General features: G+C 68.7%; 59 protein-coding genes (2 of these 59 running past the window's edge). 27 read left to right on the plus strand and 32 right to left on the minus strand.

Annotated features, from left to right (window positions below):
- From AC1MBE_RS09945 to AC1MBE_RS09955, 3 genes are all read right to left on the minus strand, one after another.
- On the minus strand, positions 1-1,050 hold the 5' portion of the coding sequence (locus tag AC1MBE_RS09945) for a Dyp-type peroxidase (protein ID WP_479777798.1). The gene continues 234 nt to the left of window position 1, outside the view; 1,050 of the gene's 1,284 nt are visible here — the first part of the coding sequence; the start codon lies at positions 1,048-1,050; its stop codon lies off the left edge, out of view.
- The gene (locus AC1MBE_RS09950) at positions 1,047-1,643 is read right to left on the minus strand and encodes a copper chaperone PCu(A)C (protein ID WP_479777800.1); all 597 of its coding nucleotides are present in this window, start codon (positions 1,641-1,643) and stop codon (positions 1,047-1,049) included. Before AC1MBE_RS09950 ends, AC1MBE_RS09945 begins: the two co-directional genes overlap by 4 nt.
- A 256-nt stretch (positions 1,644-1,899) precedes the next feature.
- Positions 1,900-2,508 (minus strand): hypothetical protein, encoded by a 609-nt coding sequence (locus AC1MBE_RS09955; RefSeq protein WP_479777802.1) that lies wholly within the window; start codon positions 2,506-2,508, stop codon positions 1,900-1,902.
- Between the two features lie 136 nt (positions 2,509-2,644).
- Here AC1MBE_RS09955 and AC1MBE_RS09960 point away from each other — a divergent pair, with 136 nt between their 5' ends.
- Entirely contained in the window at positions 2,645-3,415 is a 771-nt protein-coding gene (locus AC1MBE_RS09960; protein ID WP_479777804.1) for a GntR family transcriptional regulator, read from the plus strand.
- Between the two features lie 36 nt (positions 3,416-3,451).
- Here the strand turns inward: AC1MBE_RS09960 and AC1MBE_RS09965 are convergent, their stop codons facing one another.
- Genes AC1MBE_RS09965 through AC1MBE_RS09975 form a run of 3 tightly spaced genes read right to left on the minus strand, consistent with a single transcriptional unit; the run spans position 3,452 to position 4,303 of the window.
- Positions 3,452-3,979 carry a hypothetical protein gene (locus AC1MBE_RS09965; protein ID WP_479777806.1) on the minus strand — a complete coding sequence of 176 codons (528 nt, stop codon included), beginning with the start codon at positions 3,977-3,979 and terminating at the stop codon, positions 3,452-3,454.
- Entirely contained in the window at positions 3,969-4,148 is a 180-nt protein-coding gene (locus tag AC1MBE_RS09970) for a hypothetical protein (RefSeq protein ID WP_479777808.1), read from the minus strand. Before AC1MBE_RS09970 ends, AC1MBE_RS09965 begins: the two co-directional genes overlap by 11 nt.
- Positions 4,149-4,174: 26 nt before the next feature.
- Positions 4,175-4,303 carry a hypothetical protein gene (locus tag AC1MBE_RS09975; RefSeq protein ID WP_479777809.1) on the minus strand — a complete coding sequence of 43 codons (129 nt, stop codon included), beginning with the start codon at positions 4,301-4,303 and terminating at the stop codon, positions 4,175-4,177.
- 265 nt (positions 4,304-4,568) lie between these two features.
- Here AC1MBE_RS09975 and AC1MBE_RS09980 point away from each other — a divergent pair, with 265 nt between their 5' ends.
- Positions 4,569-4,994 carry a DsrE family protein gene (locus AC1MBE_RS09980; RefSeq protein WP_479777811.1) on the plus strand — a complete coding sequence of 142 codons (426 nt, stop codon included), beginning with the start codon at positions 4,569-4,571 and terminating at the stop codon, positions 4,992-4,994.
- Positions 4,995-5,010: 16 nt separating this feature from the next.
- Here the strand turns inward: AC1MBE_RS09980 and AC1MBE_RS09985 are convergent, their stop codons facing one another.
- Together AC1MBE_RS09985 and AC1MBE_RS09990 are read right to left on the minus strand one after the other, a co-directional pair.
- On the minus strand, positions 5,011-6,021 hold the full coding sequence (locus AC1MBE_RS09985; protein ID WP_479777813.1) for a bile acid:sodium symporter family protein: 1,011 nt from the start codon (positions 6,019-6,021) through the stop codon (positions 5,011-5,013).
- Between the two features lie 90 nt (positions 6,022-6,111).
- The gene (locus AC1MBE_RS09990) at positions 6,112-6,504 is read right to left on the minus strand and encodes a MerR family transcriptional regulator (protein ID WP_479777815.1); all 393 of its coding nucleotides are present in this window, start codon (positions 6,502-6,504) and stop codon (positions 6,112-6,114) included.
- 178 nt (positions 6,505-6,682) lie between these two features.
- Here AC1MBE_RS09990 and AC1MBE_RS09995 point away from each other — a divergent pair, with 178 nt between their 5' ends.
- Entirely contained in the window at positions 6,683-8,206 is a 1,524-nt protein-coding gene (locus AC1MBE_RS09995) for a SulP family inorganic anion transporter (protein ID WP_479777817.1), read from the plus strand.
- Between the two features lie 10 nt (positions 8,207-8,216).
- On the opposite strand, the gene AC1MBE_RS10000 is transcribed toward AC1MBE_RS09995, so the two are convergent.
- Positions 8,217-8,510 carry a DUF4287 domain-containing protein gene (locus AC1MBE_RS10000; RefSeq protein ID WP_479777819.1) on the minus strand — a complete coding sequence of 98 codons (294 nt, stop codon included), beginning with the start codon at positions 8,508-8,510 and terminating at the stop codon, positions 8,217-8,219.
- 172 nt (positions 8,511-8,682) lie between these two features.
- On the opposite strand from AC1MBE_RS10000, the gene AC1MBE_RS10005 reads away from it, so the two are divergent.
- Positions 8,683-9,123: a protein-tyrosine phosphatase family protein gene (locus tag AC1MBE_RS10005; RefSeq protein ID WP_479777821.1), complete on the plus strand. Its 441-nt coding sequence runs from the start codon at positions 8,683-8,685 to the stop codon at positions 9,121-9,123.
- Positions 9,124-9,160: 37 nt separating this feature from the next.
- Here AC1MBE_RS10005 and AC1MBE_RS10010 read toward each other — a convergent pair whose 3' ends face one another.
- Entirely contained in the window at positions 9,161-10,267 is a 1,107-nt protein-coding gene (locus AC1MBE_RS10010) for a GTP pyrophosphokinase (RefSeq protein ID WP_479777823.1), read from the minus strand.
- A gap of 206 nt (positions 10,268-10,473) precedes the next feature.
- Here AC1MBE_RS10010 and AC1MBE_RS10015 point away from each other — a divergent pair, with 206 nt between their 5' ends.
- The 4 genes from AC1MBE_RS10015 to nhaA all read left to right on the plus strand — a co-directional run bounded on the left by AC1MBE_RS10015 (position 10,474) and on the right by nhaA (position 14,827).
- Positions 10,474-11,268: an alpha/beta hydrolase gene (locus AC1MBE_RS10015; RefSeq protein WP_479777825.1), complete on the plus strand. Its 795-nt coding sequence runs from the start codon at positions 10,474-10,476 to the stop codon at positions 11,266-11,268.
- 40 nt (positions 11,269-11,308) lie between these two features.
- Positions 11,309-12,700, plus strand: coding sequence for a TrkH family potassium uptake protein (locus tag AC1MBE_RS10020; RefSeq protein WP_479777827.1), 1,392 nt, complete (start codon positions 11,309-11,311; stop codon positions 12,698-12,700).
- Positions 12,693-13,388, plus strand: coding sequence for a potassium channel family protein (locus AC1MBE_RS10025; RefSeq protein WP_479777829.1), 696 nt, complete (start codon positions 12,693-12,695; stop codon positions 13,386-13,388). The genes AC1MBE_RS10020 and AC1MBE_RS10025 overlap by 8 nt, the downstream gene beginning before the upstream one ends.
- Positions 13,389-13,465: 77 nt before the next feature.
- Positions 13,466-14,827 (plus strand): Na+/H+ antiporter NhaA, encoded by a 1,362-nt coding sequence (gene nhaA / locus AC1MBE_RS10030; protein ID WP_479777831.1) that lies wholly within the window; start codon positions 13,466-13,468, stop codon positions 14,825-14,827.
- Between the two features lie 16 nt (positions 14,828-14,843).
- Here the strand turns inward: nhaA and AC1MBE_RS10035 are convergent, their stop codons facing one another.
- The gene (locus tag AC1MBE_RS10035; RefSeq protein WP_479782563.1) at positions 14,844-16,109 is read right to left on the minus strand and encodes an MFS transporter; all 1,266 of its coding nucleotides are present in this window, start codon (positions 16,107-16,109) and stop codon (positions 14,844-14,846) included.
- Positions 16,110-16,306: 197 nt separating this feature from the next.
- Here AC1MBE_RS10035 and AC1MBE_RS10040 point away from each other — a divergent pair, with 197 nt between their 5' ends.
- From AC1MBE_RS10040 to AC1MBE_RS10065, 6 genes are all read left to right on the plus strand, one after another.
- Positions 16,307-17,680: a rhodanese-like domain-containing protein gene (locus tag AC1MBE_RS10040; RefSeq protein WP_479777833.1), complete on the plus strand. Its 1,374-nt coding sequence runs from the start codon at positions 16,307-16,309 to the stop codon at positions 17,678-17,680.
- A gap of 76 nt (positions 17,681-17,756) precedes the next feature.
- Positions 17,757-18,722, plus strand: a complete 966-nt coding sequence (locus AC1MBE_RS10045; RefSeq protein ID WP_479777835.1) for a carbohydrate kinase family protein — start codon at positions 17,757-17,759, stop codon at positions 18,720-18,722.
- A gap of 9 nt (positions 18,723-18,731) precedes the next feature.
- A complete protein-coding gene (locus tag AC1MBE_RS10050) occupies positions 18,732-19,229 on the plus strand; it encodes a YbhB/YbcL family Raf kinase inhibitor-like protein (RefSeq protein WP_479777837.1) in 498 nt (165 codons plus the stop codon).
- A 139-nt stretch (positions 19,230-19,368) separates the two neighbouring features.
- Positions 19,369-20,187 (plus strand): HAD family hydrolase, encoded by an 819-nt coding sequence (locus AC1MBE_RS10055; protein WP_479777839.1) that lies wholly within the window; start codon positions 19,369-19,371, stop codon positions 20,185-20,187.
- A 136-nt stretch (positions 20,188-20,323) separates the two neighbouring features.
- Positions 20,324-20,569 (plus strand): hypothetical protein, encoded by a 246-nt coding sequence (locus AC1MBE_RS10060; RefSeq protein WP_479777841.1) that lies wholly within the window; start codon positions 20,324-20,326, stop codon positions 20,567-20,569.
- Positions 20,570-20,659: 90 nt separating this feature from the next.
- The gene (locus tag AC1MBE_RS10065) at positions 20,660-21,460 is read left to right on the plus strand and encodes a glycerophosphodiester phosphodiesterase family protein (protein ID WP_479777843.1); all 801 of its coding nucleotides are present in this window, start codon (positions 20,660-20,662) and stop codon (positions 21,458-21,460) included.
- 59 nt (positions 21,461-21,519) lie between these two features.
- Here the strand turns inward: AC1MBE_RS10065 and AC1MBE_RS10070 are convergent, their stop codons facing one another.
- The 3 genes from AC1MBE_RS10070 to AC1MBE_RS10080 form a co-directional block, all read right to left on the minus strand.
- Positions 21,520-21,978, minus strand: coding sequence for a hypothetical protein (locus AC1MBE_RS10070; protein WP_479777845.1), 459 nt, complete (start codon positions 21,976-21,978; stop codon positions 21,520-21,522).
- A gap of 93 nt (positions 21,979-22,071) precedes the next feature.
- Entirely contained in the window at positions 22,072-22,965 is an 894-nt protein-coding gene (locus AC1MBE_RS10075) for an NAD(P)H-hydrate dehydratase (protein WP_479777847.1), read from the minus strand.
- Positions 22,949-23,710, minus strand: coding sequence for a histidine phosphatase family protein (locus AC1MBE_RS10080; protein WP_479782564.1), 762 nt, complete (start codon positions 23,708-23,710; stop codon positions 22,949-22,951). Before AC1MBE_RS10080 ends, AC1MBE_RS10075 begins: the two co-directional genes overlap by 17 nt.
- 166 nt (positions 23,711-23,876) lie before the next feature.
- On the opposite strand from AC1MBE_RS10080, the gene AC1MBE_RS10085 reads away from it, so the two are divergent.
- A complete protein-coding gene (locus AC1MBE_RS10085) occupies positions 23,877-25,001 on the plus strand; it encodes a glycerate kinase (RefSeq protein WP_479777849.1) in 1,125 nt (374 codons plus the stop codon).
- A 23-nt stretch (positions 25,002-25,024) separates the two neighbouring features.
- Here the strand turns inward: AC1MBE_RS10085 and AC1MBE_RS10090 are convergent, their stop codons facing one another.
- From AC1MBE_RS10090 to AC1MBE_RS10100, 3 genes are all read right to left on the minus strand, one after another.
- On the minus strand, positions 25,025-25,249 hold the full coding sequence (locus AC1MBE_RS10090; protein ID WP_346958665.1) for a DUF2188 domain-containing protein: 225 nt from the start codon (positions 25,247-25,249) through the stop codon (positions 25,025-25,027).
- A 102-nt stretch (positions 25,250-25,351) separates the two neighbouring features.
- Positions 25,352-26,062: a DUF6766 family protein gene (locus AC1MBE_RS10095; protein WP_479777851.1), complete on the minus strand. Its 711-nt coding sequence runs from the start codon at positions 26,060-26,062 to the stop codon at positions 25,352-25,354.
- 3 nt (positions 26,063-26,065) lie between these two features.
- Positions 26,066-26,557 (minus strand): DUF6328 family protein, encoded by a 492-nt coding sequence (locus AC1MBE_RS10100; protein WP_479777853.1) that lies wholly within the window; start codon positions 26,555-26,557, stop codon positions 26,066-26,068.
- Between the two features lie 101 nt (positions 26,558-26,658).
- On the opposite strand from AC1MBE_RS10100, the gene AC1MBE_RS10105 reads away from it, so the two are divergent.
- Both AC1MBE_RS10105 and AC1MBE_RS10110 read left to right on the plus strand, forming a co-directional pair.
- Positions 26,659-27,555 (plus strand): SDR family oxidoreductase, encoded by an 897-nt coding sequence (locus tag AC1MBE_RS10105; RefSeq protein WP_479777855.1) that lies wholly within the window; start codon positions 26,659-26,661, stop codon positions 27,553-27,555.
- Positions 27,556-27,619: 64 nt separating this feature from the next.
- Positions 27,620-28,153 carry a hypothetical protein gene (locus tag AC1MBE_RS10110; protein WP_479777857.1) on the plus strand — a complete coding sequence of 178 codons (534 nt, stop codon included), beginning with the start codon at positions 27,620-27,622 and terminating at the stop codon, positions 28,151-28,153.
- 90 nt (positions 28,154-28,243) lie between these two features.
- Here AC1MBE_RS10110 and AC1MBE_RS10115 read toward each other — a convergent pair whose 3' ends face one another.
- The 7 genes from AC1MBE_RS10115 to AC1MBE_RS10145 all read right to left on the minus strand — a co-directional run bounded on the left by AC1MBE_RS10115 (position 28,244) and on the right by AC1MBE_RS10145 (position 34,444).
- Positions 28,244-29,599, minus strand: a complete 1,356-nt coding sequence (locus tag AC1MBE_RS10115; protein WP_479777859.1) for a uracil-xanthine permease family protein — start codon at positions 29,597-29,599, stop codon at positions 28,244-28,246.
- Between the two features lie 104 nt (positions 29,600-29,703).
- Positions 29,704-30,126 (minus strand): alternative ribosome rescue aminoacyl-tRNA hydrolase ArfB, encoded by a 423-nt coding sequence (arfB, locus tag AC1MBE_RS10120; RefSeq protein WP_479777861.1) that lies wholly within the window; start codon positions 30,124-30,126, stop codon positions 29,704-29,706.
- Positions 30,127-30,175: 49 nt separating this feature from the next.
- The gene (locus AC1MBE_RS10125) at positions 30,176-30,382 is read right to left on the minus strand and encodes a hypothetical protein (protein ID WP_479777863.1); all 207 of its coding nucleotides are present in this window, start codon (positions 30,380-30,382) and stop codon (positions 30,176-30,178) included.
- Positions 30,383-30,476: 94 nt separating this feature from the next.
- A complete protein-coding gene (locus AC1MBE_RS10130; protein ID WP_479777865.1) occupies positions 30,477-31,763 on the minus strand; it encodes an NAD(P)/FAD-dependent oxidoreductase in 1,287 nt (428 codons plus the stop codon).
- 121 nt (positions 31,764-31,884) lie between these two features.
- On the minus strand, positions 31,885-32,235 hold the full coding sequence (locus tag AC1MBE_RS10135; RefSeq protein ID WP_479777867.1) for a hypothetical protein: 351 nt from the start codon (positions 32,233-32,235) through the stop codon (positions 31,885-31,887).
- A gap of 276 nt (positions 32,236-32,511) precedes the next feature.
- Positions 32,512-33,171 (minus strand): class I SAM-dependent DNA methyltransferase, encoded by a 660-nt coding sequence (locus AC1MBE_RS10140; RefSeq protein WP_479777869.1) that lies wholly within the window; start codon positions 33,169-33,171, stop codon positions 32,512-32,514.
- A gap of 40 nt (positions 33,172-33,211) precedes the next feature.
- Complete coding sequence (locus AC1MBE_RS10145; protein WP_479777871.1) at positions 33,212-34,444, minus strand: multicopper oxidase domain-containing protein; 1,233 nt, start codon at positions 34,442-34,444, stop codon at positions 33,212-33,214.
- 284 nt (positions 34,445-34,728) lie between these two features.
- On the opposite strand from AC1MBE_RS10145, the gene AC1MBE_RS10150 reads away from it, so the two are divergent.
- Both AC1MBE_RS10150 and AC1MBE_RS10155 read left to right on the plus strand, forming a co-directional pair.
- On the plus strand, positions 34,729-35,514 hold the full coding sequence (locus AC1MBE_RS10150; RefSeq protein ID WP_479777873.1) for a GNAT family N-acetyltransferase: 786 nt from the start codon (positions 34,729-34,731) through the stop codon (positions 35,512-35,514).
- A 139-nt stretch (positions 35,515-35,653) separates the two neighbouring features.
- Positions 35,654-36,184 carry a class I SAM-dependent methyltransferase gene (locus tag AC1MBE_RS10155; RefSeq protein WP_479777875.1) on the plus strand — a complete coding sequence of 177 codons (531 nt, stop codon included), beginning with the start codon at positions 35,654-35,656 and terminating at the stop codon, positions 36,182-36,184.
- Between the two features lie 46 nt (positions 36,185-36,230).
- Here AC1MBE_RS10155 and AC1MBE_RS10160 read toward each other — a convergent pair whose 3' ends face one another.
- Together AC1MBE_RS10160 and AC1MBE_RS10165 are read right to left on the minus strand one after the other, a co-directional pair.
- Positions 36,231-37,937: an HNH endonuclease signature motif containing protein gene (locus AC1MBE_RS10160; RefSeq protein WP_479777877.1), complete on the minus strand. Its 1,707-nt coding sequence runs from the start codon at positions 37,935-37,937 to the stop codon at positions 36,231-36,233.
- Positions 37,938-38,443: 506 nt separating this feature from the next.
- On the minus strand, positions 38,444-38,914 hold the full coding sequence (locus tag AC1MBE_RS10165; RefSeq protein WP_479777879.1) for an N-acetyltransferase family protein: 471 nt from the start codon (positions 38,912-38,914) through the stop codon (positions 38,444-38,446).
- A gap of 242 nt (positions 38,915-39,156) precedes the next feature.
- On the opposite strand from AC1MBE_RS10165, the gene AC1MBE_RS10170 reads away from it, so the two are divergent.
- The gene (locus tag AC1MBE_RS10170; RefSeq protein ID WP_479777881.1) at positions 39,157-39,735 is read left to right on the plus strand and encodes a flavodoxin domain-containing protein; all 579 of its coding nucleotides are present in this window, start codon (positions 39,157-39,159) and stop codon (positions 39,733-39,735) included.
- 209 nt (positions 39,736-39,944) lie between these two features.
- Here the strand turns inward: AC1MBE_RS10170 and AC1MBE_RS10175 are convergent, their stop codons facing one another.
- Entirely contained in the window at positions 39,945-40,310 is a 366-nt protein-coding gene (locus tag AC1MBE_RS10175; protein WP_479777883.1) for a ClpX C4-type zinc finger protein, read from the minus strand.
- Between the two features lie 63 nt (positions 40,311-40,373).
- Here AC1MBE_RS10175 and AC1MBE_RS10180 point away from each other — a divergent pair, with 63 nt between their 5' ends.
- The 4 genes from AC1MBE_RS10180 (at position 40,374) to AC1MBE_RS10195 (ending at position 44,608) form a co-directional block, all read left to right on the plus strand.
- On the plus strand, positions 40,374-41,723 hold the full coding sequence (locus AC1MBE_RS10180) for an MFS transporter (protein WP_479782566.1): 1,350 nt from the start codon (positions 40,374-40,376) through the stop codon (positions 41,721-41,723).
- A 424-nt stretch (positions 41,724-42,147) separates the two neighbouring features.
- Entirely contained in the window at positions 42,148-42,753 is a 606-nt protein-coding gene (locus AC1MBE_RS10185; protein WP_479777885.1) for a malonic semialdehyde reductase, read from the plus strand.
- A gap of 48 nt (positions 42,754-42,801) precedes the next feature.
- Positions 42,802-43,338 carry a 2'-5' RNA ligase family protein gene (locus tag AC1MBE_RS10190; RefSeq protein ID WP_479777887.1) on the plus strand — a complete coding sequence of 179 codons (537 nt, stop codon included), beginning with the start codon at positions 42,802-42,804 and terminating at the stop codon, positions 43,336-43,338.
- Positions 43,339-43,441: 103 nt separating this feature from the next.
- Positions 43,442-44,608, plus strand: a complete 1,167-nt coding sequence (locus tag AC1MBE_RS10195; RefSeq protein WP_479777889.1) for a GGDEF domain-containing protein — start codon at positions 43,442-43,444, stop codon at positions 44,606-44,608.
- A gap of 26 nt (positions 44,609-44,634) precedes the next feature.
- Here the strand turns inward: AC1MBE_RS10195 and pgm are convergent, their stop codons facing one another.
- Positions 44,635-46,296 (minus strand): phosphoglucomutase (alpha-D-glucose-1,6-bisphosphate-dependent), encoded by a 1,662-nt coding sequence (gene pgm, locus AC1MBE_RS10200; RefSeq protein WP_479777891.1) that lies wholly within the window; start codon positions 46,294-46,296, stop codon positions 44,635-44,637.
- A 132-nt stretch (positions 46,297-46,428) separates the two neighbouring features.
- Here pgm and AC1MBE_RS10205 point away from each other — a divergent pair, with 132 nt between their 5' ends.
- Positions 46,429-46,884 carry a DUF4190 domain-containing protein gene (locus AC1MBE_RS10205; RefSeq protein ID WP_479777893.1) on the plus strand — a complete coding sequence of 152 codons (456 nt, stop codon included), beginning with the start codon at positions 46,429-46,431 and terminating at the stop codon, positions 46,882-46,884.
- Here AC1MBE_RS10205 and AC1MBE_RS10210 read toward each other — a convergent pair.
- From AC1MBE_RS10210 to AC1MBE_RS10225, 4 genes are all read right to left on the minus strand, one after another.
- Positions 46,874-47,734, minus strand: coding sequence for a phosphotransferase (locus AC1MBE_RS10210; protein ID WP_479777895.1), 861 nt, complete (start codon positions 47,732-47,734; stop codon positions 46,874-46,876). The two genes, AC1MBE_RS10205 and AC1MBE_RS10210, sit on opposite strands and share 11 nt — an antisense overlap.
- Before the next feature lie 5 nt (positions 47,735-47,739).
- Complete coding sequence (locus tag AC1MBE_RS10215; protein ID WP_479777897.1) at positions 47,740-49,209, minus strand: peptide MFS transporter; 1,470 nt, start codon at positions 49,207-49,209, stop codon at positions 47,740-47,742.
- A gap of 90 nt (positions 49,210-49,299) precedes the next feature.
- Positions 49,300-50,412: an alcohol dehydrogenase catalytic domain-containing protein gene (locus AC1MBE_RS10220; RefSeq protein ID WP_479777899.1), complete on the minus strand. Its 1,113-nt coding sequence runs from the start codon at positions 50,410-50,412 to the stop codon at positions 49,300-49,302.
- 81 nt (positions 50,413-50,493) lie between these two features.
- Positions 50,494-51,963, minus strand: coding sequence for an amidase (locus tag AC1MBE_RS10225; protein ID WP_479777901.1), 1,470 nt, complete (start codon positions 51,961-51,963; stop codon positions 50,494-50,496).
- Positions 51,964-52,353: 390 nt separating this feature from the next.
- Between AC1MBE_RS10225 and AC1MBE_RS10230 the strand changes: the two genes are divergently transcribed.
- Both AC1MBE_RS10230 and pheA read left to right on the plus strand, forming a co-directional pair.
- Positions 52,354-52,680: a rhodanese-like domain-containing protein gene (locus tag AC1MBE_RS10230; RefSeq protein WP_479777903.1), complete on the plus strand. Its 327-nt coding sequence runs from the start codon at positions 52,354-52,356 to the stop codon at positions 52,678-52,680.
- Between the two features lie 15 nt (positions 52,681-52,695).
- A protein-coding gene (gene pheA / locus AC1MBE_RS10235) for a prephenate dehydratase (protein ID WP_479777905.1) crosses the window boundary here: on the plus strand, positions 52,696-52,984 show its start. It continues 692 nt past the right edge of the window; 289 of the gene's 981 nt are visible here — the first part of the coding sequence; the start codon lies at positions 52,696-52,698; its stop codon lies off the right edge, out of view.

Consider the following 52,984-nt stretch of genomic DNA (forward strand, 5'->3'; position numbering starts at 1 on the left):
GATCCGCTGCGAACTGTCTTCGGGCCGGGCACGGCGCAGGTGGGAGACGTCGGAGATGACGGGGAATCCGTGCCGGGACATCGCCGTGAAGTCCGGTTCGTCGTGCTCTTGCTCGCCGGTCAGCGGTGCGCCGTTGGAGAGCCGGCGGCCCACCGCTTCCTCCCGGCCGACGCGGTCAACCTCATCCCACTTGTCCAGGTTCATCGCGATCCGCCGGATGACCACCGAGGTGCCGTTGTCCGTCCATGCGGGGATATCCCCGCCGCCCCAGACCACGCGCTCATGGTCCGTGCTGTCCGGGGCCGGGTTGGACGTCCCGTCCACTTGGCCGAAGAGGTTCCGCATGGTCGTCCCGGACTTCTCGCTGCCGTACGAACGCCGGAAACCGGTTTGCACCCAGCGCACGGTCGTGAAACTGCGGCTGTCCTTGAGGAGCATCCGCTGGGCGTGCGCCACGGTCACCGGATCGTCCGCACAGATCTGCAGCAGCAGATCGCCGCCGGAGAACCCCGGCTGCAGCCGGTCGATGCTGAAGGCGGGCAGCGGCTTCAGCCAGCCCGGAGCCCGGGCGGGGGCCACCGCGGCCACCAGCCCGGGACCGAAGCCGAACGTAACCGTCAACCGTGCCGGGACCCGGGCGAGCTCCGCCTCTGTGTCAGCCAGGGCCGGGGTGCCTGCGCAGAGGTTGGCGGCGTCGTCGCTGAGCAGCCGCAGCAGCGCTTTGACCCTGGCACGCGTCGTTCCCGGACGCAGATCGAGGGCGACGAAAACGCCGTGCGCCTGGGCGGGGGTGGTAATCCCCGCCTGCCGGTCACCGTAAAAGGCCACCGCCGTGCCGCCGTGGACGCTCTCCGCGGGTTCGTCCGTGGCCGGCTTTCCGGTCAGCTGCCCGACGGCGGCCCCGGCGAACGGGGCGCCCGCCGCGGCCAGCGCCCCGAGCCCCGCGGCGGCACCGCCGAAAAGCAGTCCGCGCCGCGGGAATTTCCGCGGTTCGTTGTGATCTTCACCGCCCGCGGGGGCGTCCGCCGGCTGCCGTTTCCCGGTGCTCATTTCGAGGTCGACGACGGCGCGGGGCTGCTTGCGCCGCCGGTGGCCGACTCTCCGGAGGACATTCCCGGATCTTTGCCCTCGACGTAGTTCTCGTTGGCGCCGCCGAAATCCTTCGCCAACGCCGTGAACGTGAGGGTCCCGCCGCCGGCCAGCGCCAGCGTGAACGTGACCTCGGCACCCGCCGTGACCGGTGCGGTCAGCCCCATCAGCATGATGTGGTTGGCGCCGGGCTCCAGCCTCAGTTCGCCGCCCGCCGGGATAACAAAGCCGCCTTCCTTGGCCCGCATCTGCATTCCGCCGGTGGTGCCCGCAACGGTTTCGTGGAGTTCAACCTTCCGGGCCGCGGGGGTCGAGGCGCCGGTGACGGTGACGTCGGCGCCGGTGGTGTTTTTGATGACGCCGAAGCCGCCGGTCATCCCGGAAGCGGCGGCTTTGACCCACGGCTGGCTGACCGTGAGGCCCGCCGCGCTGGCCGGGGCGGCAGTAGCAGGTGCGGAGGGCGTCGAAGTGGACGCCGTAGGCGCGCAGCCGGTAAAGGCCAGGGATGCGGCCGCGAGGACGGAGAGGCCGGGGTAGATGAACTTTTTGGACATGGTGGTACTCCTGAAGGGTTGCGGGCGGCCACGGGCCTGCCCGGAAAATGTTGTGGGGCTGGGGAATCGCACACCGGGCATGCTCCGCCGCGGGCACGCCAAGGCGGCAGCACGGGCGACAGCGGCGCGGGGTCTGCCTGGCGGCCGCCCGCTGCGCCGGATAAGGTGCAGCGTCAAGGGCGGCGGGCATGTGACGTGTCCGGCCCCGGAACTGTCAGGCAGTGTGCCGAGGCTTACCGGGTGACGGGACGGGCGCCTAGGAGGCGAGCGGAGCGGCGGGCGGCCCGCGGTGGCGCATCACCAGCAGGGGAACGCCGAGGTTGCGCAGCGGCTGCAGACGCCGGTTGGCGGGCCGGGTGACGGCCGGCGGCTGGGGCAACGGCTGGAAGAGCGGCAGGAAGGCTGTCACGCGCAGGCGCAGAGCTTGGACCAGGCGGACGACGGTGACCTCGCCGCGGCGCAGGAGGGCGACCGTCAGGACGGCGGCAACGGCGTGCCCAGCCCACATCAGGGGCGAGGTGTGGTCCATGGCGGCGGAGACAGCCGTGCCGGCGGCCGGTTCGAGCGGCATGGAGTGCGCTGCGTGGCCGCCGGGCGGAAGGGGGGAATGGCGCGGGGCCGCCGCGCCGCTGAAGAGCCAGTGGAAGAAACCTTGGCTCAGCAGGACGCCTGTTGCCAGCCTCCACAGGGACAACCCGCGGCCCGTAAGTGCGGTGCAGACCAGTCCGGACAGTGCCAGGGCCAGCACGAGCAGGGGAACTTCCGGAATGCTGCCGCCGGCCAGGACGTGGGAAGCGGCGGCGATCGAGGTCGCGATGACGGCGCCGATCCAGCCGCGGACCAGGCGCAGGGCAGGTGCCGTCATTCTTCCTCCTCACTCCCGCACCATTCTACAGGCCGTCGAAGAAGGCTTTAGGGCGTCCGCGCAGCCGCGGGGGCGGGGGCGATGCAGTAACGTCGTAATGCCAGCAGCTGTGTGCAGGAGACCGGGCGGGAGTTACGTGACAAATCACCAGAAGCCAGCAGCGGTGTCCCGTGCGGAGGATGCCGCCGGGAGGACCAAGGATGGCCCGCTCTGGAAGACGGTCAGCGCCGAGCTCCTGGCGGAGGTCCTCGCCGGGGCATTTGCGGGTAGTTTCCCCGGCGAACTGGAATTGGCCCGGCGGTACGGCGTCAGCCGGGGCACGATCCGGGCCGCGCTGAAGCCGCTCCGCGATGCCGGGCACATCACCGCGCACCCCGGCAAGAAACCCACGGTGGTCGCCGGTAGAAGCACGGCCTACGGTCCGCTCTACAGTGTCCTGGCGTCCATCCGGGAGTCCGGGATGGAACACCGCAGCGTGGTCCTCGAACAGCACCTGGTGGTGAACGCGGAGGTGGCGGCAAAGCTCTCCCTGGCGCCGGACGCGGAGCTCTTTCACCTATCGCGGGTTCGCCTCGCGGACGGCGAGCCTATCGGGCTGGACGAGGTCTGGCTCCCGGGGACGACCGCGGCGAAGCTCCTTGAGGCCGACTTCCGTAACGCATCCCTGTACGGCGAGCTCGACCGGCGCTGCGGCGTCGTGCTCGACGGCGGGGTGGAGCAGCTCACTGCGGTGCCCGCCACCCCCGCCCAGGCGGCGCTGCTCGGCTGCCCGGAGGCCTCCCCGCTGCTGCTGATTGAACGGACCGGCTGCCACCGGGCACGCGACGTCGAGTTCCGGCGCAGCCACGTCCTGGGGGACCGGGTGGCAATTGCGACCGCCTTCGGCTGCAAGGCCACTCCCCGCTGACCCGGCCCCGCTGACCCACTCCGCTGGGTGGCGGCCCTAGCGTCCGCTGCCGGAGGCTGCACCCGCCTTGGCGGCCCGCACCCGCGGTACCGGGCAGCGGTCCTCGGAAGTAGCCCGCTTCACGAAGGCCCACAGCAGCAGGGCGATGGACAGGGCCGCCAGCAGGGGCTGGATCGGCTCGAAGTACTGCATGGCGCCGGACGTGCCAAGGGCGAGCAGGACAAGTTTGTTGCAGACCGGGCAGCCCACGGCGAAGAAGGAGACGATTGTTCCGGCCGCGCCGAAGCGGCCCCTGCTGTCCGGCTCACCGCCGCTGCTCCCGCCGTCGGCCGCCGGTTCGCGGGACACATAGGTAGCCAGCAGCAATCCGGTGAGGACGGCCGTCACCGCGAGGATGGGGAACGACCACCAGGTGGGCGGCACCTCGCGGCTGAACAGGGGTGTGTCGATCAGGTCCGTCGGGACGGCCACGAGGACGTAGGTGCCGACGGCGGCGACAGCGGCGGCCAGCCAGCGCCGCGCCGGCCACTGCGCCAGCGCCGGTATCAGGGTGTTAGTGCGCATCGTCGTGCATCCTGTCTCTTGTCGGCTCTGTCTGCCGGTTCTTGTAATAGAGGGCCACGCCCGCCAGCAGGGCGAGGGCTGCGGCTCCCGCGACCACAAGGTCCGGGATCCCGGCGGCAGCCTCACTGGCAAAGGATTCAGCCCTGAACTGGTCCTGGACCGTCAGCACGCCGCCCAGGCCCGCCGTCCCGTCGCTCAGCCCTGGTAGGAGAGCAGGCCCACAAACAGCAGTAGCACCGCGATGCCTAGGGCGGGCAGGATGATCGAGGCGGTGCGGCGGCGCGGTTTGGCTGGGGCTTGTTTGGACTTGGTCAAGGTGGGCATCCGGCTCCTCGAACGGGCAGCAATGGACCCGCAAATGTCTAGACATTTAATGTCCTAGCGAGGCTACGTGACAACCGCCGTCATGTACAACACCTAGCCCGCGCCATTGGGGATGCAGTCCGGGATCCCGGGCGGGGCCCTGCGGGTGCGCGCGGCGGGTCCACAGTCGAATGTCTGTACATTTCCGGCGGCGGGTCGCTAGCATGCACGATATGGCCGGGCGCGCCCTGCGGTGCCCGGCCCCGTCCGCGCCAAAGGAGATTGTATGTCTGAGCTTTCCGCTGAAAACGAGCTTCGGGGCTCGGCAGAAAATGACCTGAGCCGTCCGGGGGAGCCGGCGGGCGAGGGTCCCCGGGGACTCGTGGCCCACGGGGCCGGGCCCTTGCCGGACGGGGCGCTGGCCGGAGTGTTGCGAAGCAGCCAGAACGCCGTGGATGCCCTGGGGCCCGGGGTTCCGGTCGAGGCTGTTATCCAGGGGCCGGGGGTTGCCCTGCTGGCGGAGGATTCGGAACACCGGGCTGCGGTCCTGGCCGCGCTCGCCCATGGAGTCCGGGTGCTGGCCTGCGGGAACAGCCTGCGCTCGGCGGACGTGCCCGCCGAGCGCCTGCTGCCCGGCGTCGGCGTCGTCCCGGCCGCCATCGCACACCTCGCCCGGCGTCAGTGGGATGGCTGGGCTTACGTCCGCCTGTGACGGCCCCCGGTAGGACTCAGGCGTCGCGCAGCGGGCGGCGGGCCAGCCAGGCGGCCACGATGGCGCCGGAGATGTTGTGCCAGAGCGAGAACACGGCGGAGGGAAGCGCGGCCAGCGGGCTGAAGTGGGCGGTGGCCAGCGTCGCCGCGAGGCCGGAGTTCTGCATGCCCACCTCGAAGGCCAGGGCGCGGCGGGCCTTGTCATCCAGGCGGCCGAGCTTGCCGGCCAGGTAGCCCAGGCCCAAGCCGAAGCCGTTGTGGAGCACCACGGCCAGGAAGACGATGCCGCCGGCGGCCACGATCTTGTTGGCACTGCCCGCCACGACGATTGCCACGATCAGCGAAATGACCACGGCGGAAGCCCAGGGCAGCACCGGGAGCACCCTGGCGACGAACTTTTTCAGGAACAGGCGGGCCAGCAGACCGGCTACCACCGGCAGCAGCACGGTCTTGACGATGTCCAGCACCATGCCGGCGGCATCGATCTGCAGGTAGGAGCCGGCGAGGAAGAGCACCAGCAGCGGCGTCACGATCGGGGCGATCAACGTGGACACGGAAGCAACGGCGACGGAGAGGGCCACATCGCCCTTGGCCAGAAACGCCATCACGTTCGAGGCCGTACCGGACGGTGCACAGCCGACCAGGATCAGGCCGACGGCGAGCTCCGGCTCAAGGTGCAGCGCCTGGGCGATCAGCCACCCGGCGCCGGGCATGATGACGTAGTGTGCCACAATGCCCAGCACCACGGCCCACGGACGCTTCGCCACCGAGGCGAAATCCGGCGGCGTCAGGGTCAGGCCCATGCAGAACATGATGATGCCGAGCAGGTACGGCACACTCGGGGCGAGCGGCTTGAACGCGCCCGGCAGGAGGAATCCGGCAACGCCGGCGACCACCACGAGGAGCGGAAACACGGTGACCGCGATGCGGGCGATTTTGGCCTCGGCGGCGAGGGCCGGATTGACCGGGGTGTCCGCGTCAGTGCGGGACTCTGGCGCGGACTTCGGGGATTTGGTTGCCTCAAGCATCCAAGCATGGTGCCACCGGCGTCCGTGGTCCGGCCACTTTATGACTGGAGGGCGGGCGAGTATGTCAGATTTATGGCTGCGGCGCGCACGTCAGGCGGTTCGGCTGCCCAGCATCGCGATGAACTCGTCCGCCTGGCTGAGGTTGCGGGCCATTTTCGCGCGCTGGTGCTCGGCGCGTTCCAGGAATTCGGCCAGCCGGGCGTCGGGGCCGGCGGTGTCCGCCGAGCCGCCCGGGGTCCGTTCCGCGGCGAGCAGGCCGAGGATTTCCGCCATCTCTTCGAGGGAGAACCCCAGCGGTTTCATCTGCTTGATCAGCATCAGGCGCGCCACGTCTGCCTCGGAATAAACCCGGAAACCGCCGTCGGTGCGGGCCGACGCGGGGAGCAGACCGACGTCGTCGTAATGCCGGATGGTCCGCAGGGACAGCCCGGTGCGTTCTGCCAGTTCGCCGATGTGCATGGTGCTGGTGGTTTTCGCTGTCATGAGTCTCTCTATCCCGTTCGGAGTTCAACTCTACCATCACGTTAGGGTAGGGTTGGGCGTATGGGGTGAGACTTCAACAGCAATTCCCCCTCTTCCCGGCGCGACGCTGCGCCCCCTCATTCATTTGCAGAAACGAAGCCGCTGCCGCGCGTCTTCTTGACCATGAACGGAGCCAGCAATGGCCGTCCAAACCGCTGGGGAAGCCCCCGCCTTTACACCTGAGCAACTTCAATCCGTGCGGGGCACCCTGATGTCCCCGCGCCGGCTCAAGACAGAGGTCCTGGGCGGGCTCGTCGTGGCGCTGGCCCTGATCCCGGAGGCGATCGCCTTCTCCATCATCGCCGGCGTCGACCCGCGGATCGGGCTCTTCGCCTCCTTCACCATGGCCGTCACCATCGCCTTCGTCGGCGGCCGGCCGGCCATGATTTCCGCCGCCACCGGTGCGATCGCACTGGTGATTGCCCCTCTGGTGAAATCCCACGGGGTCGACTATTTCGTGGCCGCCGTGATCCTGGCCGGCGTCTTCCAGATCATCCTGGGACTCTCCGGCGTGGCGAAGCTGATGCGGTTCATTCCGCGCTCGGTGATGGTGGGCTTCGTCAACGCCTTGGCCATCCTGATCTTCCTGTCCCAGGTCCCGGAACTGCTTGGTGTCCCGTGGCTGGTGTACCCGCTCACCGCCCTGGGCCTGGTCATTGTCTTCGGGCTGCCAAGACTGACCAGGGCCGTCCCCGCCCCGCTGGTGGCGATTGTGGTGCTGACGCTCATCACCGTGCTCGCCGCCGTCGCCGTCCCCACCGTGGGTGACAAAGGCGAACTCCCCGACTCCCTGCCGACACTTTTCCTGCCGAACGTGCCGCTCACCCTCGAGACGCTGCAGGTCATCTTCCCCTTCGCCCTCGCGATGGCGTTCGTCGGGCTGCTTGAATCGCTGATGACGGCCAAGCTCGTCGACGACATCACCGACACCCGCTCCCACAAGACCCGCGAGGCGTGGGGCCAGGGTGTGGCCAACGTCGTTACCGGCTTCTTCGGCGGCATGGGCGGCTGCGCGATGATCGGGCAGACCATGATCAACGTGAAGGCCTCCGGCGCCCGTACCCGGATCTCCACCTTCCTCGCCGGCGTCTTCCTGCTGATCCTGGTGGTGGTGTTGGGAGGCATCGTCTCGCTGATTCCGATGGCAGCCCTCGTGGCCGTGATGATCTTCGTCTCCGTAGCCACCTTCGACTGGCACAGCATCCGTCCGCGGACTCTGAAAATGATGCCCAAGAGCGAAACTGCCGTCATGGTCGCCACCGTCATCGTCACGGTGGCGACGCACAACCTGGCCATCGGAGTCGGCGTCGGGGTCCTCGTCGCGATGGTGATGTTTGCCCGCCGGGTCGCCCACTTCGTCACCGTCGACCGCTCCGTCAAGGCCATCGGCGGGCGGGAAACGGCCACCTACGTCGTGGACGGCGAGCTGTTCTTCGCTTCCTCCAACGACCTCTACACCCAGTTCGAATATGCCCTGGACCCCGAGCACGTCGTCATCGACATGCACGCCTCGCACCTGTGGGACGCGTCCACGATCGCCGCGCTGGACGCCATCACCGAGAAATACCGCCACCACGGCAAGGACGTTCAGATCGTCGGGCTCAACGACGCCAGCGTCCTTATGCGCGAACGCCTCGGCGGCAAGCTCGGCGCCGGGCACTAACGGCAGGCCTCTAGGACGCGGGCCTCGACGCCTTTCCGTCGAGCCAGAGCGTGTCGGACTGGTCGCTGTGCGCGCCGGTGGCCCCCACGTGCTTGCTGCTGATGCCCGGCCCCTGCCGGATGACGTGGACCAGGGCCATGCCGTGGCCGCGGCCCAGGCCGTAGTCCGTCTTCAGCCAGTCAAGGATCTCGCCGGCCTTCGCGGACGTACCGGCGAAGCCTTTCTGCCGGGCGAGTTCGAGAAGCTGGCGGGGAGTGAGGCCGGTCTTGTCCTCGATGGTGTCGAGGTACGCCTGGAATGACATCCGCGGATTCCTTTCGGCGGTTCGTGGGGCTCGTGGGGTTGCTGGGGCTGTGGGTCACTCTAGGGTCCGGGGCCGGCTGCCGGTAGGTCCGTGCGGCCCTATTTTGCGGCGGCACATCTGCGTCCCGGGCCGGGCCTTCAACGGGTACACCGCGGCGGCTACGCTCGGGAGTATGCCGCAGACATGGGAGCCGGGCCAGGCCGGTGTACTCAGTCTCCCTTCCGGACGCCTCATCCGCGGCCGTGGCCTCCTGACGCCGTTTCCGCCCGGCCCGCGGCCCGAATTCGGACTGTATCTGCTGGCCCACCGTCCGCGGCCGGTGGAGTGGGACTTCCGCTGGGTCCGCTGGCGGGACCTGCATGTGCCCGCCGACGACGCCGACGCCCTGGATGCCTTCCGCGAGGCGTGGCGGCGCGCGGAAACCGAGCGGGTCGAGGTGGCCTGCTGGGCAGGCCGGGGCAGGACCGGCACGGCGCTGGCCTGCATCGCGGTGCTCGACGGCGTGCCGCCCGCCGAGGCCGTCGCCTTCGTGCGGCGGAACTACCGGCACAGCGCCGTGGAAACCCCGTGGCAGCGGCGCTACGTCGAGCGGTTCCGCGGACCGGGTTCCTGACGCGCAAGCGCATCCGCGACGCGCAGATTCCCCGCAGCTACCCCTGCGTCAGCCGGTAACGCTCAATCTGCTTGAGCCGGCGCAGCAGGCTGTCGCGCCGCGGGTGCGGGACGGCGTCGGCCGGTTCCGCGGTGAGGTCGATGTGCGCGGTTCCGTACTGCCACAGCAGCAGGTCGTCCAGCAGCCGGTCCGGGCCGGGGGAGTAGCGGTGGTCCAGGGCCTTGCGGACCTCGGTGATGCGGTTGGCGCTGAGCAGGCCGGCCAACTGCACGGTCTGGTTCAGGCCGTGCGCGGCCATCAGTTCGGCGGCCCAGCCCCAGTCGTCGTCGACCTTCCGGTCCACGTGCGGCAGCAGCGTCCGCCAGACGTCCCGGATCCGGTTGGGGGTGAGCTGCGCGGCGCCCTCGCCCTCCATGTCCCAGTAGCTGCGGACCTCCTCGTAGCGCTCGTGCAGGTCGGCGAACGCCCCCTCCACGGTCTCCAACATGGCTGCCGTGGCAGTGAACTGCCGGTCGAAATGCGGGGTCCACGCGCGCGGATCCTCGGCCTTGAACCGGATGTCGTGCTCGATTTCGCTCCAGGCGTGCGCAAAAACCGTCCGGATCTGGCACTCGAAGAAGTAGCTGCCGTTGGGCTGCACGTCCGGGTTGAAGACGTGCTGGTACTCCTTGACGACCTCGTTTTGAATGGTCCGCAGGATCAGGTGCCGACTCGAGTACCCGTAGGTCCCGGATTCAATCGAGCCGATGTCCTTCTCGCGGTCGCCGCGGCAGTCGAAAAGCTGGCGCTGGCGTTTGATCAGGTTGGCGACCACGGCGTTTTCGGCCGGGAGCTTGGTGATGACGCGGATGCCGACCATGTCATTGAGCGTGCGGAACGGATCCGGAAATTTCAGCACCGGCGGCCCGCCCGGCTCCAGCGGCTCCTCAATGCGGGAGATCTTCTCGCGGAAGGACTCCACGGTCTTGGTCCGGCCGGTCACAAACAGCGGCGTCACCTCGGTGCCCTTGAGCATGGCCCGCAGCGACAGCAGCACCTCCCGGGTGACCAGTTTCAGGGCAGGACGGACCCGCTCGTAGAGTTCCACGTTCTCCTGCACGGATTCGCGCAGTGCGGGGTCCAGGCGGTCCCAGTTGCTAGCCATGGGCCTAGCTTACGGCGCAGCTGTGACATCGGGCCCGGGAGGCGGCGGGCCGGCGGCATAGCAGAGCCGCGTTCAACGGTGCCGCGCGGTGCCCACGGTAGGCTCTGCACATGGCTGATGTGCGGCGTCGGACTTTCTTCGCGGCCGCAGCGGCGGTGACACTGGGGGCGGTCGCTGCTTGCTCACCGGGCCCCAAGGAGGACACAGTGAAGCGGCAGAAGTACCACTACGGCGACGACCCGAGCCAGTGGGGGGAACTCTTCCTCCCGGATGCGGCCGAGCCCAGGGGAGTGGTGGTGGTCATTCACGGCGGCTACTGGCGTTCGCAGTACGGCGCCGAACTCGGCGAACCGCTGGCCAAGGACCTCGCCGCACACGGCGTCGCCGCCTGGAACCTGGAGTACCGGCGGGCCGGCAACGGCGGCGGCTGGCCGCACACCTTCGCGGATGTCCTCGCCGGGATCGACAAGCTCCGGGACGTCGCCGGCGAACACGGCCTCGGCCTGGACCGCGTCGTCGCCCTCGGCCACTCCGCCGGCGGTCACCTGGCCGTGTGGGCTGCCGGCCGGAGCCGGCTCGGACAGCTCGGCGCACCCGATGCTGACCGCCAGCTCCTGCGCAAGGCCGACGACGCGGCGGTGCACCTCACCGGGGTCGTGAGCCAGTCGGGGCTGCTGAACCTGGCCGAGGCCGAGCGGCTCAACCTGAGCAACGGTGCGGTGAGTAACTTCCTGGGCGGTTCCTCGGAAAAATACCCCAAACGGCATAAGTTCGCGGACCCCATGAGCGCCGTGCCGCTGAGGGTTCCGGTTTACGCCGTCCACACCACCGACGACGACACCGTGCCGGTCAGCCAGTCAGAAGCCTACTCCGCGGCGGCCAAGGCCGGCGGCGCCCCGGTGCAGTTCCTCAAAGTCCCCGGCGACCACTTCTCCCTGATCGACCCGAAGGCGGCCGCCTACCGGAAATGCCGTGAACTCGTCCAGCAGCTGCTGGGCTGAGCCGGCCGACGCGGCCGGGCACCGGTGATAGCGTGGCCCCATGCATGTGAAAGTTCCCGCGGTGCTCCGTGCCCCCGTGGCGGGCTTCACCAAGTTCGCGCGCGCTTTCGCGCCCCGCCACCCCGCCCAGGTGATCGTCCTCGGCTTTGCCGGCGCCGTCGCCGCGGGGACCGGACTGCTCTCCCTGCCGGTGGCAAAGACCGGCGACGGCGGAGCCACCTTCCTGGAGGCCCTCTTCACAGCCACCTCAGCCGTCTGCGTGACGGGCCTGAGCACCGTGGACACGCCCGTGTTCTGGAGCGGCTTCGGCCAAGTGGTCATCCTGGTGCTGATCCAGGTCGGCGGGTTCGGCGTGATGTCCTTCGGCACTTTGCTCGGGGTCCTGACCGCCCGCCGGCTGGGCCTGAAATCCCGGTTGTCCGCCGCCGCGGAGACCAAAAGCACCGGCTTCGGCGACGTCCGCGGGGTGCTGGTGGGCGTCCTCGGCATCAGCCTGATCGTGGAAACACTCTTGGCCGTGATACTCGCGGCCCGCTTTATGGCCGGCTACGGCTACCCGCCCGGCGAGGCCGTGTGGCGCGGCATCTTCCATGCCGTGTCAGCCTTTAACAACGCCGGCTTCGCCCTGTATTCGGACAACCTGATGGGGTTCGTCGGCGACCCCTGGGTGTGCCTGCCAATTGCCGCGGCGGTGATCATCGGCGGCCTCGGCTTCCCAGTCCTCTTCGAACTGGTCCGGCAGTACCGGCGCCCGATCTTCTGGGGCATGAATACCAAACTGGTCCTGGTCGGCACCGCGGTGCTGCTCACCGGCGGGACCGTTTTCCTGACCGCGGTGGAGTGGACCAACCCGGCCACACTCGGCGCGCTGCCGGCCGGCGACCGCGTGCTCGCCGGCTTCTTCCAGTCCGCCATCACGCGCACCGCCGGCTTCAACAGCATCGACATCTCGCAGATGCATCCCGTGTCCTGGCTCGGCATGGACATCCTGATGTTCATCGGCGGAGGCCCGGCGGGAACCGCCGGCGGCTTGAAGATCACCACCTTCGCCGTGCTCTTCTTCATCCTCACCACCGAACTCCAGGGCGGCACGGCCGTGAACATCTTCGGGAAGCGGCTCTCCCGGGCCGTCCACCGGCAAGCGATCACCGTGGTGCTCCTCGCGATCGCCCTGGTGGTCGGATCCACCATGTTCCTGATGCTGATCACCGACTTTGGCCAGGAGCGGATCCTTTTCGAGGTCGTCTCAGCGTTCGCGACGGTGGGCCTGTCCACCGGCATCACCGCCGCCATGCCGCCGGCCGGGCAGCTGGTCCTGATCCTGCTGATGTTCGTCGGCAGGCTGGGCCCGGTGACCCTGGGCGCCGCCCTCGCGCTGCGCGAGCGGCCGCTGCTCTACGAATTCCCCAAAGAAAGGCCGCTCATTGGCTAAGAACATTTTTGCCGCCCGCACGGCGGCCGCCAGCACCAAGGCGTCCTCGGTGGTGGTCATTGGCCTCGGCCGCTTCGGCGGTTCTCTGGCCCTGGAGCTCGAGGCCCAGGGGACTGAGGTCCTCGGGGTGGACGCCAGCGAGGAAATCGTCCAGTCCTTCAACGGGCGCCTCACCCACGTGGTCAGGGCCGATTCGACCAAGGAAGAGGTGCTCCGCCAGCTGTCCGTGCACGAGTTTGACCGCGCGGTGGTCGGCATCGGCTCCGACATTGAGGCCAGCATCCTGACCACCTCACGGCTGCTGAAATTCCAGCGCCCGCAGATCTGGGCGAAGGCCATCAGCGAGCCCCATGCCGAAATCCTCGCCCAGCTCGGCGTCGAGCACGTGATCCGGCCCGAGCATGACATGGGCAGGCGGGTGGCCCACCTGGTCCTCGGCTCCATCCTTGACTACGTGGAATTCGAGGACGATTTCGTGATGATCCGGACCGGCCCGCCGGCTGTCGTCCGGGACCGCCCGCTTGGGGTCGTGGGACTGCGGGAGAAATTCGGCGTGACCGTGGTCGCCGTCAAGCGCCCCGGCGGAACCTGGGGCCACACCACGGCGCAAACGGTCCTCTATGAGGAGGACCAGATCATCGTCCAGGGTGCCAAGTCGCAGGCGGAACGATTCAGCACGATGCCGTGACCGACGTAGACTGGGGGCAGGTGCGCCGGGAAGTCTGGTCGGCATAGTTCAGTCGACCCAAATTTTAGGACTTCCGCATGAGCCACACCCCTCCTCCCGCGCCCCGGCCCGGCAAGCCGCGCCTGACCTTCTTCAGCCGCGGAAGCTATGCCGAATCCCTGCGCATCGGCGAAATCCTCCGCAAGGAAACCGTCGGCGGCGCCCTGCTTGTGCTGGCGGCCGCCGCGGCGCTGGTCTGGGCCAACTCCCCGGCTTCGGACAGCTACTTCGCGCTCCGCGACTTCAAAGTCGGCTACGAACCCTGGCACCTAAACCTCAGTCTCGGGGCGTGGGCCGCGGACGGGCTGCTCGCCATCTTCTTCTTCCTGGTCGGCCTGGAGCTCAAGCGCGAATTCGTGGCCGGCGACCTGCGCCAGTTGAACAAGTCGATCGTGCCGGTCGCCGCGGCCGCGGGCGGGGTGATCGTCCCGGCGGCGGTCTACGCCGTCGTCAACCTCGGCAGCCCGGAGACCCTGCGCGGCTGGGCGATCCCCACCGCCACGGACATCGCCTTCGCCGTCGCCGTCCTCGCGATCATTGGTTCGCACCTGCCCAGCGCGCTGCGCATCTTCCTGCTGACGCTCGCCGTGGTGGATGACCTGATCGCCATCACCATCATCGCTGTCTTCTACTCCAGCGACCTCCAGATCGTCCCCCTGCTGCTGGCCCTGCTTCCCCTGGGGTTGTACACGTATCTGGCGCACCGGTACCGGCGCTTCTTCGGGCTGAAGGCCCCCGCGGCGTGGTTCATCCTGCTGCCGCTGGGCCTGGCCACCTGGGCCCTGGTGCACGCCTCGGGCATTCACGCGACGGTGGCCGGCGTCCTGCTCGGCTTCGCGATCCCGGTGCTCCGCTCCCAGGCCAGCGGGGGTCCGGAGGCCGGTCCCGGGCTCTCGGAAATCTTCGAGCACCGCTTCCGGCCGATTTCGGCCGGCGTCGCCGTGCCGGTCTTCGCTTTCTTCTCCGCCGGCGTCGCCGTCGGCGGCTGGGAGGGGCTGGGCTCGGCGCTGACGGATCCGGTCGCCGTCGGCATCATCCTGGCCCTGGTGCTGGGCAAACCCGCCGGCATCCTGGGCACCACGTGGCTGCTGACCAAACTGACCCGGGCCCGGCTGGACAGCTCGTTCAAGTGGATCGACATCTTCGGCGTCTCAATCCTGGCCGGGATCGGTTTCACCGTTTCGCTGCTGGTGGCGGAACTCAGCTTCGGCCACGGCAGCATCCACGACGACCACGCCAAGGTGGGCATCCTGGCGGCCTCGCTGCTCGCTGCCCTGCTGGCCAGCGCGGTACTGAAGACCCGGAACCGGCAGTACCGGCTGGCCGAGGAAGAGGAGCGGCGCGACTCGGACAACGACGGCATTCCGGATGTCTACGAAAAGGACGCCGCGGAGTCCTAGCGGCCCGGCCGCCGGGCTAGGCGTGGTGGTCGGTGCCGCGCATCCGGACGGCGACGACGACGCCGGACAGCCCGGTCACAACGGCGACGACGGCGATCGCCGCCGGGATGCCGTAGGCGTCAGCGAGCAGCCCTGAGAGCAGCGCGCCCACGGCGAAGCCGCCGTCGCGCCACAAGCGGTAGATCCCGACCGATCGGGCCCGCCACTGCGGGTGGGCTACGTCGCCGATGGCTGCCAGCAGGGTGGGGTAGACCATGGCCGTGCCGACGCCGAGCAGGATGGCGGCGACGAGCCAGATGTCGAAGCCGCGGCCGGCGGCCACCATCCCAAGGCCCACGGCCTGGACGAACATGCCGCCGGCGATCAGCCACTTGCGGCCCACGCGGTCCGAGGCGGCGCCGGTGACCAGCTGCACCGCGCCCCAGACTGCCGGGTATACCGCGGCCAGGATGCCGATGCGCTCGATCGAGAGGCCGGCACCGGCAAAAAGCACTGGGAACAGGCCCCAGGCCAGGCCGTCGTTGAGGTTGTTGACCAGCCCGGCCTGGCTGACCGAGGAGAGCGAGCGGTCCCCGAAGCTGGTCAGGGTAAAGATTTCGCGGGTGCTGAGCGACGCGCCGGCGCCGCTGTGCGCGTCGACGTGGTTGGCGGCCTCGGTTTTGGCGTGGTGGTGCGTCTCCTTGACGGCGAGCACGGACAGGCCCAGCCCCAGGGCGATGTAGGCGGCGCCCAGCAGGAACGGCGCCGGACGCAGCCCGTAGGATGCGGCGAGGTAGCCGGTGAAGAGGGCGGTGCCCGCGACGCCCAGGTAGCCCGCGGCCTCGTTGAAGCCCATCGCAAGGCCGCGCCGGTTCGGCCCCACCAGGTCCATCTTCATCACCACGGTGGTGGACCAGGTCAGTCCCTGGCTGATGCCGAGGATGACGTTGGCGGCCACAATCCAAGACCAGCTGGTGCCGAAGATCAGCAGCAGCGGGACGGGCAGAGCGATCAGCCAGCCGGCCACCAGCACCGGTTTGCGCCCGAAACGGTCCGAGAGGGTTCCGGCGAAGTAGTTCGTGGCCGCCTTGGCCAGCCCGAAAGCCACAATGTAGGTCAGGGCGGACGTGTACTTGTCGAGGTGGAACACCTCGCTGGCGAGCAGGGGTAGAACGGTGCGTTCCTGGCCCAGGGTGCCGCCGACCAGGGCGTTGACCGCCACCAGCAGCATGAACTGGGCAAGGTTTTGGCGCAGCCCCAGAACGACGGCGTTCCGCCCGCCGGACTGGGGTGCAGCGGGCATGCCGGGGCGTGTGCTCTCGATCGGGGCCATGGGCCTATTTTATACCCCCAGGGGTATCCAGCCAAACCTGCCGGCGGCTCCGGGTCCTTGCGCCCATACCCCCGGGGGTTTCATGATGGAAATGGTGACTTTGTTGTACCCACGTTGCCCACGCAAGGGTGGCGCGCCACGCGCCGCCGGACCTTGAAGGAGAAACCATGGATGTCATCGTCATTGATACCCCGCAGCTCGGGGACCGCAGCTACCTGGTCCACGACGGCGCCGTCGCGCTGGTCATCGATCCGCAGCGCGACACGGACCGCGTCGAGCAGGCCGCCCGGGAGGCCGGCGTCGCCATTACGCACGTGGCGGAAACCCACATCCACAACGACTACGTCACGGGCGGCCTCGAACTCGCCAGGGCACACGGCGCCAGTTACCTCGTCAATGCCGCCGATCCGGTGAAGTTCCAGCGGACGCCGATCACTGACGGCGAGACCGTGCAGGTCGGCGCGTTCACGGTCAAGGCCGTGGCCACGCCGGGCCACACCCACACGCACTTGTCCTTCATCGTTGAAGACGGCGACAAGCAGGCCGTTTTCTCCGGCGGAAGCCTGCTCTACGGCTCCGTGGGACGGACCGACCTGGTGGCCGCTTCGGACACCGTCGGCCTGACCCGCGACCAGTACGCCTCGGTCCGCCGCCTGGTCGAGCAGGCCGACCGGGAGGCTGCGCTGTTCCCGACGCACGGGTTCGGGTCGTTCTGTTCCTCGGGTCCGGCCACCGGAGCGGACGAATCCACGATCGGCGAGCAGCTCACCGCCAACCACGCCCTGACGGACCCGGATGAAGAGCACTTTGTCCACGAACTGATCGCCAACCTCACTGCCTACCCGTCGTACTACGCCCACATGGGCCCGTCCAACACCCAGGGCCCCGGCGCCGCGGACCTGTCGGTTCCGGAGTCGGTGGACCCGGCGGAACTGAACCGCCGCCTCGAAGACGGCGAATGGGTCGTTGACCTGCGCAACCGGGTGGCGTTCTCCAGCAGCCACCTGAAAGGGAGCGTCAGCTTCGAATACGGCGACGGCTCGAGCTTCACCACCTTCCTGGGCTGGGTGCTGCCCTGGGACGAGAAGCTGACCCTGGTCGGCTCACGCGAGGACGTCGAAAAAGCCATCCGCGACCTCTCCCGGATCGGTATCGATTCCCCGGACGCGGCCGTCGGGACCGAGCCGCACGCCCTGGCCCCCGATGCCGCGCTCGCCTCGTATCCGCGCGTCGGCTGGGACGGGTTGCTCAGCGGCCGGGCCGAAGGGGATGCCGTACTGGACGTGCGCCGCACCGACGAGTTCGCCGGGTCGCGCGTGGCCGGCGCCGTGAACGTGCCGCTGCACGAACTGCTCGGCCGGATGGATGAGGTGCCCGACGGCAGGCTCTGGGTGCACTGCGCGTCCGGCTACCGGGCCGGCGTCGCCGCCAGCCTGCTGCAGCGGGCCGGCCGGGACGTCGTCCAGATCGACGCGACGTTCGAGGACGCCGAGACCTCCGGGGTGCCGATGGACAAATCGACCCTCCAGGCCGCGAACTAGGCCGCCGGGCCGGACCCGGCCGGGCGCCGGACGAAACACAGCGGCGCCCGGCCGGGTTCTCTGGCAGAGTATGAGCATGCTCACAGTCATTGGTGAGGCCCTGGTTGATGTTGTCCAGCGCTCCTCAGGTATCCAGGCCCACGTCGGCGGCAGTCCCTTGAACGTTGCCGTGGGACTGGCCCGGCTGGACCACCCGGTGCAGTTCATCGGCCGGTACGGACGGGACGCCTATGGCGATTCCGTCGCGGCCCACCTGAAGTCCAGTTCGGTGCTGCTGCCGCTGGGACCGGATGAGCTGCCGACGTCGGTGGCCACCGCGCTGATCGACGACGACGGCGCCGCGAGCTACACCTTCGACCTCGCCTGGGAACTCCCCGGCCTCGGGGACCGGCTGCCGTTCATGCTGCAGGGCAGCACCCTGCTGCACACCGGATCGATCGCCACCATGCTGTCCCCGGGCGCCGCGGACGTGCTCGCCGCCGTCGAGCATGCCCATCCTTCGACGACCATCAGCTTCGACCCCAACTGCCGTCCCAGCATCATCACCGACGCCGACTATGCGCGCCACCAGACCGAGAAGTTCGTCAGCCTCGCCGATGTGGTCAAGGCCTCCGACGAGGACCTCGAATGGCTCTACCCCGGCGTGGACCCGCTCGACTCGGCCCGCCGCTGGCTCTCGTTCGGCGGCTCGGAGGGCCCCGCCATGGTGGTGGTCACGCGCGGCGCGGCCGGCCCCTGGGCCATCAACGCTGCCGGCGAGGCGCACGCCCCGGCCCCGGCAGTGAAGGTGGCCGACACCGTCGGCGCCGGCGATTCCTTCATGGCCGCCCTGCTCTCCGGCATCGTGGACCTAGGCCTCAACGGGGCGCAGAACCGCCCCGAACTGCGCGGCCTCTCCGCGGAGAGCCTGCGTGAACTCCTGGTCCACGCCGCTGCGGCCGCCGCCGTCACGGTCTCCCGCGCCGGCGCCAACCCGCCCACCCGGGCCGAACTGAACCGGATGGAACTGAACCCTGAAAGTGCGGGCCTAACCAGCAACTGAGAGGCAGCCATGGCAACCTTCACTCTGCGCAGCGACACCTTCGAGGACGGCCAGATCCTGCCGGCAGCCCAGCGCGGCGCGGCGACCGGTCCGGGCGGCAAGGATGAATCACCGCCGTTGCACTGGAGCGGAGCCCCGGCCGGCACCCGGAGCTACGCCGTCACGATGTTCGATCCCGACGCCCCCGGCCACGGCGGCTTCTGGCACTGGGCCGTCCTGGACCTCCCCGCGGACGCTACCTCGTTGCCCGCCGGTGCGGGAGCACGGCACGGCGGGGGCCTGCCCGACGGTGCCTTCCAGCTCCGGAACGACGGCGGTTCCGCCGGTTACCTGGGGGCTGCCCCGCCCAAGGGACACGGCCCGCACCGCTACGTCATCACGGTGCACGCACTGAATGTGGAAAAGTCCGGGCTCGACGCCGCCGCGTCCCCGGCCAAACTGGAGGCCAAGCTCGGCCCGCACACCCTGGCCCGGGCCACCCTGACCGGACTCTACGAACGGCACTGACCCGCCGCCGTCGTCCGCCCCGGAACCAGGCCGCCCAGCTCCCCGTTTCGACGGTTCCCCGCGCCCTCGATGTTTCCGCCCACCCTACGGGCAGGGAACCGTTGAAATGGCCCCGCCGCAGCCAACGTAGACTGGCAGTATGCGGCTGGTAGCAAGTGATATTGACGGAACGATCCTCGGCCACGACGGCCAAATCAGCGACCGGACCGTGCGCGCTTTCCACGCCTGCCGCGACGCCGGGGTGGAGCTGGTGTTCGTCACCGGCCGCCCGCCGCGCTGGCTGCATCCCCTGCAGGAGCAGCTGGGCCACACCGGGACGGTCATCTGCTCCAACGGCGCCGTGGTGTGGGACCTGGAGGCCGACAAGATGGTGTCCGCCCGCGCCCTGGATGTCGACGCCGTCTTCGAGGCCCGCCGGATCATCCAGCGGCTGCGCCCGTCCGCGCTGTTCGCCGCGGAGACCCTGACCGGCTTCCACCTGGAACCGGGATTCCTCGGAACCGGCTCCAGCGCCCTGCTCGCCGAATTCACACCGGCGCCGCTGCAGGACACGCTCACCCCGGACGACGCCGTGGTGAAGTTCCTCGCGATCGTCCGGGAAGGAACCGCGGACGAATTCCTCGCCGAGGTGTCCCCCGCGGTGGCCCACCTCGCCGCCGCCACGCACTCCGCCCCCAACATCGCGCTGCTCGAGCTGTCGCTGCCGGGCGTCAATAAGGCCGTGACCCTGGCCGAATACGCAGCTTCCCTGGGCGTCGAGGCGCAGGACGTGGTGGCCTTCGGTGACATGCCGAACGACATCGAAATGCTGCGCTGGGCCGGGCACGGCTACGCCATGGCTAGCGGCCACCCGGAGGCCATCCGCGCCGCCGGCCGGCAGGCACCGCATTTCGACGACGACGGCGTGGCCCAGATCCTCGAGGCCAAGCTCGCCGAGCTGGGAGTCCGGCACACGTAGCCGGCCCCCGGCTGCCCGCAGCGGCCCGCGCTGCCCGGGCGGCCATGGGATTCCCAGCTGACGGACAACTGCCGTTCACCTTGGCCTTTTAGGCTGGCGGGACCGAACGGATTTCTTGACTGATGGTGGGGCACTCATGGCCAGATACGGCAACCGACATAGTGATGACCAGCCGCTCCGGCGGGTCGACCCGGACGCGCACTGGAAGAGCCTGCGCCAGGGTGACCGGGTCCGGGTGCGGCTCACGCCCGGATTCGAGACCGGCGGGTTCGTGGACGCGGTGACGCCGGACCACACCACGGTGTGGGTGGACCTCGACGGCGGCGGCGGCCGTACCCTGCTGCACTGCAGCGACGGGGTGGAGATCCTGCCGCACGGCTGAGCCAGGTCCGCAGCGGCCAGCCAGAGTATCTGCGAGCCGGTCGCCACCGCGCCACCGGGCAACCGGGCGCGGCTCCGGTACGCTTCAGGAGTGACCGCCCCGCACCCTTTCCTCGCCCATGGCGGCGCCGCCGGAGCGCCCGTGCCGATGGCCCACCGCGGCTTCTCGCCGGAAGGCGCCGAGAACTCAATGGCCGCGTTCCGCGCCGCCGTCGCCCTCGGGTACCGCTACCTGGAGGCGGATGTGCACACCACCGCGGACGGTGTCCTGCTGCTGTTCCACGACGAAACCCTGGACCGCGTGACCGACGGCAGCGGGCGCATTTCCGAGCTGCCCGCCGCGACGGTGGCCCGGGCCCGGATCGCCGGCGCGGAACCGATCCCGCTGCTGGCCGAGCTGGTCGCGGAGTTTCCCGACATCCGGCTCAACCTCGACGTCAAGGACTGGAACTCGGTGGCCACGCTGGCAGCCGCGATCGAGCAGCACGGCCTGCATGACCGAGTCCTGATCGCCAGTCTTTCTGACCGCCGGCGCCGCGCCGTGCTGCGGCGCCTGAGCCGTCCGACCGCCAGTTCGGCCGGTATGGCGTCCAACGCCCTGTTCGTGCTGCTGGGTCCGCTGCTTCCTGCGGGCCTGCTGCGCCGGATGACGGCCCGTGCGCTGCGCGGCGTGCACGCCCTGCAGGTCCCGGTCCGCTACGGGGCCGTGCCGGTGGTGACGGCCGGGTTCGTCCGGCGCGCCCACCGCCACGGCCTGCACGTCCACGTCTGGACCATCAATGAAGCGGCGGAGATGCACCGCCTGCTGGACCTCGGCGTGGACGGGATCGTCACCGACCGCGCCGACCTGCTGAAAGTTGTCCTCCAGGAGCGGGGCCAGTGGCAGGACTGAGGCCCTGAGGCTCCTTCCCTGACCGGCGGCCGGTCGGGAAAGGAGCAGTGCGCGGGTGCCTAGCCGCGCCCCATGCTGAGGGTCGGGTCGCCGTCGCCTTCGGAGGGATCCGCCCGGAACTGGCCCGGCTGGGTCTCCGGCAGGCCCCCGGGCCCGGGGACGCTGCCGGGGGCACTGTCGGGCCCCGGAGCGGGGTCGCCCAGCGGGGGAGCGTTGTCCGGATCGGCGGCTGGGTTATCCAGCGGGCCGCCCGGTGGCTGCGTGGGGTCCGCAGGCCGCTCGCCCGGCGGGGTGGAGGTCGGATCGGTTGCGGCGCGGCCGCCGGTCAGCGCGCCGTCATTGTCGTCCCGTTCTGTCTCCATCGCATTTGAGCCCTCGCTGATCGAGGAATGTACCTGGACCTCGTCGTGGGGATCTCCCGGGTTCGGGGTGTGGCCGTCGTCGGACTTCTTTGCCGTCCCCGCGAGGTCTTCCATCGCGTACTCGGCGCCCTTCTTGATGCTGTCTCCGATGCCCATCGCGTACTCCTCACTCTTGAATCTGCCGCGGCCGGAAGAACCGGCCCTGCCCTTCCAGAATTATCAGCAGGCTTACGATTAGTCCAGCCCCGCTCAGCTGCTCAGTTCCACCATCAGGGCCGGCAACTCGTCGCAGAGTTCCCGCGCCAGGTAGCCGAGCCCCCCCAGCCTGCTGGCGAGCCGGTCGCCGGCGGCGGCGTGCAGGTGGGAGCCCCAGCAGGCCGCCTGTTCGTCGGTGATGCCGCGGGCCCGCAGGCCCGCGATGGCGCCGGCCAGCACGTCGCCGCTGCCCGAGGTCCCCAGGCCGCTGTGTCCCGTGGTGATTTCCCACCTGTCCCCGCCCGGCTCCGCAATGACGCCCTGGCAGCTCACAACGGCCTGGTAGGCCTTGGCGATCTTCGGCACGTCCCGCTGCAGGTCCTCAACATCGTGCCCCAGCAGGATGCCTGCTTCGGTGACGTTGGGGGTCAGGATCAGCCGGCCCGCCCAGGGCTTCAGCTCTCCGGCCAGCTCGGGCAGGCAGCCCAGGGCGTAGGCGTCGAGGACGACGGCGGGACCGCGCCTGGGCCGCGACCGTCCCGGCAGCAGCAGGCCGCGCAGCAACGCCAGGGTCTCGTCCCTGTCATCGAGGCCGGGCCCGACAAGGACGGCGTCGGCGGCACCGACCTCGTCCGCCAACAACGACGCCCCGGAACCCTTGACAGATCCGCGGGCGGTCTCCGGCAACCCCACGACGCCGGACTCGGGGAACGCCACCGCCAGCGGCACCGCCGTCGACTCCGCCACCGCCAGGGTGAGCCGACCGGCACCGGCGCGCAGGGCGGCGACGCCGGCAAGCAGGGCGGCGCCCGGCGTCTTGCGCGCACCGCCCACCACCAGCACCGAGCCGCGGTCGTCCTTACCGGACCCGCCGCCGGGCAAGGGCCAGCCGCGCAGCAGCGTCGGTGTCACTTGCACCACGTGCGAGGACTCAGCGCGGGTGGACATCGGCATCTCCTGCGTGTTCGGTGACGGGCACTCCCTGCTCCGCCAGGTGGTCCGCCATATTGAAGCTCTCCAGCTCCCAGGCCCCGTCCCCGCCGGGCCGGACAAAGCGGCTGACGGAGGCGTTGAGGACGCTGGTCGTGGCGGCGATGTCCAGCAGTTCGGACTCCGAAAGGCCCTGCAGGATGTAGCGGAACAGCACGATCAGGGCGTCATGGCAGACCAGCAGGACCTCCTTCCCGGCGTGCTCCCGGTCCAGGTCGGCCAGCAGCGAACGGAGCCGCAGCACGACGTCGGCCCACGATTCGCCGCCCGGCGGCCGGTAGTAGAACTTACCCAGCCACCGCCGTCGCTGGGCTTCCTCCGGCAGCCGCGCCTCCACGCCGGCAGAGGTGAGCATGTCCAGGATTCCCAGCTCGCGGTCGCGGAGCCGCTCGTCCAGCCTGATCTGCCCGCGCCATCCGCCGGTCTGGACGGCCAGTTCGGCGGTCTGCCGGGCGCGGGCGTAGGGGGAGGACCACACGGCAGCGCGGCCCTGCTCGGGGACGCGGGCCAGCAGCCGGCCCAGGGCCAGCGCCTGTTCCCGTCCGGTGTCTGAGAGGCCGACGTCGGCGTCGCGCGCCGGAACGTTGATGACGTGGGCGCCGGTCTGCCGCGCGTGCGTGGCGGCCACGTTCCCTTCGCTTTCCCCGTGCCGGACCAGGACCAGCCCCGTAATGCCGGGCCGGCTGCCGCCGGCGTGTCCCATGATGCTCACTGTTACCTCCTGCGCGCTGGGCCCGCGGGGCGGGCCGGAATTGCCACGGCCGTCCGCGGGAGGTTCCCCGGGCGGCCCGGAAGTGCCCACGTTACTCCCGCCCGCGCGGCCTTGTCTCGGAAGCGAAATGTCGGCGCCGGGCTGGCAGGATGGAACCATGCGTATCCTGATTGCCCCGGACAAGTTCAAGGGCTCCCTGACCGCGGCCGAGGCCGCCGCCGCCATTGCCGAGGGCGCCCTGCGCGTCTATCCCGAGGCCGAGGCCATCCAGTTCCCGGTGGCCGACGGCGGCGAGGGCACCCTGGAGGCGGCCGTCGCCGCCGGCTACGAGGAGCGCCTGAACGCCGTCGTCGGGCCGATCCTGGCACCGATCGGGGCGGCCTGGGCGATCCGCCAGGACGCCTTCGGCGGCACCACCGCCGTCATCGAGACGGCCCAGGCCTCCGGACTTGCGCACATGGAGCCGACCCCCGCGAACGCCCTGCGTGCGCACAGCTACGGGTGCGGCCAGCTGATCGCGGCCGCGCTGGACGCCGGCGCCACCGAAATCGTGCTGGGCGTGGGCGGCTCGGCCATGAGCGACGGCGGCAGCGGCGCCCTGCGCGCCCTCGGCCTGAAGCCCGTGGACGCTGCCGGCAACGTGGTGCCGCTCGGCGGCGGGTCGCTTGGCGAGGTGGCCGCGGTGGATGTCAGCGGCCTGGATCCGCGGCTGGCCGCCGTGAAGTTCCGGATTGCCGTGGACGTGCAGAACCCGCTCTACGGACCCGACGGGGCCGCCCACGTGTTCGGCCCGCAGAAGGGCGCCGACCAAGAGGCCGTTGAAGTGCTCGACGCCGGGCTGCGCAACTGGGCTTCGGTGTTGCGGCAGGCGACCGGCCGTGACGTCAACGTCGCGGGCGCGGGCGCGGCCGGGGGATTCCCGGCGTCGTTCCTGGCCTTCAGCGGCGCCTCGCTGGAAGGCGGGTTCGAACTCGTCGCCGGGCTCACCGGACTGGCCGCAAAGCTCGCGGACGCGGACCTGGTGATCACGGGGGAGGGTTCGCTGGACTCGCAGTCGCTGACCGGCAAGGCGCCGATTGCCCTCGCTGACGCCGCCCACGCACTGGGCATCCCGGTGATTATGGTCGCCGGACGGATCCTCGTCACGCCCGAGGACCTGGCCCGGCACGGGGTGGTCGCCGCCGCCCAGCTGCTGGACGTGGCGCCCAGCCCGGCCGAGGCCATCGCGAAGGCAGCGAAGTACCTGGCCTGGGCCACCAGCCAGGTACTCGAAGGGGCCTGAGCCGCCCTCGCCGTTAGCGGGGACTAGCCCCGGACGTTTGCGGGGTCGTTGCCGTAGCTGTTCTTGCTGGCGATCTGCCCGTCCTGGTTCTTGATGACGTGCTCAACCTTGTCCTGTTTGGCGGCTTCCCGGCCCTCCGCGACCGCCTCGTCTTTCGTTCCGCTGGTGGAAAAAGCGCGCCCGGTTCCTTCGCGCTTGTTCTTCCACACGCCGTCTTCGTAGTACGTCTCGATATCACCCTTGGCCATGGAAAGCTCCTTCTTGATCACGGTCTGCTGACAACGGTTACGCTACACAAGGCCGGCCGCGGAATCCGGCAGGCGCTGCCGAAACCGGCGCCCCGCCCGGGGTCAGGCGCCGGTTTCGTAGTGCGGTTCGGCGACGGGCTTGGACTCCGGTGAGCCCTTCTCACGCAGATAGACGGAGGCGCCCACCAGCACGGCGACGGCCAGGAATTCGCTTTGCCAGTTCTGGAAGGACTCGAACCAGAACCGGCTCGTCGCGAGATAGCCCAGCACACTGACCGGCGGCTCGCCGTGGGCCTGCTGCTCCTCGCTGTATTCCTCACTGCCGCCGACCGCGTGGAGTGCCACCGACATCAGGAACAGCAGCAGGAACATGATCGAGAGGGAGTGTTCGTAGAGCTTGAGCACCCATCCGCCGCGGCGCACCGGCCAGGGGGTCGCCGCCTTGATCGGGGCGTGCCGCGGATCCTCGTCCTGCGGGGCCTCTTTGCCCATCGGCTTGGACTCAGAGGAACCCTTCTGGAAGAGGAATACCGTCAGGATGACGTACATGCCCATCTGCAGGAACTCCGACTCCCAGTTCTCGAATGTCGCCTCCAGGAACGCGCCCGTGCCCAGATACTCGAAGATTCCGACGGCTGACTGGCCGTGGGCGAGCTGGTCCTCGCTGTAGTCGGCGGCCCCGCTGACGACCATGCCGCCGAAGAAGACAATAAAAAGTCCGATGTTGGCCAACAGCAGCCCGTGTTCCTTGGCCCACTTGCGCATCTTTGCTCCCGACTCTGCGTGGTTGGTGTAACGTGCGGTTTCCGTCAAGGCTTAGTCCTGGGTGGCCCGGTGGCGAAGGCTGTTGGGAATCAGCACGAGCAGGATCAACAGTACGGCGAGCAGGACGGCCCCGGCCGTAAGCCCGGCGGCACGGCCGGCCGTCACATCGAAGACCAGCGCAGAAGTTCCCACGCTGAGGAGCGCGACGCCGGCCAGTGCCACTTTCGCGATACGGTCCGCGCTGGCCACCAGGGTGTCCTTGAGTCCCTTGCGGAAGAGCCGCCGGTGCGTGCTGACCGGCAGGAGGATCAGGGCGGTGGTCAGCGCCGCCAGGACGACGTTGGCGAGGTAGAGCGTCAGCTGAAAGTCATCCAACGTCTCGAAGCGGCTCTGGAACGGCAGCGTCAGCAGGAAGCCCGCCAGGATCTGCACACCGGTCTGAAGCACCCGCAACTCCTGCAGGAGCTCCGCCCAGTTGCGGTCCATCTTCTCGTCAAAGCTCTCGTCCCGGTCGTCTTTGCGGGTCCCCTCGACATTTGGCATCGTCGCTCCTAACGTTGATTAAAACTTGGTACTAAGCTTACTGACGATTTTCGGGTACGGTGGGGGAACAGGAAAACCGACACATTTGGGTAGGTGGACTATTGAGCAACTCTAAGCAGCAGGACCAGCCAAGAGACCCCAGGGGCGGCTACCACGCCGGGCCCTTTCCCGAGCAAGTCCAGAAACAGCCCGGGCTGACAGCTCCGATGGAGCCAAAACCCGATCATGGCGAGCACAGTTATGAGGGCAGCAAGGCCCTCGAAGGCAAGGCTGCGCTGATCACTGGCGGGGACTCCGGAATCGGCAAAGCGGTCGCGATCGCCTTCGCCCGCGAAGGCGCCAACGTCGCCATCTCCTACCTCCCGGAAGAGGAAGACGATGCCCGGGACACTGCAGAGTGGATCCGAAAGGCCGGCCGCAAGGCCCTCCTTTTCCCGGGCGACGGACGCGACGAGGAATTCGCGTCCAGGATCGTCGACGATGCGCTCGCAGAGTTCGGTCGCCTTGATGTCCTGGTCCTGAACGCGGCCTACCAAAAGAACCGCGACGACTTCGAATCGTTGCCCACCGAGGAGTTCGACCGGGTCTTCAAGACCAACCTGTACTCCCTTATGTGGACAGCGCGCGCGGCGGTCCCGCATTTGAAGCCGGGCGCGTCCATCATCACGACGGCGTCGATCCAGGCCTTCAATCCGTCGCCGGAGCTCATCGACTACGCCATGACCAAGGCGGCCCAGGTAGCCTTCACCAAGGCCTTGGCCCAGGAACTGGGGCCCAAGGGAATCCGGGTCAATGCCGTGGCTCCCGGCCCCATCTGGACACCGCTGATTCCGGCGACAGAATGGCCGGACAAGCTCCCCAGCTTCGGCCAGGACACGCCCCTTGGCCGCGCCGGCCAGCCCGCGGAGCTCGCCCCGGCCTACGTGCTGCTCGCGTCCGACCACGGGTCCTATATTTCCGGCGCGGTGTTGCCAGTGACTGGCGGCAAGGGCCTGTGAACAACCCCCTAGATCCGACCATCCAGGTTCGACCGGCCACATGCCAGGAAGCAGGAGGAACGACATGACTGAGGAAAACCACCAGGGACGCGCCGTTGAGGAAGAAGCAGGCGGCTACGGCACCCCCACCGCGGAGCAGGAACTGCCGGACGGGGACGCGAAGACCTTCGCCCAGCCGCGCGACGAGGAGGCCTTCGACGCCGCGGGCCTCAACCAGGACAGCCCGGACGGCGAGACGTACCCGGCCGGAGCGCCGGACCTGAGCCAGTTTGGCGCCGAAGACCAGGACAGTGCAGGAGAACCCGGAGCCGGACGCTTCGGAGGAACAGAGGAACAGATGAACGCGGAAAACGAAAGCACCGACGCCGGCTTCGAGCCGGGCAATGAAGCGGCAGCCGAAAGCGGCGGCGCTGTGCCCTCCTCGGAGGCGGATATGGACGCGGCCAACACCGAAGAGCCCGAGCCGGGCCGGCCGTTCTCCTCCGAGTCCGGCCAGGACGCCGCCGGGATTCCGGACGGCAGCGGCACGGACCTGCCGGACGAGCAGTCACCCAAGGACCGCGGCCGCGATGACGCAGAGTCGTTCGACGCCGGCTAGACGAAACGAGACCGCCGCATTTAAACGGAAGGCCGGCGCGCTGCCACCACACGGTGGGAGGGCGCCGGCCTTTCTGTGCGGCGGCGGCGGTTAGCGGCGCTTCTTGGGCGCGCGCTTCGCGGCGGCGTTGACCGCGGCTTTGACGGCCCCGGCGGCGGCTGTGTCCTCGGTTTCCGGTTCGGCCACGGTGCCGCGGGCCTTCGCGATGGCTTTCATGCCGTGGTAGATCACAAGGGCGGCGGCGGAGCCCAGCGCGATGCCGGTGAACTTGAGGTCACCGATGGTCCAGGTGTAGTCCGCGATGCCGACGATCAGGGCCACGGCTGCGGTGGTGAGGTTGATCGGGTTGGAGAAGTTGACCTTGTTCTGCACCCAGATCTTTACGCCCAGGACGCCGATCATGCCGTAGAGCATGGTCGCGGCGCCGCCGAGCACGCCGGCGGGGACGGTGGCGATCAGTTCGCCGAACTTCGGCGAGAAGCTCAGCACAACGGCGAAGATACCGGCCACCCAGTAGGCCGCCGTCGAGTAGACCTTCGTTGCTGCCATCACGCCAATGTTTTCGGCGTAGGTGGTGGTGCCGGAACCGCCGCCCAGGCCGGCGAGGACGGTCGCGGCGCCGTCGGCCATCAGCGCACGTCCCGAGACGCCGTCGAGGTTCTGCCCGGTCATGGCGGAAACCGACTTCACGTGGCCGATGTTCTCCGCCACGAGCACCAGCACCACCGGCACGAACAGGCCCACAACGCCGAGGTGGAATTCGGGGGTCTGGAAGTGCGGGAGCCCGACCCAGGCGGCGGCGTCGACCTTGGCGAAGTTGACCTCGCCGCGGATCATCGCGACGAGGTAGCCCACCACGACGCCGACCAGGATGCTCAGGCGGCCCAGGATGCCGCGGAAAAAGACGCTGACCACGATGATCACCGCGAGGGTGATCAGGGCGGTGATGGGGGCGGCGTCGAAGTTGTTCTTGGCGGCCGGGGCCAGGTTCAGGCCGATCAGCCCCACAATGGCGCCGGTGACGATCGGGGGCATGAGCCGGTTGATCCAGCCCGCGCCGAACTTCTGCACGACGGCGCCGATGATGGCCAGTCCGACGCCGGCCAGCACCACGCCGCCCAGCGCGCCGGGGATGCCGAACTGCTGCTGCGAGGCCATGATCGGGGCGATGAAGGCGAAGGAGGAACCGAGGTAGCTGGGCACCCGGCCCTTGGTGATGACCAGGAACAGCAGGGTGCCGATGCCGGAGAAGAAGAGGGTAGTGGCCGGCGGCATGCCCGTGATGATCGGGACCAGGAAGGTGGCGCCGAACATGGCCACCACGTGCTGCATACCCACGCCGATGGTCAGGGGCCACGCGAGGCGCTCATCCGGCCTCACAACCTCGCCGGGGCGGATGGACTTGCCGTTTCCGTGGATCTTCCATTTGGTGCCGAGCATGCTCATTGCAGCGAGCCTTTCAAGAATGTGTGGCGGGACCGGGAAGGAATCTTCCGGTGCCACTTTACCGCGCCGGCCGGGCCCGGCCCGCTGGAAGCCCCGCCGTGGCGCTACTCGGCGGACGGCCGCCTGCGCTGCCGTTTTGTCTCCGACCGCTGCCCTTTTGCGGCGAGGCGCCGACGGTTCGAGCCGCGGGTGGGTTTGGTAGCCCGACGTCGGGGACCGTCCGGCGCCAGGGCCTCCGCGACCAGGTCGGAGAGTTTCACCAGGGCGGTTTCGCGGTTGCGCAGTTGGGAACGCTGCTCGGAGGCGGTCACCGTGATCACTCCGGCGACCAGGCGAGAACCAAGGCGCGTCACCAGCACCAGCCGCTGGCCCTCGGAAAGTATCGCAGAGCTGCCGATGTCCCAGGACAGTTCGACGCGGCTGTCAGTGGTGTTGACGTGTTGCCCGCCCGGCCCGGAGGAACGGGAAAACCTCCAGCGCAGTTCGGCCGCCGGGATGGTGAGCGCGGGCGACACCTCCAGATCCATGCCCCTAGCGTTTCACGATCCGGGCCGGGATGGATTCTTCGCCCTCGTGCTAGCGGTCGTCGCGGGTTTGGAACTCTTCATCCAGCTCATAGTGCCGGAATTCCGTCTCCGGGTTTGGCTCGCCCTCGGCAATGACCTCGTGGTCCAGCTGGCGTTGGATCTGGCTGTCAAGGACCTGCAGCTGCTGGTCTTCGACGGCGGCAAGATCTTCCGGAAAGTCTTCGTCCGGGGTGAGATGCAGATTGTCGCTCATCATGCCCTCCGTACCGCCATGCCGGGGGTCTGCGTCCGGCCTTGAGTGTCCGATCCTACAGGGAGATTGCGCGTCCGGGACAGCGCCGTGGGGTGGGCTAGCGGCCGGGCTGCGGGCCGCGCCCGGTGCCCCGCTCCACGCCGCGCTCCGTGCCGCCGACGACGACCTGCGCGGGGCTGTGGAAGATGTAGCCGTTGAGCCAGGAAAACAGCGCGCGGACCTTCTGCTGGGTTCCGGACAGGAGGGCCAGGTGCACCAGGAGCCAGGACAGGAACGCCAGGGGTCCCTGGAGCTGGAGGCGCTGGCGTCCAAGCTCCGCGACGGCGGCGCCCCGTCCGATCATCGCCATGTATCCCTTGTCGGTGTACTGGAACGGTTGCCGGGTGCCGCCGGTGATGTCTGCGTAGATGTTGCGGGCGGCCCAGTTTCCGGCCTGCTGGGCGACTGAGCCCAGCTGCGGCAGTTTGGCTCCGGAGGCGTCGGTGATGTTGGCGGCGTCGCCGAGGACGTAGACACCCTCGGCGCCGGGCGCCGTCAGGTCCGGACGGACGTCGATGCGGCCTCCTTTGCCCTGCGGCAGTCCGGAGCCGGCCAGGAGGTCGCCCGCCTTGAGCCCACCTGCCCAGACGACGATCCGGCTGGGTATCTCGGTCCCGTCCGCCAGCGTCACACCGTCGGCCCGGACCTCGGTGACGCCGACTCCCATGTGCAGCTGCACCCCGATTTTCTTCAGGCGCTGGGTTGTGTATGCCTGGGACTTCGCCGAGAACATGGCGAGCACGCTCGGAACCATGTCCACCAGGTGCACCCGGCACCGCGCTGCGAGCTCGGGGGAGAAGTACTTGGTCACCACGAATTTGATGTTTTCGGCCAGCGCCCCTGCGGTTTCCACCCCGGTCGGGCCTCCGCCCACCACGACGACGTCGACCGGCACGTCCGGCTCCCGGTCGGCCCGGTCAAGCAGCCGGGTCAGGCCGGTGCCGAGCGTGGTCGCGTCGGTGACCGAATACAGGGGCAACGCGTGTTCCTCCGCGCCGGGAGTGTTGAAAAAGTTCGGTACGGCCCCGACCGCGATGACGAGGATTTGGGCGCTGAACGTCTCGCCGTCAACGGTGGTGACCGCATGGTTTCCGATGTCGACCGACGCGACGTCGGCGGTCAGGACCCGCACGCTTCGGAGCCGCCGGACAACGGAACGGATTGGCCGGGTCACGGCCGAGACTCCGATCTGCGAGGTGGCAACCTGATAGAGCAGCGGCTGGAACTGGTGGTAGTTATTCGAATCGATGAGCAGTACGCGGACGCCCTTCCGACCGAGTTCTTTGGCGGCCGACAAACCCGCGAATCCGGCACCAACCACAATGACCTGGTACGTGTCCTCCATCCGAGCAACCTACTCCTCCCGGAGCCCGGGCAACAGTGCCTAAGGAAACCATGGCCCGGGACTCAGCCCGCGCGCCCGCGTGGCGCCCGCAACCGCCGTCAGAGGAACGCCCGTGTGGGCCTCACTTTCGCCGACGAAGGGCCGCACGGACCGCCGCGGTCGCCAGAACGGCTGCCAGGGCTGCCGCGGAAAAACGCAACAGCCTGCGCGGAGAGGTGTCGGCGGCCCGGGGTGTGGAGGCAGCCGCGCCGTGTCCTGAATCTGTGCCGGGTATGGATTCCCGGAGCAGCCGGCGCTCACCCAGCCTGGCCTCGATTAGCCGGTCGGGGGCGGACGTGATGCTGTCGGCGGCCACTGCGGCGGGGAGGTCCACGATGTAGGGCTTGCCATATGACGCTTCCGCTGCCACAGCGTCCAACCAGGGTTCCGGTTGCCGGGACAGTCCCCGTTCTGCGAACGCCTTGGTGAGCATGGCCTTCACCTCCGACAGGGTCTTGCCGCGTGCGCGTCTGACTACGTCAAAGATCGCTAGTTGTCGCTGGACGTTATCCGGATTGGCCGGCGTAGGTTGCTGCACGGCGGGGCCTCCTCTGTGTTGACGGCTTGCTGGTCCTGGGGCGAGGGTGAGTGCCTTGCATCAGCCCGTTCAGTGACGCTGACGCTGCTCTTCCGTCAGTCTGCGGCATCGGCCGCTCTCCGGCAATGGCGACCGGGTGCGCGAGCTGGCCGCTGCTCCATGGCACCCGCTTTACGGTAACGGTGCCGGCGGTTTGGCCACAAGGAGGACCGCCTGCGGGTCTTTTTCCATGGACCGGGCCGCGCGGAGCAGTTGCGCGCGCAATACGAAGCCCTGCTCCGTGAAGTCGAGGGCGACGTTCTCGGGCGCGTGCAGTTCTGCCCGGAGTTCGACGTCGTGCCCGTAGGCGCGCTCGATGGTGCGGTGGCCGCTGCCGGCCTGGAAAGCGATGAGCGCCAGGCCGCCGGGACGGAGCACCCGCCAGAACCCGCGGGCGATCGCGGGCAAGGCTGCCGGGGAGGAATGGATGATGGAGTACCAGGCGAGGATGCCGGCCGCGGCGCCGTCGTCGGCGGGGAGGTCAGCCAGCTCGCCGACGTCGAACGTGAGAGCGGGGTGAAGCCGCCGAGCGGTCTGGACCATTCCCGGCGAGACATCCACCCCGGTGACCACCAGGCCAGCGTCGCTGAGGTGCGCGCTCATCCGGCCGGCGCCGCAGCCGGCGTCGATCACGTTCCGCCCGGGGGCGCAGCGCAGCAGTGCGGAGAACTCGCCGATCATGGCCAAATCAAGGGGTGACTCGAAGCTGGTGTCGGGAAGCGCCGTCGCGTAGGTCTCGGCCACCGCGTCGTAGGCGGATCGGACGCGGGCGAGGGTTCCGGGGTTTGCCATTGTGTGAGCCTACCGATCAGGGACCGCCGCCCCGGTCCTTTTAGGGCGTATGGCCGGTATGGCTGCCGTTCCCGCTGCCGGGGCTCGCCGCGTCAACTACCCGGTAACGGACCGACATCCCGGCGCTGAGGTGGTCGTTGACGTGGCAGTGGAACAGCCAGGTGCCTACGTCGTCGGGGACCATATCGGCTACCACCATGCTCGCTGGCAGCAGGTTCACGACGTCGGTGCGCATCCCCAGCGCTGTCGCGGTGTTTCCGTGCCAGTGCGGGGTGTGCAGGTCGACTTCGGTGCCCATGCCCATCAGGTACCAGCGGACCCGATCGTCCTTTTTCATGGTCAGTGCATCCAACGGCAGGTTGCCGAAGACATAGCCGTTAATGGAGTGCATCAGGTTGCTTTCGCGGAACTCTTCATTGGCCGGGTCCACGGAACCCGGGGCGCCGGCGAAGCGTCCGATATTGCGTTTCAGGTACGGGCTGGCGTTTTCATCGCTGACCTTGAACTGGACGAAGAATTCCCGGTCGACGTCGTTGGGGGTTCCGTCCGCGCGGGCCGCGTCGGACTTGGTGATGACCATCGGACCGACCAGGCCGGCATAGTCGTCTCCGACCTCGTCCTTGTGCGAGTGGTACATCCACATCACGGAACTCCCGTCCATGGGGCCGGGGCCGGCCCTGTCCGGGACCTTGTAGTTGTAGGTGTAAACGGTTCCCGGCGGGACGGCGTCGTCACCGTGGTCCGACGCCCCGGTGCCATCCTCGTACGGGGCGCCCTCATTGGCCTTGTCGTAGAACACTCCATGGACGTGCACCGACGCCGGGCGGTCAAGGTTGTTCTTGAAGACCACCTTGATGGTGTCACCCACGACGCCTCGGATGACCGGGCCGAGCATGCCCAGATGCCTGTCCGCGTCGCTGCGCGGCTGGAGCTTCGTGAAGGACGCGTCCGTGTAGTCACGGTACAGCGACTTCCCGTAAGTGGTGCCGATCCTCTGCGGGCCCTGCTGTGTGAAGACGGCCGCGGTTTTGTCGAAGGGTGTGCCCGCATTCTGGTTTACTCCGGAAGGCGCATAGTTCCAGTCGACCTCGTCCGCTCCGATGAAGTAGGTCCGGGTCTGCGGAACGTACTGTCCCTTTGCGGGCGTTGCCATCGCCGTGCAGCCTGCGAGGGTCGCGCTCGTCGCCAGAGCCGCGGCCATGGCGACGTAAAGCGCAACCAGAATCCTTCGCGGCCAGAAGAGAGGCCCGCGGCGCGCTTGTTCCAGCGTCATGACATGACTGCCCATTTGTTAGCCTGCCTTCGCTGCCTAACGGAGAGACTTGAGGCTTAGCGACTTAAGCGTAGGACGGAGACCCCGTTAAGCGTAGGGCCGGGACCCTGCTTCTTAGTTGCCGGATCCGTTGGACGGAGTGGGGCTGCCCGGGTAGCAGAGCGAATGTCGCCCGAAGTGCCGATGAGCTTTGTGCGGCAGGCGTCGTCGCCGGCTGCAACTAACCCCCTGCAACGGATCCCGACCCCACAGCAGAGATGCTGGCCGCTGTACCGTGGGGGCCAATGGATGCTTCGAAATTTCTTGCAGCGTACGACCAGCAGCTCCGGACCGATGCGGAGACCCCGGGTGCGGTCGACGTCGAGCGGTTAGGCCCCTTGCGGCTCGTGACTTTCGCGGGCGGCCGCGGATTCGTGACGTATCAGGACCTGGCCGGAGCCGGCGCGGCAACCATTGCAGGATGGGTAGCCGAAGCCCTTGCCTTCTACCGCGCGGATCCGGAAATCGTGCGGGTCGAATGGAAAACCCGGGGCCACGACCATGCGCCCGGACTGCACGAGACGCTGCTCGAAAACGGGTTCGAACCTGACGAGACCGAGTCGGTAATGATCGGGGCCGCCAGCGCCTTGGACGTCGACGTAGAGCTGCCAAGCGGGGTGAGCCTCCGGAGAGTATGGGACGAACCAGACATCCGCGGCATGAGCGCCATGCAGGACGAAGTCTTTGGCAGCCCGATCGCCGACGCCAACGCAGACGCAATCCTGCGCCGGATGGCCCGGAACGACGGGATGGAACTCTGGGTTGCCGAACACCAAGGCGTGATGGTGAGCGCCGGTCGCCTGGAGCCGGTTCCGGACACTGAATTTGCCGGTATCTGGGGCGGGGCCACGCGCAAACAATGGCGCGGCCGAGGGATCTACCGGGCGGTCACCGCGGCTCGTGCCCGGGCTGCCCTGTCACTGGGCAAGACGCTTATCCACAGCGACTCAACCGAATACTCGCGACCAATCCTGGAACGCTATGGCATGCTCCGGGTCTCGACGACGACGCCGTACCTTTGGCGGCGCTGAGCGCCGGAATGCCGCGCCGGCCGTGGCATGCTGAACCGGTGAACCAGGGACCGGACTACGCTGCCTACGCCGCAAAAATGCGCCACCTGGCTGTCTCCGGCGGCGACCTCGAAGTAGACGCGCGCTTTGTCGACATGCTGTGCCGCGGAAGGCCCACATCCTGGACGTGGGCTGTGGAATCGGGTCGGCGGTCGGCGCCCTTCGACATCGCGGCCACCTCGCGTACGGCCTCGATCCGACCGACGCCGTGCTGGCGGTGGCCCGCGACCTGTTCGACCCCTCGTGGTTTCGACGCTTGGGCGGCGGAGATATTTCTGCCGCCGCGCTGCGCGACGTAGGCCTCCCCGCCGCCTATGACCTCGTGCTCATGTCAGGAAACGTCCCGGCCTTCCTCACGGACGAGGCTCTGGCGACGACGTTCAGGCAGGCCGCCTCCATCCTGAACCCCGGCGGCGGCCTGGTCGTCGGGACCTCTACCAAGGCCCGGGGAGGCCCCAAACAACAAGATCTCGCGGCCGCAGGAACCGGACTCGCCCTGATGCATCGTTACTCCGACTGGCACCTTGGCGCGTTCTGCGAGGATTCGCCTTGGTCGGTGAGCGTCTACGCGACCGCGGGTTCACGACGGGCCGCCGAGGGATCGGACGGGATCTTCGTCCTCGGCTCGTGAGGCCGGGCCCGCCCGCCGGGCGCCACAGGTTGACCGGGTGTGTGGTTCAGCATCTGAAGTAGTGGTTTCTTTGGGGTGTTTGGTGGGGGTCGAGGTGGGGTGGCGGGATGAACCAGGGGATTCCGGTGCGGAGTTGGATGGTCCATTGTTCTTTGTGGATCAGGTGGTGGTGGTGGGAGCAGAGGAGGACGCCGTTGTCGGTGCTGGTGTTGCCGCCGCGGGACCAGTAGGTGATGTGGTGGGCTTCGCACCAGGTGGCGGGCATGGTGCAGTTGGGGAAGGCGCAGCCTTGGTCGCGGGCGGTGATGGCCTTGCGGATGTGGGGCGGGAAGATCCGGGTGGTGCGGCCGATGTCGAGGATGCGGCCCTGGCCGCCGAGCAGGATGGGGATGATGTCGGCGTCGCAGGCGATTTTGCGGATGGTCGCTGCGGTGACGGGGCCGGTGAAGGCCAGGGTCCCGGTACCGGTGAACCCCATCGGGCGTGTGCCGCGTCCGCCGGCGTCCCCGGTGCCGGTGAACCCCATCGGGCCTGTGCCGCGTCCGCCGGCGTCCCCGGTGCCGGTGAACCCGAACGGACCGGCCCCGGTGCCGGTGAACCCGAACGGACCTGTGCCGCGTCCGCCGGCGCGGGCGTCAACGGCCCTGGCGAACGGGCCTGTCTGGCTGTCGGTGGCAGGGTCAGCGTTGGTGTTGGTGGCGTTTAGGAGGCGTTGGAGGAGGTCGCGGTAGTCGATGGTGACCATGATCTGGGGGCGGTGTCCGCCGGTGGCGGGCAGCCCGCCGGACGTGAGGGCTATTTGGCAGCCGCCGACCAGGCCATCGAGGTATTTCTGCGGCCGGGACCGCCAGTCCAGCCCGCCCGGCACGAACCCCTCAGCCCCGTCGTCCCCGCCGCCGTCCGCCCCGGCCTCCCCGCCGCCGTTGGCCCCGCCATTGTCTGTGGCGGCCGGGCTGCCGTTTGCTGTCCCGGCGGGGGTGGTGCGGGGGTTGGTGGCGGTGTTCATCACGGTGAGGAGGGTCTCGAATTGTTCGGTGGTGGCGAAGATTTCCAGGTGGTGCAGGCCGTGGCGGGGTTTACGGATGAACGCGCCCTGTAACTGGCGCAGGACCTCCTCGGAAGGTTCGGCGCCGTCCTGGTCGATGGCGTCCAGCCAGCGCCGGGTGACCCGGGCCAGGAAGTCCGGATCGTGCCCGGCCGCGGTGGCGGTGAGGGAGTGTTCCATCCGGGCGGTCGTGGCCGGGTCGCACAGGGGCCGGACCCGGTCCAGGGCCTGGGCGATGATGGTCGCGGACCGGGACGGCACGGTCCCGGCGGCCACGGCGGCGGCGAGTTCCTCATGCAGGGGCGGGAGGATCTGGCCGGTGATCCCGGTGCGGGGCAGGACCGCGGCGGTCAGGGACAGCCGCCGGTGCGCTTCGGTGCCGGTGATCTGCAGCCGGTCCCGGAGGAAGTCCCCGCTCTTGCGGTAACCGTCATCCAGGACCGGGGAATCCGCGGCGGCGGCTTCCTTCCGGGTCCGGTCCACCGCGGCCGCGCCAACGAGCTGCAGGAACTCCAGCCCCCGGGCGAGTTCCTCGACCCCGGCGGCGTACTCCGCGGCCTCCGCGAACCCGAACAGCGCCGCGTCCGTAACCGCCGTCGCGCACAACTCCCGCACCTGCCCCAGAATGTTTCCCAGTGCAGGGACCGGGCGGGCAGTATCACCGGGCCGGGTGGCCGGAGAAACGGTGAGAGCTGCGCTGGTTCCCATGAATCAATCCTGCCGCTGACCTACGACACTATTAGCCGCACCACTGCCCGCACCAGAACAGCCGGCACCCGCCCCGGGCCAGGGCAGCACACCCCGCACCACCGGCACCCACCGGCACCCACCGGCCCGGGTCGCCGGAGGAAAGGTGAGAGCTGCGCTGGATCCCATGAACCCATACAACCAGGGACCCACGACAGTAAACGCCGTAATGGACCCAGCTAAACCGCCTTTGCACCCGGGCAGCCCGCCCCGCGCCACAGGCACCCACCGGGCAGCAGCGTCAGGCCATATGGCGAGACGAGAAGCGAGAACTCCACTGATTCCCATGGACCAATTCTCGTGCTGGGCACTGACACTATTTGCGGCACCCAGTCTCGGGCTGCAGCTGCGCCTTTCGGCTGCCACTGACGCCCACGAAACTCTGACGCGGGACGGCGTGGTTATATCGTCCAGGGACGGTACCCGGCAGCATCCGGTTCGCCCGGACAGTCCCTGTCCGCGCCGTCCTATGCCCGCAGATCAAGGGTGAAACCCGGATGGTCCGGAAAGTCACCTACATGGTCCGCCCGGAAGCCCAAGGCTTCGTAGAAGGCGACCGCCGACGGTCTTGCTTGCCAGTCGAGGATCATCGGCTGGGGCCGGTTTCTCGACCAGTTAAAGATGAAGTTCATCAGTGACTTACCCACGCCGAACCGCCGTGCCTCCGGATCCACGTACAGGTCATGCACCCTTCCCGTAGTAAAGGTTGTGCGCAAACCCGGTCCGAAGTCCTGGGCCAAGGCGTAGCCGAGCAGCCGGCTGCCCGACTGGGCAACCGCAATGCACCAGGTGTCGTCGGCAACGGCGCTTGCGTAACGACTGTCAAAGTCCTGCTGAGGCAGATCCCGGGCGCGGGGCGTGAAAGCGATCGACAACCTTCGAACTTCTCCGGCGTCTTCCGGCAAAGCGGGACGGACGGTTAATTCCGCAAACATCATTCGCCGGTCCTTCCTCTAGCAATCCCGCGGACTTCCGACCAACATACTGCGCTTCGGTCGTCGTCGGTCTTGGACCGCCACGCCCGTCGCAGGCCAATTGGATCGGCCCTGCACCACAGGGTCACCGGCGTCGAGTCCTCGCCTTTTCAACCCGCCGCACTTCCCCGTGGCGGGACCTATGGCAGGTTACAACCGGCCCGAGCTTCCAACAGACTGGAGCGAGGAAGGTAGGAGGGTCAGCCATGAGGGTTCTCGTTGCTTATGCAAGTGCTCTGGGGTCCACCCGGGAAATAGCCCAGCACATAGCTGAGCGTATGGCTGTTTCGCTGGGCCCGGTCGAGTGCCGGTCCGTGGAGGAGATCGAGGCTGTCTCCGGCTACGAAGCTGTCGTGGTCGGCAGCGCGATCCACAACCAGGCGTGGCTCCCGCCGGCTTTGCTGTTCGTATCACAGCACGCGCACGAGCTGGCCCAGCGGCCTGTTTGGGCCTTCAGCGTCGGAATGTCCGACGCCCTGCCTAAGCTGTTTCGCAAGCGTGGTGCGCTACTGCAGCAGCAACGCCTGGAACGATCTCAGTTTCAGGACGTCCCACTTCGCGGCCACAAAGTCTTCTCGGGTGTCTACGAGGCCGGGCAGATGCCCGCGCCGCTCCGGCTCCTGTTCCGGCTTACAGGCGGCCGCTTCGGTGACCTGCGGGACTGGGTGGCCGTCGACGGCTGGACAGATGAAATCACCGCGCAACTCACCCAGCCCGCTTCGTCCACTCCTTCAGAAGACACGGGCGTCCAGGGTCTCCCGCCAGACCGGTCGGACGGCGGCTGAACGAAGTCCTGGCGAAGGGACGGTCCCGGTGAGAGTTCAGGCGGTTGCGTACTCCCGCCCCCGGACGTGGGCCGCCAACTCTCGTCCTCCCTGCAGCACGACGACGCCTAGGCGCCCCGGGCGCCGAAGGGGCGCGAGGTGGCGTGGCCCGCAAGTGCGCCGCCCGCAATTATCGCGTGCCAGCCACAGTACGGCGGCCCCTCGCAGGTTCAGACCAAGGTCTTGAACCGTTCCCAGGCCGTTTGCCGGGTGATGCCCAAGGCGGCGCCGATCCTGGACCAGCTGAGGTTCCTTTCCCTGGCCGCGCCGACCCAGCGCTTCAGCTGCTCCTCGAGCTGGAAGCTGACGCGCGAGATTTCCGGCAAATGCTGAAGAATTTCCTCGTTACTCAGCTGTTCCCAAGCGGGCCCCAGTGAGGGTGCCGCGGAACCCATCGGGGCGGCCAACAGGTCCCGCGCGGTGCCGACGCAGTCCTCGCAGATCGCGATTCCCGGTCCGGCAACCAGCCGCCGGCCGGGGGTCCCGTCGCGGCCGCAGAATGAGCAGTAGCGCCGGTCTGCATCGTTGTTGGTCATCTGTTTCCTCGCTTATCAAACGGTTCCGTTGACAATGTCAGGTCGTGCCTGACATTGTCAGGTGTGACCTTACGCATTTCCAACTCCAAGGGTAGCTGTCATGCCCCGGCAGGCGAGGGCGCTGACGCCGTGCCTGCACGGGCTCTCCTGCGGGGGCCGTTCGGGTGGCTCTTCATTGCGGGGATCGGCGACGGGCTGGGTGACGATGTCGCCCGTTCGCTACTGCCGGTCGTCGCGGTGGCCGGCCTCGGCGCCGGCGCTTTCGAAGCCGGCATCCTCAATGCTCTGGGCATGGCGGCCTTCCTGGTCCTGGGAGTCCCCGCCGGGGTCCTGGTTGACCGCTGGCCCCGGAAACCCGTCCTGATCTGTGCGAACATTGTCCGGGCGGTGGCCGTGCTGACCGTGCCCCTGGCCTACGCAACGGGAGCGCTGGGGCTTTGGCACCTTTTTCTCGTCGCCGCCGTCATCAGTGCTGCCGATGTTTTCTTTACCACAGCGCATTCGGCATTTATGCCCTCGCTCCTGGCCGGTGACCTGCTGGCAGCTGGCTATGCCCGCGTGCAGGCCGTCCAGAGCGGTTTGGCCGTCACTTCCCCGGGCGTTGTAGGTCTTCTCATCAAAGTGATTGCCGCGCCTGCCGTCCTGCTCATCTCCGGTCTGGCCTATCTGTTCTCGGCGGCCGTAACGTGTGCGTTGCCCGAGGCGCGGGCAGGGCGGCCCCAGGCCTCGGCGGGCTTCTGGGCGGAGGCTAGCCACGGGCTGTCGTTCATGCTGAAGCACCCGCTAGTTTGGCCATTGATGGGCTCAGTGGCGCTTGTCAACGCCGCCGGACTTTGGGGAGCCGGGGCGAAAGTCGTCTTTGTGCTCAATACCCTCCGGGTGCCGGTGGACCAGGTCGTCGCACTTGGTGCCGTGTCTGCTGTCGGTGGATTGATTGCCTCGCTAATGGCGACCGGTGTGACCCGGCGCCTGGGAATCGGCAGGACGAAAATTATCGCGAGCGTGGCCGGGGCCGGGTGCATGTTGCTAGTGCCTGCGGCCCCCGCCTTGGGGCTGCAGCCCGTGTTCTGGGTCGGGCTCTCCGGCTTTGGCTGGTCCTACTTTGTTGTGCTCACCGGACTGGCAGGTGCCGGCATCCTGGCCCGACTCGTTCCGAGAGAACTGATGGGCAGGGCGATGTCCAGCTACCGTCTTGTCACCCTGGGGGCGATGCCCGTGGCGAGCCTCGCGGGAGGCTCTCTGGCGCTCCTCGCCGGGGAGCTTGCCGTGCTCTGGACCACGGCCGCCATTGCGGCTGCCTCGGCATTGCCCGTGATTTTCTCCCCGCTCAGGGCTTGGAAGACGTTCCCCGAGGAACTGGACGTCCAACACGCAGGGCGTTTCTCAGCGACGGCGGCAGAAGGCCTCGCGTGACAGGATCCGTCCGTCGTCTAGATTTGGGTCGACGGAGTGCGAAGAGATCCTTACCGGCGGGAATTCGAGCCTCGTGGTGGGCGTGGGGGACACCGTTCGTAGGACTTCCGGGTCGTGAACACCGGCCGTTCACGCCTTGCTGGACACGCTCCGCGCCAGCGGGATCAGCCGCGTTCCGGCGGCGGCTGGCCTGGACGAGCAGGGGCGCGAGATCCTGTCGTTCCTGCACGGACAGTGCCGCCCGGACGCCGTCGGACGCGCTCCCGAGACGCGGCCCATTCGCACCCCAACGATGGCGAGCTGGTCCTTAATGGGAGTGGGCGACGTCACCCGGTGAGCCGGGAAGCAGCGGTCCCGGGGCTCCGTTGAACCTAGGGACAGCAGCAGCGCCCCGGCCGGGGCGAGCCCAGCGAAAGGGACGCGAATGACGATCGCCCATGAAGAAGCAGTAATTGACGCCGCAGCAGTGGACGCCATCTTTGCCCAGGCGCGCACCGCCAACGCCTTTACCGGGGAGGTCACGGACGAGCAGGCCCGGGCCATTTACGAGCTGACCAAATTTGGTCCCACCGCTTTCAATTCCCAGCCGCTGCGCGTCACCTATGTCCGGTCGGATGAGGCCCGCGCCGCGCTGGTGGACGCACTGTCCGCCGGGAACCGCGCGAAGACGGCGTCCGCGCCGCTGGTTGCGATCCTCAGCGTCGACACCGCCTGGCATGAGCAGTGGGACACCTTCCTTCCCGGCTATAACGCCCCCAAGGCCATGTACGACGCCGCCCCGGACCTCGCCGCGGCCACCGGGAACAACAACGCCCACCTGCAGGCCGGTTACTTCATCCTCGCCGTCCGGTCGCTGGGACTCTCCGCCGGACCGATGACAGGTGCCGACTTCGGCAAGATCGACACGGCGTTCTTCCCGGACGGCAGCCAGAAGAGCTTCATGGTGGTTAATATCGGCCAGGCCGCCGAGGACGCCTGGGGCGCCCCGAAGCCGAAGTTCGCTTACGAGGTCGTTGTCCGCACCGTCTGAGGCCCGCATGCCTCCGCCCGTGTCAGAGGGCGGTGGCAGACTATGCCCATGCGGAACCTGATTGTGGTCGCTTTCCTGGAGCCCGTCACCGAGGGGATGGAATTCCCGCGGGACGCCTGGCCGCTGCACATCACGCTGGTGAAGTTCGACGTCGTCGATCGGCTTCCCGCCGACGCCGCCGACGGCGATGACGGCGGCACCGCCGTCGCCGGGGACAGGCTGGCCAGCCACGTGGCCGCCCGTATGGATGCTCCCGTGCGGGCCGCGCTGGGCTCCGCCGTGACCGTCGGATTGGAGGCAGGCTTCGGCCGGGCCGGCTCCATCCCGGTCAGCCTGATCGAACCCAGCGCACCGCTCCAGACCCTTCACGAAGCCCTCGTCGACGTGGTCGCGGCGCTGCCCGGACGCATCGCCACCCCCGGCTACACCATGGCGGGTTACCGCCCGCACGTGTCGCACCGCGGCGGCAAGGGGCCCCGTGCAGGCGGGCAGCTGGCGCTGGACCGGATCGCCCTGGTGGATATGGCCCCCGACGGCGGACACGCCACGCGGCGCGTGCTCCGGCTTTGGGAGGCCACATTGTGAATGAACCTCTTCATTTGCGGCCCAAGGTGCAATACTGGGGTCAAATTGGGACTGACACCGACGGATACTGGGGTCACTGGGTGCGTGCTGGGGGAGCCACAGGATGATGCTTGACACCTCCACGTTGCGTGTCGCCCTTGCGGTCGTGACCCTGACGCTGCTGTGCCTGTTCTACTTCATCACCTACCGGCGCACCCGTTCCCCGTTCAGCGCCTGGTGGTGCTCGGCGCTGCTGCTCTTCCTCACCGGATCCGCGTCCTACCTGTTGGACGGCACCTCCCACCAAACCTGGGCAAACCCGCTGGGCAACACCCTGCTGGTCGGCGGAGCCGGGGCCATGTGGGCCGGTGCCCGCTCACTGCGCACCGGAAACCCCAGGCTGTGGTTCCTGCTGGCAGGGCCGGCGGTGACGGGCGTCGTATCGGTCCTGGACCACCCGGCGACGAACAACTGGTCCGGCGGACCGGTGCTGCTGGGCATGATGGCTCTGATGCTCGGGCTCTCCTCCCGCGAGCTTTTCCTGCTCGACGTCGACTACTCCCGGGTGCACCGCCCGCTCGCTTACGGCTCCGGCCTCCTGACCGTCTTCTACGTAGGCCGCTTGGCCGCGTTTCTCCTGGATGGGCCGGACGGACCCGTGTTCGTCGCCTATTTCGGTTCCGTGGTGACCACGCTGCTCACATCGATGGTCCTGGTGCTCGCGTCCTTCACCATGGCCGAGTTGAGCAACGAACAGCTGACCCGGGACCTCAGGGCACGCGCCACGGTTGACGGGTTGACTGGCCTCCTGAACCGCACCGCCTTTATGGACCTGGCAGCCAACGAACTGCGCAGGCTCGGCAACGCCCGGACCACCGCGGCGCTTGTGTTGGCGGACCTGGACCACTTCAAGGCCGTCAACGACCAGTACGGACACGCCGCCGGGGACGCCGCGCTGCAAACGTTCGCCGCCGCGTGTACGTCCTCGGTCCGCTCCACCGATCTCGTGGGCCGCTACGGCGGCGAGGAATTCATCCTGCTCCTGCCGGGCGTCACCCCGGAACGCGCCGGGGAAATGGCGGCCACCATCAGCCGACGGCTGCAGGAGGCGCAGCCCAGCGTCGAGGCCCGGCTGCCCACCGTTAGCTATGGCATCGCCTCCACCGGCCCCGGCCGGACTGATCTGGAGGCGCTGGTCGCCTCGGCCGACGCCGCTCTCTACCGCGCAAAGACGCTGGGCCGGGACCGGTCCGTGCTGGCCGCCAGCCTCCGCGAGGAGCAGACGGCCTGAGGCCGCCGCCCCGCCCGGAGGGGCGGCTAGGAAATAACCCCGTCCACCAAAGCCTTGGCCTCGGCCTGCACCTGCTTGAGGTGTTCTGCGCCCTTGAAGGACTCGGCGTAGATCTTGTAGACGTCCTCGGTGCCTGACGGTCGGGCCGCGAACCAGGCGTTTTCGGTGACCACTTTGAGTCCGCCGATGGCCGCACCGTTGCCGGGCGCCTCGGTCAGCTTGGCGGTGATGGTTTCGCCGGCGAGTTCCGTCGCAGTCACGTCCGAGGGCGAGAGCTTGCCCAGGGCAGCCTTCTGCTCCCGCGTCGCGGCGGCGTCGATGCGTGCGTAAACGGGATCGCCGAACTGGTCGGTAAGGCCCTTGTACAGCTGCGACGGCGATTTTCCGGTGACCGCCGTAATCTCGGAAGCCAGCAGTGCCAGCAGGATGCCGTCCTTATCGGTGGTCCAGACGCTGCCGTCCTTCTTATTGAACGAGGCGCCGGCGGATTCCTCCCCGCCGAAGGCGCCCTCGCCGGACAGCAGACCGGGCACAAACCACTTGAACCCGACCGGAACCTCCACGAGCTTTCGGCCAAGGCTTTCGGCCACCCGGTCGATGATGGACGAGGACACCAGGGTCTTGCCGATCACCGACTGCGGGTTCCAGCCGGCCCGGTGCCGGTACAGGTAATCGATCGCGACGGCGAGGTAGTGGTTGGGGTTCATCAGCCCGCCATCCGGCGTGACGATGCCGTGCCGGTCGGCGTCGGCGTCGTTACCGGTGGCAACGTCGAAGGGCGCGGACCCGTCCGCACCAACAGCCATGCGGTTGATCAGGGAGGCCATGGCTGAGGGAGAGGAGCAGTCCATCCGGATCTTCTCGTCCCAGTCCAGCGTCATGAAGGCCCACTGCGGGTCCACGGTCGGGTTCACCACGGTGAGGTTCAGATGGTGGCGTTCGCCGATTTCGCCCCAGTAATCCACCGACGCGCCGCCCATGGGGTCGGCGCCGATCCGGACACCCGCCTCGCGGATCGCGTTCAGGTCAAGCACCGAGGGCAGGTCATCGACGTAGCTGCTCAGGAAGTCGAACTTCCCGGTGGTGCCGGCGGCCATGGCATCCGCGATGGGAACCCGCTTGACCCCGCGCAGTCCGTTCTCGAGCAGTTCGTTGGCGCGGTTGGCGATCCAGCCGGTGGCATCGGTGTCCGCCGGGCCGCCGTGCGGCGGGTTGTACTTGAAGCCGCCGTCGCCGGGCGGGTTGTGGCTCGGCGTCACCACGATGCCGTCGGCCTGCGGCGCTCCGGCGGCGGAGTTGTTGTTGTGGGTCAGGATGGCGTGGCTCAGCGCCGGGGTGGGCGTGTAGCCGTGGCGGGCGTCGATCAGCACGTGCACGCCGTTCGCGGCGAGGACCTCAAGCGCGGAATTCTGCGCCGGCTCGCTCAGGGCATGCGTGTCCTTGGCGAGGTACAGCGGCCCGGTGATGCCCTGGCCGGCGCGGTATTCCACGATGGCCTGGGTGATGGCAAGGATATGGGGTTCGTTGAACGACGCCTTCAGGCTCGACCCGCGGTGGCCGGAGGTCCCGAACGCCACCCGCTGGCCAGGGTCGCCCAGATCCGGCGAAACATCGTAGTACGCGTCCAGGAGCGCAGTGAGGTCAACAAGGTCTTGGGGTTGGGCAACTGTGCCCGCGCGGCTAGCCATGGCTCCAGCATGCCAGACGAGGGCGCCCGGCAACATGATTTCGCTGGAAACGGGCCCGCTGTGACGCGGCAGCTGCGGCCGGGAAATCGGCGCGGCGCTACTCTGGACGTACACATGTCAGAGGGGAATTTCATGACCGAGCAGCCCAGGCCCGGGAACGGCGAGGCGTACCGGGGCTACCAGCCGCCGCCGCCGTATCGTCCGCCGTACGGAGATGACGGCCACGTTCCGCCGATGCCGGCAGGCGCACCGCACCTGGGGCAGCCGGCCGGCAGCTACGGCCAGCCGACGGGTCCTTACGCCGACGCCTACGGCCAGCCGTACTACTACGGCGTGGCTCCCGCTCCGAAGGGCCTGAGCATTGCGAGCCTGTGCTGCGGCATCGCGTCTTTCCTGGGCTTCGGCTTCTTCCTGCTCCCGCAACTGGCCGCCGTCGTCCTCGGTCACCTGGCGCTCAACCGCGAGCCAGGCGGCAAGGGCCTCGCCATCGCGGGCCTCGTCCTCGGTTATGCCGCGATCGCCATCACCCTTTTGGTGGTGGTCACGCTGGGCGTCGCCTTCGCAAACGCGGATTTCATCACCCGCTAAGCGCGGCCACCAGCCGCTCCGCGTTGGCCTCCAGCCAGCCGCGGCGGCGCAGGATAAGTCCGCCCACGCCGTCGTTCCACATCCGGGCCCAGCCCCCGCCGAGCACCGCCGCGTTGTGCCGCATCCGTTCATAGCTCAGCGCCGTCGCCTCGATCCCGAAAGCAGGCAGCGTCCGCCGTTCCTCCTCGCCCCAGCCGTACGCGTCGGCGAAAATCCGGAGCCGCCGGAACGGGTCCGTGCCTTCCCAGCCCGGCCAACCGTCGGCCGGGTCGCGGAGCGGCACCCAGTGCATGGCGGTATTGAACGAATCCTTGAAAGCCGTGCTGGGGCCGGCGAGGTCGAAGTCCACCAGCCCGGCGGCCAGGCCGTCCCGGACCACCACGTTCTGCGGCGTGACGTCAAGGTGGCACACGAGTTCCGCCGGGTCCTGGCTGACTGCGCCCGCTGGGATAAAGCGGGGCGGAAACGGGTGGGCGTCCGGCACAAAGCCGGCGGAGGCGGTGTGGAGCCGGCGCAGTAACCGCGCCACCGAGGCCAGCAGCTCCTCGGACTGCACCCAGGCCTCCGGGACCGGGCCGGCGCGCTGCCCCGGCAGGAAGGTCAGCACGTCCCGGCCATCCGCGTCCCGGCCCAGGTACCGCGGGGAACCGTCAAAACCGGCGTCCTCGAGCCAGTCGAGGTAGCCCGCAACGGCAAGGCTCTGCGGCTGGTGCGGGCGGCGGATGGTGCCGCCAACCCGCACCACGCCTTCAGTGACATCGCCCGCCGGCATGAGTTCGACGTCGGACGCCTCGCCGGGGGCGGGGACGTAGACGCGCGCCTCAACCGGCGGGCGATCTCGGGTGCTCATTCAGCTCAGCGTACGCCGCCCATGAGCTTCTTGATGGCAGGCGAGGCCGCGGCCAGGCCGACGGCCAGGAGCATCGCCGTGCCGCCGACGCCGATGAAGTACGGCAGTTCGTCGTCGGGGTTGTAGAGCCCCGAGAGCAGGCCGGCCAGCGTGGTGCCCAGCGAAACCGAGAGGAAGAACAAGGCAACCATCTGCGTGTGGAAGGCCTTGGGGGCCAGCTTGGTGGTGACGGACAGGCCGATGGGGGAGAGGAACAGTTCGGCGAGCGTGAACAGCAGCAGGATTCCCACCAGGGCCAGCAGCGGCGTCTTACCCTCGCCGGCCAGCGGGATGAAGGCCAGGAACGCCAGGCCCATCACGAAGAGGCCGATCGAGAACTTCAGCGCCGAGCCCGGCTGCCTGCGTCCCAGCCGGGTCCACAGGGCTGCCATAACGCCGGCGAAGATGATGATGAACACCGGGTTGATCGACTGGACCCAGGCCGCCGGCATTTCCCAGCCGAACAGGTTCCGGTCCAGCTTCTCCTCCGAGTACACGGCAATGAAGGTGAACTGCTGCTGGAAGAGCGCCCAGAAAGCGGCGGAAGCGATGTAGAGCGGGATGAACGCTGCCACCCGGCTGCGCTCGGTGGCGTTGACCTTCTTGCTGCTGAAGATCAGCACGAAGTACAGCGCCGACGCGCCGATGGCCGCGTACGCCATGGAGAGGGCAAGGTTGCCGGCGTTGACGGCGCCGGTGGCCAGCAGCACGGCGATGACCACGGCGAGACCGGCGAAGATCAGGCCGTAGCGGGTGCGTTCGGCGGCGGGCAGTGCGTTCGGTACCCGGTGCGCCTCTTCAGGCAGCTTGTTGCGGCCCAGGGCGTAGATGCCCAGGCCCACGGCCATGCCGACGGCGGCGGCGCCGAAGCCCCAGTGGAAGCCCTGGCTTTCCTGCAGCCAGCCGGTGACCAGCGGGCCGATCAGGGCGCCGGCGTTGATGCCCATGTAGAAGATGGAGAACCCGGCGTCGCGGCGCTCGTCCTTCTCGCGGTACAGGCTTCCCACCAGCGCGGTGGCGTTGGCCTTGAGGCCGCCGGATCCGACGCCGACCAGCACGAGGCCGGCGACCAGGCCCGGGATCCCCGGGATGAGGGCCAGTGCGATGTGGCCGGCCATGATCATGATCGCGGAACCGAAGAGCACACGCTCGGAGCCGAAGAGCCGGTCCGCGAGCCAGGCGCCCAGGATGGTGGAGAGGTAGACACCGCCGCCGTAGGCGCCGACCAGGCTGGCGGCGAGGGCCTTGTCGATCTCAAGGCCGCCCTCGGCGGCTGTGAAGTACATGTAATAGAGGAGGATCCCCTGCATTCCGTAGAAGGAGAAGCGCTCCCACATTTCTACGGAGAAGAGGCTGGCCAGCATCTTTGGGTGGCCAAAAAACGAGGTATCGCCCGGCGTTGTAGCGGGGGGATCGGCTAAATGAGTTGTGCTCATTTACTTAATGCTGACACCGCGGCGGGCGATTGTCACATCCGCGGCGGTCCGGGGCAAGTCAATCCGCGGGTGTTTCGCGGACCACTGCCCCTAGCCGGCGTCGAACATGATGACCTGGCGGACCGCTTTTCCGTCCGCGAGCTGGTCCATGGCCTGGTTGATGTCCGCCAGGGCGATCCGGGACGAAATGAGCTCCTCGACGGGGAGCTTTCCGTCCCGCCAGAGCTGGGCGTACTTGGGGATGTCCCGGGCGGGCACGGCCGAGCCCAAGTAACTGCCGATGATCGTGCGGGCCTCCGCCGTGATGGTCAGCGGGGAGAGCTGGGCGCGCGCCTCGGGTGACGGGAGCCCGGCCGTGATCGTGGTGCCGCCGACGTCGGTCGCCGCGAAGGCGGTCTCGAACGCCCGCGCGCTGCCGGCGCATTCGACGACGAACTTGGCCTTGACGCCTTGCTCCGCGAGCTGCTGCGGGGTGTACGTTTCGTGCGCCCCGAGGCGGCGGGCGTGCTCCAGTTTTTCGTCCAGGGTGTCCACGGCGACGATCCGCGAGACGCCCTGGGACACCGCGGTGATCAGCGCGGCCATCCCGACGCCGCCGAGCCCGACGATCATGATGCTGTCTTCGGGGCGGGGTTTCGCGGCGTTCAGCACGGCGCCGCCGCCGGTGAGCACCGCGCAGCCCAGCACGGCCGCGATGTCCGCCGGGATATCGTCACCGACCGGAACCGCGGAGGCCCGGTCCACGACGGCGTGGCTGGCGAAGCCGGAGACGCCGAGGTGGTGGTAGATCTGTTCGCCGCCGCGGCTTAGGTGCATGGAGCCGTGCAGCAGGGTGCCTTCGTTGTTGCTCTTGGAACCGGCGGTGCACGGCAGCCGGCCGTCCGCGGCGCAGTTGGCGCACTGCTCGCAGCGCGGCAGGAAGGACATGACCACGCGCTGGCCGGGCTGCAGGTCGGTGACCTCCGCGCCGACCTCAACGACCCGTCCGGCGGCTTCGTGGCCCAGCAGCATGGGTACCGGGCGCACCCGGTTCCCGTCGACGACGCTGAGGTCCGAGTGGCAGATGCCAGCGGCCTCGAGCCGGACGAGGATCTCCGTCGGCCCGGGGGCGGAGAGCTCCAGTTCTGCGATACTGATCGGCCTCGACTCCGCGAAGGGCCGGGGGCGGCCGATTTCCTCAAGTACTGCACCGGTGATCTTCATCGATCCCTCTCGTGTGGTTAACCGCGTTTGGACCAGTAAACCGCACCCGGCCGGACCCGGGAAATCCCTGCCGGCGGCTGCCTAGAAGCCCAGTTGCCCGGCCACCTGGAGCAGCAGCGCCTCGGACCCCATCGGCCCGACCAGCTGGATGCCCATCGGCAACCCTTCACCCGGCGGCCCGCCCGTCCAGTGCACCGGAATGCTGATCGCGGGCAGCCCGCAGACGTTGACCAGGGAGGACCATGGGGCGAACTCGCACTGCTTGCGGTAGTCGTCGTCGGCGTCGGCGGGCCACTCGGCCGGCCAGTAGCCGTCGCCGTGCGCTGCGCCGGTGAACCAGCCCACCGGCCGAGGCGTCTGTGCCAGGGCGGGGCTCAGCACCAGGTCCCAGGCCGAGAACTGGGCGACGGTGTCCCGCTGGAACTGGCGCAGGAACCCGAGGGCCTCGTTGAGTTTCGCCGCGCTGCGCTGCTGGGCGCGGCGCCGGAAGGTCCGGGTCAACGGGGTGAGGAGGGCCTCGCGCTGGGGCGCGATGCGGGCGCTCCCGACGCCGGCGGTCCACGCCGTCGTAAACGCGCCGGGGTAGCGGTTGTCGTAGCGGATGGCCGCCTCGCCGGCCTCATGCCCGGCCGCCTGCAGCAGCCTGATGCCGGTCTCGAGCGCGTCGAGGGCCTCCTTGTCCGGCGTGACGGGGAAGAGGGCCTGCCAGGGCCTGTCCAGGCTGACGCCGATCCGCAGCCGGGGCGGGTCCTGGGCAGCGAGTTGCAGGTAGCTGCCCCGGTTGCCGGCCGGTTCTCCCGGTGATTGGCGGGACGGGGGCGGCGGGACGAGGGCGTCGAGCATCAGCGCGGCGTCGGCCGCGGAGCGGGCCAGCGGTCCGGCGACCACGAGTCCGGCGGGGTCGCCGCTGCTTTCCCCGGACGGGACCAGCCCGCGGCCCGGCTTCAGGCCCACCAGACCGCAGGCGGCGGCGGGAATCCGGATGGAGCCGCCGCCGTCGGAGCCCGGCGCGAACGGAAGCAGCCCCGCGGCGACGGCGGCAGCGCTGCCGCCCGAGGAGCCGCCGGAGCTGCGGCTCAGCGCGTACGGGTTGCGTGAGGGCGGGGCGATCCGGTTCTCGCTGTAAGCCGTCAGCCCGAACTCCGGGACCTGCGTCTTACCCAGCGAAACAACCCCGGCGCCCTTCAGTGTGGCGGCGAGGGCGCCGTCGGCCGGGGCCGGCCTGTGTTCCAGGGCGGCGCTGCCATGCGTGGTGGCGACGCCCGCGACGTCGGTCAGGTCCTTGAAGGCGGTCGGCATGCCGTGCAGCAGCGGCAGGTCCGGGCCGCCGCCGCCGTCGCGAGGGGCGGCGGAGGCGCGGGCGTGGTGGCTGTCTGCGGCGTCGGCGTCCTTGAGCGCCTGCTCGGCGGTGACAGTGATGAAGGCGCCAAGGTGCGGATTCTCGGACGCAATGCGGTCCAAGTAATGCGCCGCGGCCTGTCGGGCGGAAAGTTCGCCGGAGCGCAGGGCATCCCGGAGCGCGACCGCCGACAGTTCGTGGATCTCAGCCACGGTGGAGGGGCTTCCGGTGGTGGCGGCCCGCGCGGGCTTCCTGGCGCGGGGGACATGCCCATTTTTCGTGGGGAGCACGGCGCGGGGGACATGCCCATTCTTCGTGCCCAACGTTGGGCATAGTGGCAGCATGTCCAACCGCAGTGTCCGGGGGAGGGCATGTCCGGTGGTGGCGGGGTGCGCGGGCTTCCGCGCCCGGGGGACATGCCCATTCTTCGTGGCCAACATTGGTGTGGAGGGGTGGCCGAGGGGCCGGAATTGTGGGCCGTGCGGCTGCCATTGGTCTCCTTTGCGCTCTCCAGAAGCGTAACCTGCCGCCTGTTTGGACCTGGCTCTGACGGCTGGCGATACGCTGGGGGAAGAACCCTGGTACCAGCGGAGAGGACGACCATGAGCGATATCGACACCGTGACCGTTTCCGATATGCCCGAAGCGGCGCGCATTCTGGATGTACGCGAGGACTACGAGTGGGCTGCCGGCCACGCGGAGGGCGCTGTGCATATTCCCCTCGACCAGCTCCCGGCCCGGCTCGACGAACTGGACCCGGACGAGGACCTCTACGTCATCTGCCGCACCGGCGGACGTTCTTTCCGCGCCGTGCAATGGCTTGTCGGCCAGGGCTATTCCGCGGTGAACGTGGCCGGCGGCATGGACCAGTGGCTTGAGAACGGCCTGCCGCTCGTGTCTGACAACGGGCTCAAGCCCGTCATCCTGTAAACGAAGGAAGAACCCATGCCCGCGTCACCTGTCACCTACACCTTCCTCGGCCCCGAAGGCACGTTCACCGAGGCGGCATTGATGCAGGTGCCCGGTGCCGCGGAGGCGGTCCGCATCCCATCCTCGAACGTGAACACCGCGCTGGACAAGGTCCGTGACGGATCGGCCGACGCGGCGATGGTACCGATCGAGAACTCCGTGGAGGGCGGGGTCACCGCGACCCTAGACGCGATCGCCACCGGCCAGGAGCTGCGGATTCTCCGCGAGGCCCTGGTACCCATCAGCTTCGTGCTGGTGGCCCGGC

The sequence above is a fragment of the Arthrobacter sp. BG5 genome (assembly GCF_056680155.1).

Bases quoted from the DNA above. Each gene is read 5' to 3' on its own strand.
- AC1MBE_RS09950 (WP_479777800.1), bottom strand. From the start codon at position 1,643: ATGTCCAAAAAGTTCATCTACCCCGGCCTCTCCGTCCTCGCGGCCGCA.
- AC1MBE_RS09955 (WP_479777802.1), bottom strand. From the start codon at position 2,508: ATGACGGCACCTGCCCTGCGCCTGGTCCGCGGCTGGATCGGCGCCGTC.
- AC1MBE_RS09965 (WP_479777806.1), bottom strand. From the start codon at position 3,979: ATGCGCACTAACACCCTGATACCGGCGCTGGCGCAGTGGCCGGCGCGG.
- AC1MBE_RS09975 (WP_479777809.1), bottom strand. From the start codon at position 4,303: ATGCCCACCTTGACCAAGTCCAAACAAGCCCCAGCCAAACCGCGCCGC.
- AC1MBE_RS09980 (WP_479777811.1), top strand. From the start codon at position 4,569: ATGTCTGAGCTTTCCGCTGAAAACGAGCTTCGGGGCTCGGCAGAAAAT.
- AC1MBE_RS09985 (WP_479777813.1), bottom strand. From the start codon at position 6,021: ATGCTTGAGGCAACCAAATCCCCGAAGTCCGCGCCAGAGTCCCGCACT.
- AC1MBE_RS09990 (WP_479777815.1), bottom strand. From the start codon at position 6,504: ATGACAGCGAAAACCACCAGCACCATGCACATCGGCGAACTGGCAGAA.
- AC1MBE_RS09995 (WP_479777817.1), top strand. From the start codon at position 6,683: ATGGCCGTCCAAACCGCTGGGGAAGCCCCCGCCTTTACACCTGAGCAA.
- AC1MBE_RS10000 (WP_479777819.1), bottom strand. From the start codon at position 8,510: ATGTCATTCCAGGCGTACCTCGACACCATCGAGGACAAGACCGGCCTC.
- AC1MBE_RS10005 (WP_479777821.1), top strand. From the start codon at position 8,683: ATGCCGCAGACATGGGAGCCGGGCCAGGCCGGTGTACTCAGTCTCCCT.
- AC1MBE_RS10010 (WP_479777823.1), bottom strand. From the start codon at position 10,267: ATGGCTAGCAACTGGGACCGCCTGGACCCCGCACTGCGCGAATCCGTG.
- AC1MBE_RS10020 (WP_479777827.1), top strand. From the start codon at position 11,309: ATGCATGTGAAAGTTCCCGCGGTGCTCCGTGCCCCCGTGGCGGGCTTC.
- nhaA (WP_479777831.1), top strand. From the start codon at position 13,466: ATGAGCCACACCCCTCCTCCCGCGCCCCGGCCCGGCAAGCCGCGCCTG.
- AC1MBE_RS10035 (WP_479782563.1), bottom strand. From the start codon at position 16,109: ATGCCCGCTGCACCCCAGTCCGGCGGGCGGAACGCCGTCGTTCTGGGG.
- AC1MBE_RS10040 (WP_479777833.1), top strand. From the start codon at position 16,307: ATGGATGTCATCGTCATTGATACCCCGCAGCTCGGGGACCGCAGCTAC.
- AC1MBE_RS10045 (WP_479777835.1), top strand. From the start codon at position 17,757: ATGCTCACAGTCATTGGTGAGGCCCTGGTTGATGTTGTCCAGCGCTCC.
- AC1MBE_RS10050 (WP_479777837.1), top strand. From the start codon at position 18,732: ATGGCAACCTTCACTCTGCGCAGCGACACCTTCGAGGACGGCCAGATC.
- AC1MBE_RS10055 (WP_479777839.1), top strand. From the start codon at position 19,369: ATGCGGCTGGTAGCAAGTGATATTGACGGAACGATCCTCGGCCACGAC.
- AC1MBE_RS10060 (WP_479777841.1), top strand. From the start codon at position 20,324: ATGGCCAGATACGGCAACCGACATAGTGATGACCAGCCGCTCCGGCGG.
- AC1MBE_RS10070 (WP_479777845.1), bottom strand. From the start codon at position 21,978: ATGGGCATCGGAGACAGCATCAAGAAGGGCGCCGAGTACGCGATGGAA.
- AC1MBE_RS10075 (WP_479777847.1), bottom strand. From the start codon at position 22,965: ATGTCCACCCGCGCTGAGTCCTCGCACGTGGTGCAAGTGACACCGACG.
- AC1MBE_RS10080 (WP_479782564.1), bottom strand. From the start codon at position 23,710: ATGGGACACGCCGGCGGCAGCCGGCCCGGCATTACGGGGCTGGTCCTG.
- AC1MBE_RS10085 (WP_479777849.1), top strand. From the start codon at position 23,877: ATGCGTATCCTGATTGCCCCGGACAAGTTCAAGGGCTCCCTGACCGCG.
- AC1MBE_RS10090 (WP_346958665.1), bottom strand. From the start codon at position 25,249: ATGGCCAAGGGTGATATCGAGACGTACTACGAAGACGGCGTGTGGAAG.
- AC1MBE_RS10100 (WP_479777853.1), bottom strand. From the start codon at position 26,557: ATGCCAAATGTCGAGGGGACCCGCAAAGACGACCGGGACGAGAGCTTT.
- AC1MBE_RS10110 (WP_479777857.1), top strand. From the start codon at position 27,620: ATGACTGAGGAAAACCACCAGGGACGCGCCGTTGAGGAAGAAGCAGGC.
- AC1MBE_RS10115 (WP_479777859.1), bottom strand. From the start codon at position 29,599: ATGAGCATGCTCGGCACCAAATGGAAGATCCACGGAAACGGCAAGTCC.
- arfB (WP_479777861.1), bottom strand. From the start codon at position 30,126: ATGGATCTGGAGGTGTCGCCCGCGCTCACCATCCCGGCGGCCGAACTG.
- AC1MBE_RS10125 (WP_479777863.1), bottom strand. From the start codon at position 30,382: ATGATGAGCGACAATCTGCATCTCACCCCGGACGAAGACTTTCCGGAA.
- AC1MBE_RS10130 (WP_479777865.1), bottom strand. From the start codon at position 31,763: ATGGAGGACACGTACCAGGTCATTGTGGTTGGTGCCGGATTCGCGGGT.
- AC1MBE_RS10135 (WP_479777867.1), bottom strand. From the start codon at position 32,235: ATGCTCACCAAGGCGTTCGCAGAACGGGGACTGTCCCGGCAACCGGAA.
- AC1MBE_RS10140 (WP_479777869.1), bottom strand. From the start codon at position 33,171: ATGGCAAACCCCGGAACCCTCGCCCGCGTCCGATCCGCCTACGACGCG.
- AC1MBE_RS10145 (WP_479777871.1), bottom strand. From the start codon at position 34,444: ATGACGCTGGAACAAGCGCGCCGCGGGCCTCTCTTCTGGCCGCGAAGG.
- AC1MBE_RS10150 (WP_479777873.1), top strand. From the start codon at position 34,729: ATGGATGCTTCGAAATTTCTTGCAGCGTACGACCAGCAGCTCCGGACC.
- AC1MBE_RS10160 (WP_479777877.1), bottom strand. From the start codon at position 37,937: ATGGGAACCAGCGCAGCTCTCACCGTTTCTCCGGCCACCCGGCCCGGT.
- AC1MBE_RS10165 (WP_479777879.1), bottom strand. From the start codon at position 38,914: ATGATGTTTGCGGAATTAACCGTCCGTCCCGCTTTGCCGGAAGACGCC.
- AC1MBE_RS10170 (WP_479777881.1), top strand. From the start codon at position 39,157: ATGAGGGTTCTCGTTGCTTATGCAAGTGCTCTGGGGTCCACCCGGGAA.
- AC1MBE_RS10175 (WP_479777883.1), bottom strand. From the start codon at position 40,310: ATGACCAACAACGATGCAGACCGGCGCTACTGCTCATTCTGCGGCCGC.
- AC1MBE_RS10185 (WP_479777885.1), top strand. From the start codon at position 42,148: ATGACGATCGCCCATGAAGAAGCAGTAATTGACGCCGCAGCAGTGGAC.
- AC1MBE_RS10190 (WP_479777887.1), top strand. From the start codon at position 42,802: ATGCGGAACCTGATTGTGGTCGCTTTCCTGGAGCCCGTCACCGAGGGG.
- AC1MBE_RS10195 (WP_479777889.1), top strand. From the start codon at position 43,442: ATGATGCTTGACACCTCCACGTTGCGTGTCGCCCTTGCGGTCGTGACC.
- pgm (WP_479777891.1), bottom strand. From the start codon at position 46,296: ATGGCTAGCCGCGCGGGCACAGTTGCCCAACCCCAAGACCTTGTTGAC.
- AC1MBE_RS10205 (WP_479777893.1), top strand. From the start codon at position 46,429: ATGACCGAGCAGCCCAGGCCCGGGAACGGCGAGGCGTACCGGGGCTAC.
- AC1MBE_RS10210 (WP_479777895.1), bottom strand. From the start codon at position 47,734: ATGAGCACCCGAGATCGCCCGCCGGTTGAGGCGCGCGTCTACGTCCCC.
- AC1MBE_RS10215 (WP_479777897.1), bottom strand. From the start codon at position 49,209: ATGAGCACAACTCATTTAGCCGATCCCCCCGCTACAACGCCGGGCGAT.
- AC1MBE_RS10220 (WP_479777899.1), bottom strand. From the start codon at position 50,412: ATGAAGATCACCGGTGCAGTACTTGAGGAAATCGGCCGCCCCCGGCCC.
- AC1MBE_RS10230 (WP_479777903.1), top strand. From the start codon at position 52,354: ATGAGCGATATCGACACCGTGACCGTTTCCGATATGCCCGAAGCGGCG.